Raw genomic sequence first — 40722 nt, 5'->3', positions numbered from 1 at the left:
GAGCCAGGATCAAACTCTCCATAATAGAGAACTTAAAAAGCTCATTTTGTTTTGCTGGCATCATCATTAAATGATGTCAAAATTGTTTTGCTATCAGACTAACAAGTTAATCTTTCAAGCTATATTTCTTAACGTTTTGCATGTTCAGTTTTCAATGTTCATGTTGTCGACTTGTTTTGGCGACTTCTATATAATATCAAGGTTCAATAAATATGTCAACCCTTTATTCATATTAAATATTAAACTCTCTCCTTTTCATATAGAAACAAGGAAAGAGTTATTTTTGATATCACTCTATAATACTCTCTATGTATAAGGACCTTTTAGCAGCTAAGTCAATTATTTGACCTGTTTCCGTTAATCGAATCATCGGCCTCATTGGCGAATCTCTATGAGAAAACACCACTTCTCCTGTCCTTCCATCTGATAAGTGAACACGAGTTGAAATTGGCAAATCGCCCACAAGTGAGATTAACGCATTTACGGCTTCGATGTTATATTTACCAAATTCCTCCTCCCGAATCATTTCTAATACTTTGAAAGAGGAACTTTTTGCACGATAAATACGCTCAGATGTCATTGCATGGTAAACATCTGCTACAGCTATTATTTGAGAATAAACGGATATTTTATCCAGTTTTTCTCCTAATGGATAACCGCTGCCGTCTAAACGCTCGTGATGTTGAAAAATTGCAAGTTTCAGTTCAGATTTTAATAACGGACTTTCTTGTATCATTTGTAAACTATATATAGTATGTTTTTTAATCTCCGAAAAATCAGCCTCGTTTAAATATGATTTTTTTTCTCTAATCTTTACATCTACTTTTGACATTCCTATATCAGCTAGCATACCAGCAGTTGCTATTTGCTTAATCATTCCCGGAGAGTAGTGCATTTTTTTGGCTATTGCACCAGAAATTATACCTACAGCAATAGAATGATGTGCAACATAGTTATCTAATGAGCAAAAACTGTTTAAGTAAGAAAATATTTGTTTGTCCGCCATAGCCCTTTCTACTAAGGGCATGATTATATTGCGTAATTTAGCTACATCTACTTTCATCCCGGCTTCCCAAGAAGAGAACTCTTTATAAAAACTAGTTACCGCGTGATTATATAACTTCACAAAATTTGTTTGGATAGACTGTACATCTTTAACTTGTATAGTATTTATTTTCTCTTCGTTTAATTTATTTATTTCTTCTTCATTTCTACTAAATACATTTTCTATTAGTATAGGTATTTTATTAACATTAAATGCACGTAATACTTGAATATGTTCTCTTGTTACTTTAGTATCTTTTCGAATGATAGGGTTTTTTGTATTAACTAAAATATCTTCAGCAAGGACGCTCCCTAATCTCAATTCCTCTAAATTTTCTAGAATTTGATGCATTCCATTCCCTCTTTTTTCTAAATGTTTCTTTAATTATACTAAATATACTAGGTTTCTGTATATGTATGAAAAAAAGCACTCTTAAACCAATTTGTTTAAGAGTGCTTTCATTTACTTATTCACTTGTTTCTTCCGTAGATGTTGATTCTGAATCAGTAGAAGAACCTTCTTCTACTTCCATCTCATCGTTGTCATCTTCGTCATCTTCTTTTAGAACTTTTGCGACTGTAGCTATTAGTTCATCGTCTGCAAGTCTCATTAGTCGGACACCTTGCGTACTTCTACCAGTTATAGAAATATCATTTACGTCCATACGAATGAGCATACCGTTTATTGTAATTAGCATTAAATCTTCTGTTCCATCTACTGCCTTAACAGCGGATAAAGGACCGTTTTTATCGGTAATCTGACATGTTTTTACACCCATACCACCGCGACTTTGCAAACGATACTCAGATTCTGGTGTACGTTTTCCATAACCGTTTTCTGTAACGACTAAGATTTCTTGGTCTGGCTCTATAATTTCCATACCTACTACATAATCATCGTCTTTTAGACGGATACCTCTAACTCCACCAGCTGTTCTACCCATAGAGCGAATATCATTTTCTTCAAATCGTACTAGCTTACCTTGTCTTGTTCCAATGATTATTTGTTTCTTTCCATTCGTTAAACGAACAGCGATTAGTTCATCTTCCTCTCGTAACGAAATGGCGATTAAACCATTTGCCCGAATATGCGCAAAACCTGAAACAGGAGTACGTTTTGTAACACCGTGTTTTGTCGTAAAGATGAAATAGCTATCTTCCTCGAATGACGCCATTGGAATCATGGCAGTAACCTGCTCATCCTTTTCAATGCCCAGCAAGTTAATAAGCGGTAGTCCTTTTGCTGTTCGACCATATTCAGGAACTTCAAATCCTCTTGCGCGATAAACTTTTCCTTTATTCGTAAAGAACAAAATAGTATCGTGTGTCGATGTGTACAATAAATGTTCTACAAAATCATCTTCATTTGTACCCATCCCTTGGACACCTCGACCACCACGTTTTTGACTCTTATACGTGTTTGCAGGCAATCGTTTGATGTATCCTTTGTTAGTCAAAGTTAGTACTGAGTTTTCTACAGGAATTAAATCTTCGTCTTCTAAAACTTCTGCTCCACCTGCAACAATTTCAGTTCGACGTTTATCGGCATAACGATCTTTAATATCTGTAATTTCTTCTTTAATAATTTCAAGTACTCGATACTCGTTTGCTAAGATGAATTTTAGTTCTTCGATTAATTTAATTAAAGCTGTATATTCATCTTCAATCTTATCCCGTTCTAAGCCCGTTAGACGTTGCAAACGCATATCTAATATTGCTTGGGCCTGGCGTTCAGACAAATTAAATTTCTCCATCAAGCCATTTTTCGCTTCTTCCCCTGTTCGAGAAGCACGAATTAAAGCAATGATTTCGTCTATATGATCTAAGGCAATTCGTAAACCTTCTAAAATATGAGCTCGATCTTCCGCTTTATTCAATTCATATTGTGTACGACGACGGATAACCACTTTTTGATGTTCTAAGTAATAATAAAGCATTTCTTTTATGTTTAATACTTTTGGTTGGTTATCCACAAGAGCTAGCATATTAACACCAAAACTTGATTGTAATGCCGTTTGTTTATACAAATTATTTAAAAGTACATGGGAGTTTGCATCTTTTCTCACTTCAATAACAATTCGCATACCATTACGATCAGATTCATCTGCTAAATGTGTAATTCCATCTATCTTTTTATCTCGAACTAATTCTGCAATTTTTTCTATTAAACGTGCCTTATTTACTTGATACGGCAACTCTGTAACAATAATTACTTCTTTACCGCTAGCTTTATGTTCAATTTCAACTTTTGCCCGAATTAATACAGACCCTCTACCTGTCTCATATGCACGACGAATACCGCTTCTTCCTAAGATGATACCGCCTGTCGGAAAATCGGGACCTGGGATTATTCCCATCAATTCATCTATCGTAATCGCAGGATTTTCAGCTAATGCTAAAACTCCGTCAATTACTTCTCCTAGATTATGAGATGGAATATTCGTAGCCATCCCAACGGCAATTCCAGAAGCTCCATTTACAAGTAAGTTAGGGAATCTACTTGGTAATACAACGGGCTCTTTTTCCTGTCCATCATAGTTATCTTTGTAATCTATTGTGTTTTTATTAATATCACGCAATAACTCCATTGCAATTTTAGACATTCTGGATTCGGTGTAACGCATTGCAGCTGCTCCATCACCATCAACTGAACCAAAGTTACCATGTCCATCTACTAACATATAGCGGTAGCTCCAATGCTGTGCCATGCGTACCATTGCTTCATAAATAGAGGAGTCACCATGTGGATGGTATTTCCCCATTACGTCTCCTACAATACGAGCCGATTTTTTATGAGGTTTATCAGGTGTATTCCCCAACTCTTGCATACCATATAAAATTCGACGATGTACAGGCTTTAGCCCGTCACGAACGTCTGGTAAGGCACGGGAAACAATAACACTCATCGCATAGTCTAGAAATGAGGTTCTCATTTCTGTACTAATATTGATCCCCTTAACACCTTTATTCGGTATTTCTGACATCCTAAAGACCTCCAGTCACACACATTCTTAAATATCTAAATTTTTCACATATACAGCATTTTCTTCAATGAATAGACGTCTTGGTTCTACCTCTTCACCCATAAGCTGTTCGAATACCGCATCTGCTTCCATTGCATTATCTAAGTTTACTTGGAGTAATGTACGTGCATCTGGATCCATTGTTGTTTCCCAAAGTTGCTCAGCATCCATTTCTCCAAGACCTTTATAACGCTGAATATTCGGTTTGGACGTTTTCGGTAAGCGATCTAAAATCTCTTTTAATTGTTCATCATTATAGCAGTATTCAACATGTTTCCCTTGTTTTACCTGATATAAAGGTGGTTGTGCAGCATATACATAACCTGCTTCAATTAGCGGTCTCATGAAACGGAAAAAGAACGTAAGTAATAATGTACGAATATGCGCGCCGTCAACGTCAGCATCCGTCATGATAATAATTTTATGGTAACGGGCTTTTTCTAATGTAAACTCTTCTCCAATACCGGTACCAAGTGCTGTAATCATTGCACGGATTTCAGCATTCCCTAAAATTCGATCTAAACGTGCTTTTTCCACGTTTAAGATTTTTCCTCTTAACGGTAAAATTGCTTGGAAGTGACGATCACGACCTGATTTTGCTGATCCGCCTGCAGAGTCACCCTCAACAATGTATAGCTCACTTTCCGCTGGTACACGTGAAGAACAATCTGCGAGTTTACCTGGAAGGCTAGAAACCTCTAATGCTGATTTTCTCCGCGTAAATTCACGAGCCTTTTTCGCAGCAACACGTGCTCTTGCAGCCATCAGTCCCTTTTCAATGACTTTACGTGCAATTTGTGGGTTTTCTAGTAAAAATCGATCGAAGCCCTCTGAAAACAAGCTATTTGTAATCGGACTCACTTCCGAGTTACCAAGTTTGGTTTTCGTTTGTCCTTCGAATTGAGGGTCTGGATGTTTAACAGAAACGATGGCTGTTAGGCCTTCACGTACATCGTCTCCTGTTAGATTAGCATCTGCTTCCTTTAACAAACCATTCTTTCTAGCATAATCATTGATAACACGAGTAAGAGCTGTTTTAAACCCAGACTCATGTGTTCCGCCTTCATACGTATTAATATTGTTTGCAAAGGATAATATATTAGATGCGTATCCCGAGTTGTATTGCATAGCAATTTCAATCGCAATTCCATCTTTTTCTCCTTCTACAAAGATAGCTTCTTCTGTAATCGGCTCTTTTGATTTGTTTAAATCTTCAACGTATGATTTTATTCCGCCCTCATAGAAATATTTAACGGATTTTTCTAAACCATCTCTTTCATCAGCGATTGTTATAGACAAACCACGATTTAAATAAGCTAATTCACGGACACGATGCGCCAATATATCAAATTCATATTCGGTAGTTTCAGTGAAGATCTCTGCATCGGCTTTAAATCGAGTCGTTGTACCAGTTACTTCAGCATCACCAATGATCTCTAAAGGTACACTTACAGCACCACGTTCAAATTTAATACAGTGAATCTTTCCATCACGTTTTACATATACTTCTGTAAATTCGGAAAGGGCATTTACAACAGAAGCACCAACGCCATGCAGCCCGCCGGATACTTTATAGCCACCGCCACCAAATTTACCACCTGCATGTAATACGGTCATAATGACTTCAACTGCAGGTTTACCCATTTTTTCTTGTGTATCTACTGGGATACCACGACCGTTGTCTTCTACTCGAATCCAATTGTCTTTTTCAATTGTCACGATAATATGATCACAGTATCCAGCAAGTGCTTCGTCAATACTATTATCGACGATTTCCCATACAAGATGGTGAAGTCCCTTCGAACTAGTAGTACCGATGTACATCCCTGGACGTTTTCTAACTGCTTCTAATCCTTCTAATACTTGTATTTGATCGGCATCATAAGATTTTTCTAACTCTTTTTCTTCCATAGCCAACTTGCTCACCTACTCTTTCATCACTTCAATAATGGTGAATCTTGTCTTTAAAAAATATAATTTAATCAATTACGCCAGGGCATAATTGCGTCCAGATTTTGAATTGCGCTAGCGCAATTCATTTAGTTAACTAATTGATAACTGCTCCTTGTTCCACATGAAACATTTTTGCGTGTTGAATCGTATCATGTGCAATACCCTCTACACTTGTCGTTGTGACAAATGTTTGAACATCACCTTGAATTGTGTTTAACAAATGTGATTGTCTATAGTCATCTAGTTCAGATAGAACGTCATCCAGCAATAAAACAGGAGCTTCACCTACCTCCTGTTTTATCAGTTCGATTTCAGCTAATTTTAAAGACAAAGCCGTTGTTCGTTGTTGACCCTGGGATCCATATGTTTGAACATCATAATCATTAACGAAAAATTGAAGATCATCTCGATGTGGACCCGTTAAGGTTACCCCACGATCAAGTTCTCTTTTTTGAGTATCCGCCATTTTTTTTTCGAGATGTTCTTTCATCTCGTTTTCTAACCAATCTGCTTTAATACCAGACGTTGAATTATATGAAACGGTCAACTTTTCTAAACCTCTAGAAATACCCAAATGGATTGGTTCTGCCCACTTTTGCAGTAAATCCATAAATTGGAATCTTTTTTGAATTACTTTCACTGCAGCATCTATATATTGTTCTGTGTACACATCAAACATAACGTCCTTAAGAAAAGACTTCCCTTGATTTTGTTTTAATATATGATTACGTTGTTTTAATATCTTTTGGAATTGTAGTAAATCATGTAAATAAACGGGGGAAATTTGGCCGATTTCCATATCTAGAAATCGCCTTCTAACTTGTGGACTTCCTTTTACTAAATATAAATCTTCCGGTGCAAACATGACGACATTTAGCTGCCCGATGTAATTACTCAATTTCTTTTGTTCCAAATGATTAACTTTTGCTTTTTTACCTTTTTTGGACAATGTTAATTCTAAAGGCAAATGACCATACTTTTTTTGAATAGCTCCTCTTATTTTACCATAGTCTGCTTCCCAACGTATCAATTCTTTATCGTTGGAAGTTCTGTGTGATTTTGCCATCGACAATACGTAAAGGGATTCCATTAAATTTGTTTTCCCTTGTGCATTTTCCCCGATAAACACATTAATTTTGGAGGAAAAGTCCAACTCAATTGATTCATAATTACGGAAATCTTTTAACTCTAAACGTTCAATATACATTTTAATCCCCGTTCTCTGGTCCAATCAATTGGAATCTTCCTACTCCTGGAATATTTACAACGTCTTTATGGCGTAGTTTACGGCCCCTACGATCTTCTACTTCACCATTTACATAAACGGTATGTTCACTTAAAAACCATTTGGCCATTCCACCTGAATCTATTGCATCCGTCATTTTCAATAGTTGACCAAGTGTAATAAATTCTGAGTCAAAACGAATCTCTTCCAACTATAATTCAACCTCTTCTCATTTACATTATCCCTTCATTTTACTCCAAATAACCGAATAAGTAAAAAAAAGCTTAAGTTGCCTTAAGTGCATCTTGTTTTCTGAAGCTTTCCAGGAAGAATAGTTTGTGCAATATAGAAATAAACATCATAAAAGTACTGTTAAGTTACCACTATGATTTTCGCTTCAGGCGGACGCTTTCCGCTTCAATCAATAGAACCTGCTATCTAATAATCATCTAAATTTATTAGAGCTTTAGATTTACTAGGAACACCGGGCTAATTCCCAACAATATGTAGTTTTACAATGTATGAATCCAGTAAATGGAATGACTTATAGCAACAAACCCGTCATTGAAAGCGATCAATTTGCGACTTCAATGATTGTTATGAATTATTTCTGAGAAAGTAGCATATCTTATGTTGTTAAGAAATTGTTATCCACAAATCGTATATTTTGTAAAAGTGTAAAAAAGATAGCCACAATTGTGACTATCCCCATTTTATTACGTTTAATTATTTCAAATTAATAAGTTCTTACAGGTAAAATAAGTTGCAAAATAGAATCATCGTGAACTGACTTCAGTACAAAAGGTCTCATTGCTCCAGAGAATAAGATCTTTACATCTTGACCATCAATCGCTTTTAAAGCATCCATCATATATTTTGCACTAAAAGAAAGTTTCAACTCTTCACCGTCTATAGATTCTGCCTGAATTTGTTCTTCTACATTTCCTATTTCAGGTGAATTAGAAGATACCTCGACAAACCCTTGTCCAAGAGTTGAAAAACGAACGACATTATTTCTTTCTTCTCTTGCAAGTAAAGAAGCTCGATCTATTGCTTGGAGTAATGATTTTCCGTTAACTAAAATTGTCGTTTTATATTCATTTGGAATTAATCTTGATGTATCCGGGTAATTTCCTTCCAACAATCTTGAATAGAATAATACATCTCCCGTTTTAAACAGTATTTGTTGCTGTGTCATGACAATTGCTACTTCAGAAGATGTTTCTTCTAATATTTTGTTCAATTCATTTAAGCTTTTCCCAGGAATTACAACACTATATTCTTCTTGCGGCAAATCTTTCAGTGCTGTTTTTCTTTTAGCTAAACGATGGCTGTCTGTTGCTACGCAGTGAAGCTCACCTTCTTTTACTTGCCAATTAACACCTGTAAGTACTGGACGACTCTCTGAAGTAGATACAGCAAATACAGTTTCTCTAATAATTGATTTTAATAAATCAGAAGCTATGAAGAACTGGCGATCCTCTTCAATTTGAGGTAGTAATGGGTATTCGGAAGCATCTAATCCAATTAAGTTAAACTCAGATTTACCTGAGCGTATATGTGTTTGAAATTGATTGGTTACTTCGATTTCTACATCGTTAGTAGGAAGTTTTCGTACAATCTCATTAAAAACACGGGCTTGTAAAACTATTGATCCTGCTTCTGTTACTTTAATAATTTGTTCTCCATTTTTTTCTGTTGGTATATACGTTTGAATAGTGATATCAGAATCACTACCAGTGATATAAAGTCCCTTTTGTGAAACTTCTAATTTAAGACCAGTTAAAATTGGGACTGTCGTTTTTGAACTTACTGCTTTCATTACATCATTTAATCCCTCTAATAAACTATCTCTCATTACTTCAAATTTCATTTTTGTACCTCACTTATATAGTTATTATTTCTTTAAAAGATTAATAGATATAGTAATAGGGCCTGTGGATATGTTGATAAGTATATCTTAACCCATTAATGCCTAACTATCCACATGTGCATAAGTTGTTCTTAAGTGTGCACAAAAGAAATAAACTTATCCACAAAATTTTTATCTCCCTAAAATAGATTTAATTTGTTTTAAGTCATCTTGTAAATTTGTATCATCCTTAAGCATTTTAGAAATTTTCTCGTGTGCATGAATAACAGTTGTGTGATCGCGTCCTCCAAACTCTTCTCCAATTTTCGGTAAAGAAAAATCGGTTAATTCTCTAGAAAGATACATGGCAACTTGGCGAGGGAATGCAATAGATTTTGTCCGTTTTTTAGCCGTGAAATCTTCCAATCTAATGTGAAAATGTTCTCCAACTACTTTTTGAATGTCTAAGATGGTAATAATTCTAGGACGTGCGTTCGGCATAATATCCTTTAGCGCTTCCGTTGCAAGTTCAGGGTTTATATCTTTATTTACAAGAGAAGAATATGCAACTACTCGTATTAGTGCACCTTCTAATTCCCGAATATTCGAATCGATTTGATTTGCTATATAGGCCATTACTTCATCGGAAATATCTAGTCCGTCGGCTCTTGCCTTTTTACGTAAAATAGCAATTCTTGTTTCTAAATCTGGAGGTGCTATATCTGTGATTAGTCCCCATTCAAAGCGAGAACGCAGTCGATCTTCTAGTGTAGGGATTTCTTTTGGAGGTCGATCACTTGATATAACAATTTGTTTAGATTCTTCATGTAGTGCATTGAAAGTATGAAAAAATTCTTCTTGAGTTGATTCTTTTCCTGCAAGGAATTGAATATCATCTATTAACAGGACATCTATGTTCCGATATTTATTGCGAAATTCAATTGTTTTATTGTCTCGAATTGAGTTAATAAATTCATTCGTAAACTTTTCAGAAGATAAATAAACCACTTTTGCAGTTGGATTGTGTTCTTTTACATAATGACCAATCGCATGCATTAAGTGGGTTTTACCTAATCCTACTCCTCCATATATGAATAGAGGATTATATGCTTTTGCTGGTGCTTCTGCTACAGCTAATGAAGCAGCATGAGCGAAGCGGTTTCCTGAACCTATTACAAATGTATCGAATGTATATTTGGAATTTAGTATTCCAGGTGAAAAATCAGATTGATCTCCATTATTATTAGGGATTTTCGGTTTCGGTATATCAAAATCTTCTACGTCTTGGTTCTTTGGTACAACAAAAGAAATAAGAAGTTCGTTACCAGTCACTTCTGTCAAAATTCCAGCAATTAAATGGACATAATGGTTTTCAAGCCAGTCTCTTGCAAAGGAATTTGGCGCAGCTATTGTAACAGTCTCTCCTTTATATGAAAGTAGCTTCGTCGACTTTAACCAAGTTTCAAAACTAGGTTTCGATGTTTTCTTTTCTACTTCAGAGAGAACCTTTGCCCAAAGTTCTTCTAAATGTTCCAATAATCTAGTCTCCTTTTTTAGGATAGTAAAACGTTCTTATTTATATCCTGCAAAAATAATTAATATGTATAAATTAAAGACATATACACAAATCCACTCCCTGTGGATAAATATTGTAAACGTGCGTGGAAAAACTTATCCACAGATTACTAACAACTGTGGATAAGAAAAATGGTGAAATTCAATTGAAAAAGTAAAACACAAATATCGTAACAAAAAAACATTGTAATTACAAGAGATTTAAGAGTTATCCACAATAATCAAATTATTAACATTATGAGTTGTCCACAAGGTATGGTTATGTTCAGAACATGTTCATAACTCTTGTGGATATTTTTTTCTGTTTATTTTCTTATGCACAGGCAAATATGTGAAACAATAATAATTGTGGATAAACCTATTTTTTAAAAGGACTAAAAGAATTAGAAAAATAATTGACATAATGTCAGGAGTTATATATAATATCGGAGACTGTCTAAAGAAAATTGTAGATGATCACTCAGGAGGTGTCATATAGATGAAACGTACATTCCAACCAAATAGCCGTAAACGTGCAAAAAATCACGGTTTCCGCGCACGTATGAGTACAAAAAACGGTCGCCGCGTATTAGCAGCACGCCGTGCAAAAGGAAGAAAAGTATTATCAGCATAAGTCCACTGACCATTCAGTGGTCTTTTTTTTCTTTTATAACGATTAGTCGGAGCAGGTGAAACGATGAATAAAAGACAACGAATAAAAAGAAATGCAGAGTTCCAAGAGATTTTTAAAAAAGGTAAGTCATTTGCTAATAGACAATTCGTTGTCTATTGCTTAGCAAAAGAAGAGGATTATTATCGTGTTGGATTATCGGTCAGTAAAAAAGTAGGTAATGCAGTAGTCCGTAATCGTATAAAAAGATATATAAGACAAACCTTTTTAGAAATACATGATCAAGTCTATTCAAAAATGGATTATATAATTATCGCCAGAAATCCGGCGGCCAAGCTAGATTTTCACGAAACTAAAAAGAGTTTAGAACATGTTCTAAAAATTGCAAAGGTAATCAAAAAGAAAAGCTAGTGTAGACTTTCTTAGAAATGGTAATATGATAAGAAGATATATAATTAGGGGGAAAGAAGGTTGAAAAAAAGATTATCATTAGTACTGTTGCTGATAGTGGCAACTGCACTACTTGCTGGTTGTACTGAATTTAATGATCCAATCTATTCTGATTCTGAAGGATTTTGGAATCAATACATTGTTTGGCCGTTAGTTTCAGCTATTACTTATTTTAAAGATTTACTAGGTACGTATGGTTTAGGAATTATTACGGTAACAATTATTATTCGTTTAATAATCTTACCTTTAATGATTAAACAAACAAAAAGTTCTAAAAGCATGCAAGAAGTACAACCTGAATTACAAAAATTAAAAGAAAAATACGGTTCAAAAGATGCAGTAACTCAACAAAAGTATCAACAAGAGATGATGGCTCTTTTTAAAGAAAGAGGAATCAATCCAGCTGCAGGATGTTTACCAGTATTTATCCAAATGCCAATACTAATTGGTTTTTATCATGCAATAAGTCGAATGAATAATACACCAGAAATCAACCTAGGTAGCTTTTTAGGTTTTGCATTAGCAGAGCCAAGTATTATACTTGCAATTCTTGCTGGTATTATGCAATTAATCGTTTTACGTACAGGTCCAGCAATGGATAACCCTCAAATGAAAATTATGATGTACATTATGCCATTTATGATTATCGGGTTTGGTATTGTGTTGCCGGCTGCATTAACATTATATTGGGTTATCGGAAATATTATCTCTATTATTCAAAATTTATTCATTTATAAACCTTGGAAGAAGAAAGCAAAAGAACCTGTTAAATCGGGAGGGGCTAAAAAATGAATCAGATTACGCAAACTGCACCTACAAAAGAAGAAGCTATAAATATTGCACTAGAAAAGCTAGGATTACCCATGCAAGATGTGTCGATTACAGTAGTGGAAGAGGGTAAAAAAGGTTTTCTAGGATTTGGAGTAAAACCTGCAGTTGTAAAAGTAACTGTTTTAAAAAGAGATATAGTAGAAGAAGTTTCTATAGAAGAAAAGGTTGAAATAGAAAAACCACAACGGGTGCATGATATAGAAGTAAATATGCCAATTGTGGAAGATGCGGCACCTTTAAAAAAACAAACAAATGAGTTAGCAGTAGAAGAAACCATTCAATATATAAATGAAATAGCTAAAGAAATGAAAATAGACGATCTAGTCATAACCGAGAAAAGAGATGGAAAGTTTATTCATCTTCATCTTAATAGTGATAAAGCTGCATTATTGATAGGGAAGCGCGGACAAACACTGAATGCTCTTGAAAATTTATCTCAGCTTGTAGCAAATAAATTCTCTAATTCCTTCATTATTATTAAATTGGATGTTGGAGATTACCGAGAGCGTAGAAGAGAATCTTTAGAACAACTTGCGGAAAGAATGGCAGACAAAGCTGTTCGGACGGGTAAAAAAGTAGAGTTTGAACCGATGTCTTCTTTTGAAAGAAAGATAATTCATCATGCACTGTCTGTTCGTATAGATATAGAAACCTATTCAATGGGGACAGATCCAAATCGTTATTTAGTTATAGAACCAATAAAGTAAAGATAAATGGGTTTTAGCTCTCGTTAGCTGAAACCCTTTTTTTAACTTTAAAAAAGCAGTTTTCACGATTTTAAATGGGAGTTTGAGAATGATCTTAGCCTAAGATCATCGACAACGGTCACCGACTTGCATCATACAGATCTAAGCGCAAGTTCAAAATCTAGATTCAATTATGTCTAGGCGTAATTGATGTGGTTAAATTGGTACATATTGTTCACACGAATAAAAGTATCTATACTTCTGATTTTGGGTATTTTGTGGTATCGTTATATGTTAGATAGTCGTGTTCGTTTACTTATTCACATGTGGATAAGTGTTAAACTGTAAGGAGGTAGACACTTGTGGAATTTGATACAATAGCAGCTATTTCTACACCGCTTGGTGAAGGGGCTATAGCAATAGTAAGAATCAGTGGGACTAATGCAGTAGCTATAGCAAATAAAATTTTTCGTTCACCAAACGAAAAAGATTTATTAAAACAAGCATCTCATACGATACATTATGGACATTTAGTTGATCCGAAAACGAATGAGGTAGTAGAAGAGGTAATGCTGTCCTTAATGAAAGGACCAAAAACATTTACAAGAGAAGATGTAATTGAGATAAATTGTCATGGAGGACTTGTATCGGTCAATCGTGTCTTACAACTTATTTTAATAAATGGTGCACGAATTGCAGAGCCAGGTGAGTTTACGAAACGTGCATTTTTAAATGGAAGAATCGACTTATCGCAAGCAGAGGCTGTAATGGACTTAATAAGAGCAAAAACAGATAAGGCTATGAATGTTGCTTTAGGGCAAATGGACGGACGATTATCTAGACTTATTAACACACTAAGACAAGCTCTTCTTGAGACATTAGCACAGGTAGAAGTAAATATTGATTATCCAGAATACGATGATGTGGAAGAAATGACTCTTCCACTTATGATTGATAAATGCACTTGGGTGAAAGAAGAAATTGATAAATTATTAATAACCTCATCCCAAGGAAAAATACTTCGTGAAGGACTTTCAACTGCAATAATTGGAAGACCGAACGTTGGAAAGTCTTCTTTATTAAATAGTTTAATACAGGAGAACAAGGCTATCGTTACAGATATAGCGGGTACGACAAGAGATATTATAGAAGAGTATGTTAATGTACGTGGAGTTCCGTTAAAATTAGTAGATACCGCTGGGATCCGAGAAACAGAAGATATAGTTGAAAAAATTGGTGTAGAAAAATCACGACAAGTATTAAAAGAAGCAGATCTTATTTTACTTGTGTTAAATAATGCCGAGCAACTAACTGAAGAAGACAGACGATTATTTGAAGCAATTGAAGGTATGGATTGCATTATCATAATCAATAAAACAGATTTACCGACCGAAATAAATATCGACGAAGTGAAGCAACTTGCAGGAGATAAAAGAGTAGTTACGACTTCTTTACTTCAAGAAGAAGGGGTCAATGAATTAGAAGAAGCAATAGCTTCTCTATTTTTTGAAGGATCAATTGAAGCATCGGATTTAACCTATGTATCAAATGCTCGTCATATATCCTTACTGCATTTAGCAAAAGCAACTGTGACAGACGCGATTGAAGCTGCACATAATGAAGTGCCAGTGGATATGATTCAAATAGATGTGACAAGGACTTGGGAAATTTTAGGTGAAATAGTTGGGGATACGGTGGAAGAAAGTCTAATTGACCAGTTATTTGCACAGTTTTGTTTAGGAAAATAAAAAATGAGAGGAAGAAACGAACATGCCAAACTTTGAAGCAGGCAAGTTCGATGTGATTGTTGTTGGAGCAGGACATGCAGGTGTGGAAGCAGCACTAGCAGCTGCTAAAATGGGTGTAAAAACGCTTGTTTTGACAATAAATCTTGATATGATTGCATTTATGCCATGTAATCCATCCATCGGAGGCCCAGCGAAGGGAATTGTTGTGCGTGAAATTGACGCATTAGGCGGAGCCATGGGAAAAGTAATAGATAAAACACATATTCAAATGAGAATGCTAAACACTGGGAAAGGTCCGGCTGTTCGAGCACTACGTGCGCAAGCAGACAAAGTGTTGTACCAAAATGAAATGAAACGACTTCTTGAAGAAGAAGAAAATTTAACAATTCACCAAGCAGTTGTAGAAGAATTACTTGTGGAAGATGAAAAAATCATTGGACTTGTAACACAAGTGGGTGCTATTTACCGAGCAGAAACAATTGTTATTACTACTGGGACATTTTTACGCGGAGAAATAATCATTGGAGACTTAAAGTATTCAAGTGGACCAAACAATCAGCAACCTTCTATTAAGTTAGCGGATAGTATCCGAAATTTAGGATTTAATTTGGTTCGATTTAAAACTGGTACTCCACCGCGTGTAAATAGTAAAACTGTAGACTATAGTAAAACAGAAATTCAACCTGGTGATGATGTTCCTAGAGCATTTAGTTTTGAAACAACTGAATTCATTATGGATCAATTACCATGTTGGTTAACATATACAAGTCAAGAGACACACCAAATTATTAATGATAATTTACATTTATCACCTATGTATTCTGGTATGATTAAAGGAACTGGACCAAGATATTGTCCATCTATTGAAGATAAAGTAGTTCGATTTAATGATAAACCGCGCCATCAGATTTTCTTAGAGCCTGAAGGAAGAAATACAAGAGAAGTGTATGTTCAAGGACTTTCGACTAGTCTACCAGAGCATGTACAACGTCAACTGATAGCTTCTGTTCCTGGGCTCGAAAATGCAGAAATGATGCGTGCTGGCTATGCAATTGAATACGATGCAATGGTTCCAACTCAATTATGGCCAACACTTGAAACGAAAAAAATTAAAAACTTATACACAGCAGGACAAATTAATGGCACTTCTGGTTACGAAGAAGCAGCAGGTCAAGGATTAATGGCTGGTATAAATGCGGCACTACGGGTACTAAACAAAGAAGAAAAAGTGTTAAGTAGATCAGAAGCATACATTGGAGTATTAATCGACGATTTAGTGACAAAAGGAACAAATGAGCCGTATCGTTTACTTACTTCACGTGCTGAATATCGATTATTATTACGTCATGATAACGCTGATTTAAGACTACTGGAAATGGGTTATCAAATCGGATTGGTTTCTCAAGATAGATATGTACAATTTTTAGCTAAAAAGAAACGAATAGAAGATGAATTAATTCGTCTTCGTACAATAATCATTAAGCCGAATGAAGTAACACAGGCATTAATTCGTAGTGTAGAAGGCAGTGAGTTAAAAGATGGTATACGTGCAGCTGATTTGCTTAAGCGAACAGAAATGCACTATGATTTAGTTGCCGAACTGGTACCTTCAGAAGTAGAATTAACATTAGAAGAAAAAGAACAAGTTGAAATTCAAGTAAAATATGAAGGGTATATTGAAAAATCTCTTCAACAAGTAGAAAAACTTAAAAAAATGGAAGACAAAAAAATTCCTGACTTACTTGATTATGATGCAATCTCTGGAATTGCTACAGAAGCTAAACAAAAATTAAAGCAAGTACGTCCATTATCTATTGCACAGGCATCTCGTATATCAGGGGTAAATCCAGCGGACATTTCTATCTTGCTTATCTATATAGAACAAGGAAAAATAGCTAAAATATCTGGATAGTCTTAAATGATAAGGAGAACTACATGAACGAAGAACAATTCAAACAAGCCCTTCATGAAAAAGGAATTACACTAAGTGATGTTCAAATAGAACAATTTAAAAAATATTATGAACTACTAGTTGAGTGGAATGAAAAAATGAATTTAACTGCAATTACAGATGAACCTTCCGTCTATTTAAAACATTTTTTTGATTCTATTAGTGCTTCATTTTATGAAGATTTTGAAGGCCATTTCTCTGTTTGCGATGTAGGAGCAGGGGCTGGCTTTCCAAGTATTCCATTAAAAATTTGTTTTCCAAATATAAGCGTTACTATAGTTGATTCATTGAATAAAAGAATTCAATTTTTAACTAATTTAAGTAAAGAATTGAACTTATCCAATGTTCAATTTGTACATGCTCGAGCAGAAGAATTCGGGCAAAACAGTGAATATAGAGAAAAATATGATATCGTAACTGCAAGAGCTGTAGCAAGGCTCTCTGTCCTATCTGAATTATGTATCCCTCTTGTAAAAGTAGGGGGAAGGTTTATTGCGATGAAAGCCGCTAGTGCTTCCGATGAGTTAAAAGATGCCAAAAAAGCACTAGATGTACTAGGTGCTGAGAAAAGTGCGGAGTATTCATTTCTTTTACCTATAGAAAATAGTGAGAGAACGTTATATGTCTTTTCTAAAACAAAAAGCACACCGAAAAGATACCCTCGAAAGCCAGGTATTCCAAACAAAACGCCTATTATTTAACCTTACTCAACATCTTGTTTCTGTCTGTAATTCAGTAGTATATAAAAACAGAGAATAGCTCCACGAAATTAGAGATCAGAGACAAGTTGTTAAGGTGCATTAAATTGAGGAACGTTCCACGTGAAACATTTATAGTAGTGTTATTTTTTCGTGAATATTAAGTGTATAGAGTTTCTAAAAGGTGGTGCTTGTTAGATGAAAAGTCCTTTTTCTCGTTTTTTCGGAAGTTCTGAAAAACAAGGACAAGATGTAGTTGTGGAACCCACACAACATCGTTTAGAAGAAGTAGTGAATATAGCAATTGAAAAAATCATACCCAATAGATACCAACCGAGAACGGTTTTTGATGAAGCAAAAATAGAGGAACTAGCTCGGACTATCCATACGCATGGTGTAATTCAACCAATAGTCATCCGCAAGATGGATGATGAAAAGTATGAAATTATTGCCGGGGAACGGCGTTTTCGTGCAATGTCAAAATTGCAGTGGACAGAAGTACCAGCAATAATTCGTAATCTAAGCGACAAAGAAACTGCTTCTATTGCTTTAATAGAAAACCTACAAAGGGAAGAATTAACCGCAATCGAAGAAGCGGTAGCTTATCAAAAGTTGCTTAAACTACATGAACTTACCCAAGAAGCATTGGCGCAACGTCTCGGTAAAGGTCAATCAACTGTTGCCAATAAACTAAGACTACTAAAACTTCCTGAAGAAGTTCAAGAAGCGATTATGAAAAAAGAGTTATCGGAAAGACATGCAAGAGCATTAATGCAAATTAAAGAAAAAGAAATGCAGCTACAGCTGATGAATATGACAATGGAAAACCATTGGAATGTGAAACAATTGGAACAAAAAGTAGATGAAATAATAAACCCTCCATTAAAAGAGGATAAAAAAGCAGCTAAACCAAAAAGGAAAGCCGTTAGTAAAGATGTACGAATTGCATTAAATACGATAAAGCAATCTTTATCAATGGTTACCAAAAGTGGTATTAATATTAAAACAGAAGAAGAAGATATGGAAGAATTTTATCAAATTACTGTAAGAATACCTAAAAAGAAATCATAATATATTATCAAATTCAAACTCTCGCATTTTTGCAAGAGTTTTTCTTTTGTTACAAGAATATCATCCATTTTTCTTGAGAAGTTTGATAGAATGGAATAGAGTCAAAAAATTATGACGAAAGTAGGTGCAAGAGTGGGAAGAATTATTGCAATAGCCAATCAAAAAGGTGGTGTGGGTAAGACTACTACATCAGTTAACTTAAGTGCCTGCCTTGCATACTTAGGTAAGAAAGTCTTACTTGTAGATATTGATCCACAAGGAAATGCTTCTAGCGGCGTAGGTGTGAATAAAGGCGATGTAAGTCAATGTATTTACGATGTTTTAATAGATGATGTGAGTGTTTTAGAAACAATTCAAGAAACAAAGGTAGAAAATCTACATATTGTTCCAGCTACAATTTCATTAGCAGGAGCTGAAATAGAATTAGTTTCAACTATATCACGAGAAGTTAGATTAAAAAAAGCATTACAAGAAGTAGAAAGTAAGTACGAATATATAATCATTGATTGTCCACCTTCACTTGGTTTATTAACTATAAACTCTTTGACTGCTTCCAATGCTATTATTATACCAGTTCAATGTGAGTTTTATGCATTGGAAGGTTTAAGTCAATTACTAAGTACTATACGACTTGTACAAAAGCATTTAAACAAAAATTTAGAGATTGATGGTGTTTTATTAACCATGTTCGATGCTAGGACTAATTTAGGTATTCAAGTCATTGAAGAAGTGAAAAAATACTTTCAAGAAAAAGTATATAAAACAATAATTCCTAGAAATGTTCGCTTGAGTGAAGCACCCAGTCATGGAGAACCAATTATTATTTACGACCCGAAGTCTAGAGGAGCAGACGTATACTTAGAACTAGCGAAGGAAGTGATTCGTAATGGCTAAAGCTTTAGGAAAAGGTATTAATGCACTCTTTCCTGGGGAAAATCAAGAAAAAACAGAGAGAGTTGAACAAATTAATTTATCGAATATTAAGCCCAATCCTTATCAACCAAGAAAAACTTTTGATGAAGAAGCAATGAAGGAACTCACAGAGTCCATAAAAGAACACGGTGTACTACAACCAATAATTCTCCGTAAAAAAGGTTCAAGATATGAAATAGTAGTTGGAGAGCGAAGATTTAGAGCATCTCAGCTTGCTAGTTTAGATATAATACCTGCTGTAATTCGAGAATTAACGGACCAGCAAATGATGGAACTTGCAATATTAGAAAACTTACAACGCGAGGATTTAACCGCTATTGAAGAAGCAGAAGCATATCAAAATTTAATGGAACATTTACATTTAACTCAAGAGCAACTTGCATTTAGACTAGGGAAAAGTAGACCACATATTGCAAACCATGTAAGATTACTAACATTACCGGAAGTCGTAAGAGATGCTATTTCCGATGGCACCCTAACAATGGGACACGGAAAGGCTTTGCTTGGTTTGAAAAAGAAAAAAGTAATTCCAACAATCATGCAAAAATCGATCAAAGAAAACCTAAATGTACGCCAATTAGAAGCCTTAGTACAAAGGCTAAACGAGAATGTTCCACGTGAAACAAAAAAAGAAGAGAAAGATATATTTACGAAAGAAAAAGAATCTGACTTGCGAGATATATTTGGTACATCCGTTTCTATAACAAAAGGCAAAGAAAAAGGGAAAATAGAAATTGAATTTTATTCAGAAGATGATTTAGAAAGAATATTAGGATTATTAGAAAATTGAATCAACCTATTTCTAGGGAAACCTAGGAATAGGTTGTATTTTTAGAGACGAGATGAGGAATACGGATGGTACTATTGGGAACTTTAGTAAATGCTCTATTAATAATTATAGGGGCTATTGCTGGAAGATTATTAAAAGGGATACCTGAAAATATGAAACAAACTGTTATGGGCGCAATCGGGATTGTGGTGACCGTCTTAGGTATTCAAATGGGATTCGAAAGTAGTAATTTTGTATTAATCATTATTTGTATAGTATTTGGTGCAGTTATTGGAGAGTGGATTGATTTAGATAAATGGTTAAATAGATTAGGCCAGTTTATAGAAAAGAAGTTTGGAGCAAAAGCTTCTCAAGGAGGAAATATTGCACAAGGTTTTGTTACGAGTACACTTATATTTGTTATTGGCGCTATGGGAGTTTTAGGAGCATTAAATAGCGGACTTCAAAACGATCATGAATTGCTTATTAGTAAAGGAATAATAGATGGCTTTACTGCTATTATTTTATCAGCAACTTTAGGAATAGGCGTATTGTTATCAGCAATTCCAGTGACAATTTACCAAGGAGTAATTGCTTTGTTTGCAACACAAATTACAAAAGTTATACCAGAAGCTGCGCTTGAGTTATTTCTTCAAGAAATGACAGCTACTGGCGGAATAATGATTATAGCAATTGGTTTAAATTTACTTGGTTTAACAAATATTAGGGTAGCAAATCTCTTGCCAAGTTTAGTCGTTGTTGGCATTGCGGTTGCTTTTATTTATATCTTTTAGATTATAACGATGCCATGCTAGGAGAAGCGAACGAGAAATGACTTTACCCATTTCAAATGTTAGATTGAGTCGGGTACTTTGTAAAACATTATATTCCATAAAACCTCCGATATTCACAACAGCTTTAATGGAGACTTCTCCGATTGGTGGTAATTCTTTTTTTACTGCTTTTCCCGGGTAAAGCGGACCAGGGTGAACGATAATCTGTCCAATATTGTTTGCATTTCCTAAACAAGCATCAATAGCAATAATATAAGGAGAATTAGGTGAGCTTTTTAACTCTTCCATAATTTCTTCAAGATTTAAAGCATGTAATGGGTTATCCAAAGTTCCGACAATTTGAAATGGAAAAGAAACGAGTTGAGTCAAAAAGGAACCGGTCATTGGCCCAAGAGCATCACCTGTAGAGCGATCCGTCCCTATACAACAAAAAACTAGGTTTGGATGATCAAAAGGAATATGTTCCAAAAAGTAGTTGCTTAATCGCCAAACAACTCCTGTTTCTTTATAATAGATAGTAGATGGATGTTGAGTAGCTGTTGCTTGAAAGTTCATATATTTTACTCGCTTTCTTTTTAGCATAGTATATGCATCTAGAAAATTATTTATTCAAATAGAGGTGATAAACAACTTTATGGACGCAACTTTGCAGAAAGTAAAAGATTATTTAATTTCAGAGGACACCTGGTTACAACTTGGTATGATTTTTTTAAAAGTAGTAGTTATTTTATTACTGACTACAATTGTGGTGAGAGTCGGTAAACGTATTATCAAAAAACTGTTTGTAGTGAGACAAAAAAGTCCTTTAGGATATTCAGAACGTAGGCAAAACACGTTAGAGAAACTACTTCAAAATATTTTAGCCAACGTTGTGTATTTCACTGCAATAATAGCTATTTTAAGTACTTTTGGTATAAAAGTGATTGGACTACTTGCGGGGGCCGGTATTGTTGGACTTGCGGTCGGATTTGGAGCACAAAGTTTGGTAAAAGATATAATTACGGGATTTTTTATTATATTTGAAGATCAATTTGCAGTAGGAGATCAAGTCCAGATTGGTACGGCAAATGGAATTGTGCAGGAAATTGGTTTACGTACAACGAAAGTGAAAAGTTATACAGGAGAACTTCATATTATTCCGAATGGAAGTATAACCGTTGTTATCAATTATTCCATTTATAACTCATTAGCCTTAATAGACATTAGCGTTGCATCTGAAACAGATATTCCAACATTAGAGAAGAATATAAAAGAATTTCTTGAAGATTTGCCTAGCAAATACGAGGATCTCGTTAAACCACCGAGTTTTCTAGGAGTACAAAGCTTTAATGCAACCGAGATAGTTGTTCGAATTACCGCTGAAACTATCCCAACCAAACAAGCTGGGGTTGCAAGAAAGGTACGAAGAGATTTAAAAGAATTCCTAGAAAAGAAAGGTATTCAAATTTCATGATTAAACTAGCGTAATTGATCATAGTAAAAGTAGGTGATTAAGATGGACAATAAACAATTTCAACTAAATGATATTGTTGAAATGAAAAAACAACATCCATGTGGAACGAATGCCTGGAAAATCATACGTATGGGGGCAGACATTCGTATTAAATGTGAAGGATGCCAACATAGTGTACTTATTCCACGAAAAGAGTTTGAAAAGAAGATGAAGCGACTATTAAAACAAGCAGATACCGAGTAAAGATAGACTTTTAGTAGCAAAATCAATATAATGAACAAGTTATAATTATAAAAAATGTAAGTTAATATAGAGAAGGGTTGTGACATATATGGCATTGACGGCAGGTATTGTAGGATTACCGAACGTAGGGAAATCCACACTGTTTAATGCAATAACGAAAGCGGGCGCACTTGCAGCTAACTATCCGTTTGCTACGATTGATCCGAACGTAGGGATTGTTGAAGTTCCAGATGCACGTTTAGATAAGTTAACAGAGTTAGTAACACCAAAGAAGACAGTCCCAACAGCATTTGAGTTTACAGATATTGCAGGAATTGTAGAAGGTGCTAGTAAAGGGGAAGGGCTTGGTAACAAATTCTTAGCTCATATTCGTGAAGTAGACGCAATCTGCCAAGTAGTACGTTGTTTTAATGATGAAAATATTACACATGTTTCTGGTAAAGTAGATCCTATCTCCGACATAGAAGTAATTAATTTGGAGTTAATTTTAGCAGATTTAGAAAGTGTAGATAAGCGTTTAGCTCGTGTTGCAAAAATGGCAAAACAAAAAGATAAAGATGCGATGGTAGAAGAACCGATTCTTTCACGCTTAAAAGAAGCTTTCGAAGCGGGTAAATCAGGTCGTTCGGTTGACTTCTCTGAAGAGGAATTACGAGTAGTAAAAGGGCTTCATCTGTTAACGGTAAAACCTATGTTATACGTTGCGAATGTATCGGAAGATGATATCATGGCAGACGACGAAAATGAATATGTACAAAGAGTACGTGCATTTGCTTCAGAAGAAGGAGCACAGGTGATTGTTGTTTGTGCCAAGATTGAAGAAGAAATGGCAGCACTAGAGGACGACGAGAAACAAATGTTCTTAGAAGAATTAGGGATTGAAGAATCTGGATTAGACCAGTTAATTAAAGCTTCCTACTCTTTACTTGGACTTGCTACATATTTCACTGCTGGTGTACAAGAAGTACGTGCATGGACTTTCCGTAAAGGGATGAAAGCTCCACAATGTGCAGGGGTAATCCACTCTGACTTTGAAAAAGGATTTATCCGAGCGGAAACAGTTGCTTACGATGATTTAGTCGCTACTGGATCTATGGCCTCAGCAAAAGAAGCAGGAAAAGTTCGTCTAGAAGGAAAAGAGTACATTGTACAAGACGGCGACGTTATGTTATTCCGTTTTAACGTATAATGACAAAAGCGCAAGCGCCTATGTCTGCCCCGACAGGCAAACGGGGAAAAGCGAGGAGGCAGCTCCTCAGCCACCACAGCTTTTTCACATTTGACCCCGAGGGGCAAGGCGCTGGAGTCTGGACGTCGAAGTTCTTGTAGAAAGTTATCCTTATGCAAAGATTTTATAATTTACTAAAGCATAAAAAAAGATTAGCGGACTTTTTCGCTAATCTTTTTTTAATACATACAGTTTAGGTTTTACAGGATCGTCTTTAATCAATACATCTTTTGGATATTTTTTCAACTCTTTATACATTGCAAAGTCGCCAGCGGCACCAGCAATAAGCCATGCGCCTAACAGAACAAGCACTGGCATTTCTATTGTATAACCAATGAACATTGGAAGAACGCCTGTCATCCAAAACGGAAGTAATAACGCTTTTTTCATCGAATGATTAGGTAGAGGAATGTTCGTAGTGGCGTAAGCAATCCCCATTTTGAGATTAACGCCGTAATCCATGCTACTCCAAGGAACTTTTCCAAAGAAATAAAAACCAAACAAGTGAAAACATTCATGCAAGACAATAAGAAGTATATAACCAATACAAAATAAGAAAAAATCCCAAAATGTAAAAGATAGTTGTATATCTCCTCGTATAAATGTATAGATGACCAGTCCAACAATTGAAAGAATAACGGTCATTATTAAACTAGACCAAGCGACTTTTTTAAAATCAATTTCAATTATGGATAAATAATCCTCTTTATTTTCCATGAACGATCCCTCCAATTAATAAATATACATGAATTTAAAAAGTATTGACAATCATTCTTGAAATAATCAACACCTTATGGTACAATTCATTGATGTGAGTAATAGAATTACTTGCTCCTTGTCGATTGTAAACAATCGGCCAAAGACCATAGGGAGGTGTAAATAGATGAGAAAGTACGAATTAATGTACATTATTCAACCAGCAATCGAAGAGGATGCGAAGAAAGCTCTAGTTGAGCGTTTCAACGAAATCCTAACTTCAAACGGTGCTGAAATCATCGAAGCAAAAGACTGGGGTAAACGCCGCTTAGCTTACGAAATCAATGACTTACGTGAAGGTTACTACCAAATCGTTAAAGCAAACGCTGATTCTAAAGCAATCGATGAATACATTCGTTTAGCAAACATCAATGAGGACATTATCCGTCACATTGCTGTTCGTATCGATGATATTAAAGTTAAAGCAAAAAAATAAAATCGACTAACAAAAGCTGTAATGAGGGAGGTTGAGCACTGATGATTAACCGTGTCGTATTAGTTGGAAGACTAACAAAAGATCCGGAACTTCGCTATACACCAAGTGGTGTGGCAATGGCAAGATTTACACTAGCTGTCAATCGAACATTTTCCAACCAATCAGGTGAAAGAGAAGCTGATTTTATCAACTGTGTCGTTTGGAGAAAACAAGCGGAAAACACGGCTAACTACTTGAAAAAAGGAAGTTTAGCAGGTGTCGAAGGGCGTATTCAAACAGGCAGTTATGAAGGACAAGATGGAAAACGTGTTTATACAACGGATGTTGTCGCAGACAGTGTTCAGTTTTTAGAACCACGTAGTAGTTCTGGAGACCGTGGCCAAACGGCACAACCATACGGTGGCGGGCAACAGCAACAACAGCAAAATCCATATCCAACATATCAGCAAAACCAACCAATGAATCAGCAAAATTATACACGTGTAGATGAAGATCCTTTTGCAAATAGTAGTGGACCAATCGAAGTATCGGATGACGATCTACCGTTTTAATAGGACTTCACACATGTTACTTTAATCGAAAAGGAGGCAATCTATTATGGCACCACGTCGCGGAGGCAAAAGACGCCGTAAGGTTTGTTACTTCACAGCTAACAACATTGCACACATCGATTATAAAGATGTAGATTTGTTGAAAAAATTCGTGTCAGAACGTGGGAAAATTCTTCCACGTCGTGTGACAGGAACTAGCGCGAAGTACCAACGTAAGTTAACACGAGCTATTAAAGTATCTCGTATCATGGCTTTACTTCCATTCTCTTCTGAAGAGAGATAAGTTTATAAATCAAGGACCGGGAAACCGGTCTTTTTTTGTGCTCTAGGAAATGATAAAATCTATGTCATCTTCTTACATTAAGTGATATATGGGAAAAATGCGCATTAAAAAAATCGATTAAGTGATTGCTATGATTTTCGCTTTAATCAATGGGAATTTATTGCTAATTTGGTGTCTGCAGTTATCAGAGCTTTAAATTTATCAGGCCGACTTCGCAATAAATTGATTGGTTGCTCTTCGGCATTTTGACAAATCTAGAACTATGTTAAGTTCAGATGCTGATTAGTCAGCGGGTTCCATTGATCGCAACGTAAGCGTGAGCGGCGGAGATGGCTCATCGCTCACCCCGCTAAAAAGCGTCCGCACTGCAGTGGAAATCCTAGCGGTAAATTACTTATGACGCATTATTCCTATATTGTACAAACTATCCTTAATAAGGGTAGTTTTTTTATTGCACCATTTGAAAAAGTAAAGTTGGCAGTGTATGGAGTTTTAGTTGGTGTAGTAAATCTGTTACAATAAGTAGATGACTAGGATAAAGGAAGGTACTAAATGCAAAAAAATCAGTCAAACTATTTAACATATGGGTCTATGATGATTGCACTATTTGCTATTCTATTAGAAATCTCGGTGTATGTGCCATTCGTAGGTTTTATAACGTCGTTTATCGTTCCATTACCGATTGCTTGGTATAGTGCAAAGTTTGCAAGGAAACATGCTATATTTGTAACAGTTATTGCGATAATAATATCATTTATAATCGGTGGATTTTTTGGCTTCGTTTTTGGATTATTGGTTGCTCCATTAGGGTTGCTAATAGGTGACTCCATTCGTAATAATAAATCGAAGTTGTATATGCTAATGGCTTCTGGGATTTTCATATTACTTATGACGGCAATACAATACATAATTTCTATCTTATTATTAAATATCAATATTTTAGAACAACTATTAGAGGGTATTGAAATATACTATGACCAAATAGGGAATATTATGGCGTCGGTTGGGCAATTGCCGAAAGATTACGATCAAATGGTGGCACAAAGTATAATGCTAATTGAAGCAATTATGCCTTCTTATTTTATTGGTGGGGCTTTTATCGGTGCTTTTATTTACTTAGTGATTAATTTATCGTTATTAAAAAAGTTAAAACTAGATGTTCCAAAATTTTCAAAGTTTATGGATTTTAGACTACCAAAAGTGGTGTTGTGGTATTATTTAATCGTATCCATTTTTACCTTGTTCATGTCATTTGAAATTGGGACTTTTGGATATTTACTATTTGTGAATGCGGCACTTATTTTAAGAGTTCTTTTGTTTTTACAAGGTGTATCGCTCATTCACTACTATTTTTATGTGCAAGGGTGGCCAAAATGGTCAATGGTTTTAGCAAGCATTCTTGCCGTACCGCTTTATACGTTCACTATTATATTGGGTGTCTTAGATTTAGGATTTAATGTGCGAGCGTATTTAAAAGACAGGTACAAAAAATAAGGAGCTGATCAAGTGGCATCTTTTTTTAGGAAACGGCCAATTCGATATCCACTGGTTTTGTTCATGTTACTCGGTGGAGTGGCAGCTTATATATTGTTGTTTAACAATTTGTTAGTTGGATTGTTATTTACTTTATTAGTAATTGGGGTCTCTATTTATGCATGGATTATAGAACAACGTGTATATGAAGAGACAGAAAGGCATATAGAAACCCTCTCTTATCGAATGAAAAAAGTAGGAGAAGAAGCGCTATTAGAAATGCCTATTGGTATTTTATTGATAAATGATCAGTATGTCATTGAGTGGGCTAACCCTTACATGATGCAAAAGTTACCATTCGATACGATTATTGGTGAAGAGTTGTTCTCGATATCAACAGATTTTAAACAGCTTTTGAAACAGGAAGATATAAAAGAAATCGTCATATCACTTGATGACAATAACTACAAAGTGTTGTATAAAGCAGAAGAAAAGCTATTGTACTTCTTCGACATTACAGAACAAGTAGAAATGGAATCCTTATATTATGGGGATCGTACAGTTATCGGTGTGTTATTTATCGATAACTATGATGAAATTGCGCAAGGGATGGATGATCAAACCCGAGGACAGTTAAATAGTATTGTTACCTCATGTGTGAATGACTGGGGCGCAAAATACGGAATATATGTAAAAAGGATTTCTTCAGATCGTTTTTTAGCGGTTTTTAACGAATCAATTTTAGTGGAACTAGAGAAAAATAAATTTTCAATTTTAGATGATATTAGAGAGACTACAGCAAAGTTTGGATTTTCTTTAACGTTGAGTGTTGGTGTTGGTGCAGGATCTATTTCACTGGTAGAGCTTGGAGAGTTAGCACAGTCGAGCTTAGACTTAGTATTAGGGCGCGGTGGAGATCAGGTAGCGATCAAACATCCAAGTGGAAAAGTGAAGTTTTACGGCGGGAAAACAAATCCAGTAGAAAAAAGAACGCGTGTTAGAGCTAGAGTTATATCGCATGCCCTTCGAGATTTAATTCAAGATAGTGATCAAGTGTTTGTGATGGGGCATCGTATGCCTGATATGGATGCAATTGGATCTGCTGTCGGAGTGAGAAAAATGGCCGAGATGAATAAAGTAGATGGCTACGTTGTGATAGACTTTAATGAACTAGACAACAGCGTTATTCGATTAATGGATGAAATTAAGGAAAAGCCAGAGCTCTATGATCGTTTTATCAGCCCGGATGAAGCAATGAGTAAAATGACTGATAAAACACTTTTAGTTGTAGTAGATACACATAAACCAAGCCTAGTTATTGATGAAAAATTGCTTCAAAGAGCAGAGAAAATAGTCGTCATTGATCATCACCGACGAGGAGAAGAATTTATATCTAATACGATGCTTGTTTATATGGAACCCTACGCTTCCTCTACTTCTGAGCTTGTTACAGAATTAATCGAATACCAGCCTAAATACCAAAAGGTAACAAGCTTAGAAGCTACATCTATGCTTGCAGGAATAATAGTTGACACGAAAAGCTTTACCTTACGTACAGGAGCTAGAACATTTGAAGCAGCTTCCTATCTTCGTACGAATGGAGCAGATACGGTACTTGTACAACGTTTATTGAAAGAAGACATTGATACGTATATTGAGCGTTCTAAAATAGTGCAAACAGTTGAATTTTTTGGCGAAGGTATTGCTATTGCACACGGTGAAGATAACATCGCTTATAGTCAGGTGTTACTAGCCCAAACAGCCGATATTTTATTAACGATGAATAATATTACTGCTTCGTTTGTCATTGGGCGAAAAAGCGATTCTAAAATAGGCATAAGTGCAAGATCACTCGGAGATGTAAATGTACAGTTAGTAATGGAAAGACTGAACGGCGGGGGGCATTTAACGAATGCTGCATGCCAATTAGAAAATAAAACAATAGAAGAGGCAATAACATTATTAAAAGATGCTATTACGGAAACAACTAAAGGAGGAAATACAGAATGAAAGTCGTATTCTTAAAAGATGTAAAAGGTAAAGGGAAAAAAGGGGAAATAAAAAACGTTGCAGATGGCTATGCACATAACTTTTTATTGAAAAATAAACTCGCAGTGGAAGCAAATACAGCTGCAATTAGCGCTTTAGAAGGGCAAAAGAAAAAATCAGAAAAAGAAGCAGCAGAAGAGTTAGCAGAAGCAAAAAAATTAAAAGAAGTGTTAGAGCAACTTACAGTAGAGTTGAAGGCAAAATCAGGTAGCGATGGTCGCTTATTTGGTTCTGTAACAACCAAACAAATTGCAGCACAGTTAGAGAAATCACATAGTATTAAACTGGATAAGCGCAAAATGGAGCTAGATGATGCTATTCGTGCATTAGGATTTACAAATGTTCCGGTTAAACTACATCATGAAGTAGTAGCGACATTAAAAGTGCAAGTCACAGAAGAAGCATAAGGAGAGAGATCAATGAGCGATCCATTGTTGGACCGTGTACCGCCCCATAATCAAGAAGCTGAGCAATCTGTCATCGGAGCAATATTTTTAGAACCGCAAGCATTAATAACTGCCGCAGAAATTGTGATGCCGGAGGACTTTTACCGAGTCGCACATCAAAAGATATTTCAAACGATGATACGGTTAAGTGATCAAGGGAAAGCAATAGACGTCGTTACTGTAACCGAAGAACTTTCGGCTAAAAAAGAGTTGGAAGATGTTGGAGGTATCTCGTACATTAGTGAGATTGCAAATAGCGTCCCGACTGCTGCTAATATTGGTCATTATGCAAAGATAGTAGAAGAAAAGTCTATTTTACGTCGACTTATTCGTGTAGCTACTTCGATCGTAGAAGACGGATTCACTAGAGAAGACGAAGTAGAAGCCTTATTATCAGAAGCAGAAAAAAAAATGATGGAAGTCGCCAACCGAAAAAGTGCCGGTGACTTTAAGCATATTAAAGATGTATTAGTGGAAACATATGATAATATCGAAAAGCTTCATTCACAAAAAGGTGATGTTACGGGAATACCTACAGGATTTCGTGATTTAGATCGTATTACTGCTGGTTTCCAACGAAATGACTTAATCATCGTAGCCGCACGTCCGTCTGTCGGGAAAACAGCATTTGCACTCAATGTAGCCCAAAATGTAGCTACAAAGACCGACGAAAACGTTGCCATCTTTAGCTTGGAGATGGGAGCAGAACAATTAGTAATGCGTATACTTTGTGCAGAGGGGAATATAGATGCTCAAGTCCTTCGTACCGGTGCACTTACAACAGAAGACTGGCGTAAGCTCACAATGGCGATGGGAAGCTTATCAAATGCTGGTATTTATATCGACGATACGCCTGGTATTCGAGTAAATGAAATACGTGCTAAATGCCGTCGTTTAAAACAAGAATCTGGTCTTGGAATGATATTAATTGATTATTTACAACTTATTCAAGGAAGCGGTGGAAGTCAAGCAAACCGTCAACAAGAGGTTTCCGAGATTTCTCGTTCACTAAAAGGGTTAGCACGTGAGTTAAAAGTACCGGTCATTGCACTTTCACAGCTTTCCCGTGGGGTGGAACAACGACAAGATAAACGACCGATGATGTCCGATTTACGTGAATCTGGGTCAATTGAGCAAGATGCGGATATCGTTTCTTTCCTATATCGTGAGGATTATTACGATAAAGAAACGGAAAACCAAAATATGATTGAAATTATCATTGCAAAACAGCGTAATGGCCCGACTGGAACTGTAACGCTTGCCTTTGTGAAGGAATTTAATAAATTCGTTAATATTGATTGGAGCCAACATCAAGCTCCACCAGCATAACTATAAACACGAATGTATTAATGGGTATACCATTAATTGTTCGTGTTTTTTATTGAAATTTGTTGACGATGATTTAGAATATTGGTACAATTACACTGATTTTATTCAGGACATATGAATGTCTGTCGGAGGTGTCGGCAATGCCATCAGTTGTAGTGGTTGGAACACAGTGGGGAGACGAAGGAAAAGGAAAAATTACCGATTTTCTTTCTGAAAGTGCAGAAGTAATCGCACGTTATCAAGGTGGAAATAATGCAGGGCATACTATTATTTTCGGAGGCGAAACGTATAAGCTTCATCTCATTCCTTCCGGTATTTTTTACAACGATAAAATCTCTGTTATTGGAAACGGCATGGTGGTAGATCCAAAGGCACTAGTAAAAGAAATAAAGGGACTACATGATCGAGGCGTAGAGACGGAGAATTTACGTATTTCCAACCGGGCACATGTCATCCTTCCGTACCACATTAAACAAGATGAAGTAGAAGAAGCACGTAAAGGTGCAAATAAAATTGGTACTACAGGCAAAGGAATTGGACCAGCCTATATGGATAAAGCTGCACGAGTTGGAATTCGTATCGCAGATCTTCTTGATTATGAGGTGTTTAAAGAAAAGTTAGCACATAATTTGGCTGAAAAAAATAGAATGTTCGAGAAGCTTTATGAAACAGAAGGGTTTACAGTAGAGGAAATTTTAGAAGAGTTTTATGGTTATGGAAAAGAAATCGAAAAATACGTAACAGATACTTCAAAAGTATTAAACGATGCATTAGACGAAGGTCGTCGTGTACTTTTTGAAGGTGCGCAAGGTGTCATGTTGGATATTGACCAAGGAACGTATCCATTTGTAACTTCTTCGAATCCAGTTGCTGGAGGGGTAACGATTGGTGCTGGAGTTGGACCAACTAAAATATCTCATGTGGTAGGCGTATGCAAAGCTTATACTTCTCGTGTAGGTGATGGACCGTTTCCGACAGAGTTATTTGATGAAGTTGGAAGTCAAATCCGTGAAGTTGGGAAAGAGTATGGAACAACAACTGGCAGACCACGCCGAATTGGTTGGTTTGATACAGTAGTAATCAGACATGCTGCACGTGTAAGTGGATTAACGGATTTAACAGTAAATTCTATTGACGTTTTAACTGGTTTGGATACTGTAAAAATATGTACAGCTTATAAATATAAAGAGAAGTTAATCACGGAATACCCAGCAAATCTTCGTGTGCTTTCGGAATGTGAACCGGTATATGAAGAGTTACAAGGTTGGAACGAAGATATTACGAAATGTAAAACGCTTGATGAGTTACCAGCAAATGCTCGTCATTATCTAGAGCGAATCGCACAATTAACCGGCGTACAAATATCAATTTTTTCGGTTGGTCCGGATCGTACGCAAACCAATATTATTTCGAGTGTTTGGAGATAGGGTAATAAGTAAAAGCTGTCGAGAAGTGAAAACTTTTCGACAGCTTTTTGTCGTCTCATTCAAAAGTTAAGGGAAAACTAAAGATTTAAGACTTCTAATATGACAAATATGACAGAGAATAGAATATGTTCTTGTGTAAAAATAGGTATTATGGCAATAATTCAGATAAAAGAGTCGAAAATAAAGAAAAAGAGATTAGTTCTTCTCCTTTTTTTGTAAGCTAATAGAATATATTGGAACCAATACTACAGTTTCTTTACAACTAGCGTAATTAGTTCACTTCCTTATTTCAAATATGTTAAATTAAAGTAGTGTCAAAAATAGAGTAGATTGTAATTAGTTTGGAAGGGGCTTTACCATGTTTTTGAAAAGAAAGAACAAGGAACAGGAAATTCAAAAAACTGTTCTGACAAACAGAAAATCAAGTATAGTGAAAAAAGCAACCGTATCAATTTTGCTCATTTCCAGTTTTTCCTTTAATATTGCATTTGCAAATGAAGACGAGAGTCATATGTTGAAAGAAATTTATCATATATATTCCAATGGAGAATACGTAGGGGCATTATCAGATCAAACAGAGATGGAAGCAATGATGGATCAAAAAGTTCAAGATTCGAGCTCCCAGTACGAGAATCTTTCTTTAAAAGCTGGTTCTAACTTGTCAATTGTACCAGAACAAGTTTTTACAGCTTCTACAAATGACGAAGCAACACTTCAAAAATTAGATGAGTTAATAGAAGTAAAAGCAACAGCATTTGCATTATCTGTTAATGACGAGATGGCGGTCTACGTCAAAGACTTAGATGCTTACCAAGAAGCCGTACATAAATTTAAGTTGCAATTTGTTTCAGAAGATGAGCTACAAGCACTGGAAGCACGAAAAGATTCTACTGAAGCTTTACCCCAATTAAATGAAAATGAAACACGTATTACGGATTTAATCTTAAAAGAAAAAGTATCAGGCGTTACTGTAGAAGTCAATCCAGAAAAAGTTGTCTCACCAGATGATGCAGTTAAACTTCTTTTAGAAGGAACTTTAGAAAAAGAAACATATAAAGTGGACACAGGTGATGTATTAGGAACAATAGCTAATAAGCATGATTTAACATCTGCTGAGCTTATGGCTTTAAATCCAGGAGTTACAGAATCTACCTTATTGCAAATAGGGCAAGAGTTAAATGTAACTGTCTTAAAACCACTTATTAATGTAGAAGTTCTATATGAAAAAAAAGCTGAGGAAGTCATCAAACATACAAAAAAAGTAGTAGAATCAGATGAAATGTATAAAGGTGATACAAAGGTTAAACAAGAAGGTTCTGATGGAAAGAAGATAGCTACTTACTTAGTCCGTAAAGCAAATGGTGTTGAAGTAGGGCAATCAGTAATTGAAGAGACAATCCTTGAAGAACCTAAGGAGCATATCGTCTTAAAAGGAACTAAAGTGATACCGTCTCGTGGTTCTGGTCAATTTGCTTGGCCAGCTGAAGGTGGATATATATCCAGTAAAATGGGTTATCGTTGGGGCCGTCAGCATGAGGGGATAGATATTGCACGTCCTAATGGTTTTGCGATAAAAGCCGCGGATAATGGCGTTGTTGAAGCAGCTGGACGAGATGGAACATATGGTAATCGGGTAATTGTGAATCACCAGAATGGATACAAAACAACCTATGCTCACCTCGCTTCTATAAGTGTTAGTGTAGGGGATGTTGTGCCTCAAGGTTCTAAGTTAGGTGTAATGGGAAGTACTGGTCGTTCAACAGGTACTCACTTGCATTTCGAAGTGAAGAAGAACGGTGTAACGATTAATCCATTATCTGTGTTAAACTAAAAATAGGTAGAGACGGTCACTAGTTTGGCTGTCTCTTTTTTTTGCTTTTGGAAATTATAAAGACTTATGTAATGTGATAACTTTTCGCCGTCCAGACTCCAGCGCCTTATTCCTGCGCAAGCTCGTCGCGACACGATATCGCAAACTTAGACTGTATTCTTCTAATATAAGCGCTTGCGCTTTTGCTCTTTTTCAGCAAATCTTTCTTGTTCAGGAGCGTATTTGATAATTTCCTGGGAAATAATTCGACAAGCATCGACTTTTGTTGTCACAATACCAACTACTTCCTTTAAGGATGCGAAGAGTCTAAAAGCATGATAGAGTAAATACATGAAAAGAAAAATAATTCATTTTTATAAAATACAGAGATAAGAACGAAAGGGGTTCTATAAATGAGTAAAAAAATATTAGTAGTAGATGACGAAAAACCGATTGCAGATATATTGCAATTTAATTTAAAAAAAGAGGGTTACCAAGTATTTTGTGCCTATGATGGCGATGAAGCATTGAAAAAGGTAGAAGAGATACAACCCGATTTAATGTTATTAGATATTATGCTCCCAAATAGAGACGGTATGGAAGTTTGTCGAGAAATAAGGAAAAAATATGACTTCCCTATCATCATGTTAACTGCAAAGGATTCGGAAATCGATAAAGTGCTGGGCTTGGAGCTAGGGGCAGATGACTATGTGACAAAACCATTTAGCACAAGAGAATTAATAGCAAGAGTGAAAGCAAATATGCGAAGACATCAAACAATACATGGCGATTCCGAAGTTACAACGAATGACATCGTAATAGGACCACTTACTATACAACCAGATGCATATTTAGCATTAAAAAGAGATATAACAATTGAACTGACACATCGTGAATTTGAGCTTTTACACTATTTAGCAAAACATGTTGGACAAGTGATGACTCGCGAACATTTATTACAAACAGTATGGGGATATGATTATTTTGGGGATGTTCGAACAGTAGACGTAACTATTCGTCGTCTGCGTGAGAAGATTGAGGATAATCCTAGTCACCCTACTTGGATTGTAACTAGAAGAGGCGTCGGTTACTACTTACGAAACCCTGAACAGGAGTAAACATATGCAAAAGGTTGGTTATTTAAAATCAATTCATATGAAGATTGTTTTTATCTATATATTACTAATAATTATTGCGATGCAAATCATTGGTTTATATTTTGTTCGAGAGTTAGAACAGACCTTAAGAGGGAATTTTCAAACGTCTATATCCGACCGAGTTGGGTTACTAGAGTTTAGTGCAAGAGAAGAAATAATAAAAGTAAGAAATGAAGAAGACCTAACGGTACAACAAAGCCTACGTTCGATTTTATATGGTTTAGACTCATACGACATTAAAGAAGTGCGTGTCATTGATGCAAACTATCAAATTCTTGCAACCTCGGACATTAGCAATCAATCCATTGTTGGACAAAGATCCATGGATGAATCAGTGAAGCTATCTATCACAGCCGCAACTCTGCAGGAGAATATTTCAATCGATTCGGAAACACGTGATCGAATTTGGATTTTAGCAACGCCGATTATCTATCAGGGAGAAGTAATTGGCTCTTTATACATCGAATCGAATATTGAAAATGTATTTGGACAGATGAATGAGATAAACGGGATTCTTGCTGGTGGAACAGCCGTTGCTCTTGCCATTACTATTATTCTTGGTGTATTGATCGCACAAACGATAACTAGACCAATATCCGATATGAGAAAACAAGCGCAGGCTATGGCTAAAGGTAATTTTTCTCGCAAAGTACGTGTGTATGGAAATGATGAAATTGGACAACTAGCTATTGCGTTTAACCATTTAACAAATCGTTTACAAGAAGCGCAATCGACCACCGAGGCAGAGCGTAGAAAGCTTGCATCGGTATTAGCTAATATGACGGATGGCGTTATTGCAACGGATCGAAAAGGAAGAGTTATTCTGATAAATGACCCGGCCATCAGACTATTACGCATTCCGAGAGAGATGGTTTTAAATCGTCCGATAATATCGGTTCTTGGCATTGATTCTGCTCATTCATTTGAAGATTTAATACATTTAAAGGAATCGATGAATTTGGATTTAAGTACACAGGAAAGACCATTTATATTACGTACGAACTTTTCTGTTATTCAAAAAGAAACAGGTTTTGTGAATGGATTAATCGCCGTACTACACGATAATACTGAACAAGAAAAAATAGATATAGAACGAAGAGAATTTGTTGCAAATGTTTCTCATGAACTGCGAACTCCACTAACGACGATGAGCAGTTATTTAGAAGCACTTGCAGATGGTGCATGGAAAGATGATGAAATTGCTCCAACGTTTTTACAAGTAACACAAACTGAAACACAACGGATGATTCGTCTTGTGAATGATTTACTGCAGTTATCTAAAATGGATAGTAGGGACTACGATTTGAACCGAGAGATTGTGAATTTCAACCAATTCTTCAATCGAATCATAGATCGATTTGAACTTTCTAAATCTCAGCATGTTACTTTTCATCGGATGCTGTCAGATACAGCATATTATGTCGATATCGATACAGATAAATTGACACAAGTAATGGATAATATTATTTCCAACGCTATGAAGTACTCACCTGACGGAGGAAATATCCGATTTGGAGTTGCTGTCCAAGAAAATATGATAACGGTAATGATTTCGGATGAAGGTATGGGAATACCTCCTGAAAATGTCAATCGAATTTTTGACCGTTTTTATCGAGTGGATCGTGCAAGAGCAAGGTCAATGGGCGGAACCGGTCTTGGACTTGCTATTGCCCGGGAAATGATAGAAGCACACGGTGGTAGGATTTGGGCAGAAAGTGAAGAAGGATATGGTACGACCATATTCTTTACACTAAAAGTTGAAATGGGCGAGGAAGGTGAGTGGGATTGAAGTACATTGAACAAGTAAAATCAGTTATTTTACTCTTACTCATCCTACTTAGCTTAACACTGACTTTTACGATATGGACGTATTCACCTTCCTATGATCTAAATGAAACACCAGTAGTAGATATTGCAATTGCAGAAAAAAAGAAACTGGAAGATGTAGTGAAACCATATCGACTAATGCTCAGTCAAGAATCGTCATTAAAAGGTTCTGATAATACGCAAATAACCGAAGATGTATTAATGTGGATGAAAAATTGGGAAATTCAAACGGTAGAGCTTTTAAATAATCAAGCAAGTGATCAGCAAATTAATGATTACATAAAAACGCTAAATCGAATTACTTTCTTTTTTCCAGCGGAAGTTCCATTTAAAATATATAACAATATCTTAACCTTTAGTGATTATAATCTACCAAATGCTTCGTTCGATCGGTTAATCGTTGAATGGAGCGAAAACGCTAGTGATAAAATGAATATCTACTTCATTAGTACGACCACTAAAAAAGTTTATATGGCTAACATCGGACAGGCCGATCAAGAAGATTTTATTAGACGCATAAAAAATCAAACGATGGATTTACCAGTGTATAATGAGATAGTGAGGGAAAATCGACTTTCGCTATATGTTTCTACAAGTCCCCAAACTATGTCTAGCTATTCGTATATTGAAGAAGAAATTGCACCGGAGAAATTTAAAAATGCATTATTCACGAATCCGAGCCTCGTTCGTAGTAATCCATTAGGTGTAAGTGGACGGGAATATACGGATGATAGTGCTCTCATGAATGTCGACTATTTATCTAAAAGATTAAGTTATGTGCATCCAGCTTCAGAAAGTGATAAAGTTGGAAAAACGGACGAGCTCATTCAACAAAGTTTGAACTTTATTAATGAGCATAGTGGATGGACAGATGACTATAGATATAGTAGGATAAATAATTCTACAAAACAAGTAAGTTACCAGCTCCATTTTCAGGGAATGCCAGTTTTCAGCAAAGATCCAGAAACCGAGATTAACTTATCTTGGGGAACCAATCGTGTTTATCGGTATATTAGACCGTATTATGCGATAGCTGATGCTCAAAAAGGAAGAGAGATTCAATTGCGGTCTGGACAAGATATATACAACTTGATCCACGCCCTTTATGAAAATAAAGTGCAATCCATAGATGATATTGCAATAGGGTATAACTTGTCACGGAACGGTCAGCAGCCATTACTGAATCTAGAACCTTCGTGGTATTATTTATCGAATGGTTCTTGGACTAGGGTTACTCCGGAACTATTAGGAGGTGGCAAATTTGGATTGGAATAAAACGAAAACGATATTTATAATCGTATTTTCTATTTTAAATGTATTTTTATTTTGGCTTTATTCGGAAAGGTACAATGAGGCGCTGAATGTAAAGGAGCGCATCGATACTCCTATTGAGGAACGACTATTGTCGGATAATATTAAAGTTCCAAAAACAGGATCGTTTATTCAAGAGGCATCTTACGTTTCTGGAAATGTACATCTTTTCAGTGTGGAAGAGTTGGATCAATTAAAAAACCAGACCTCAGAAGTAAAGGATGGTTACGCGCTAATTGGTACATTCAAAGAGTCACTTCCAATAACAAAAGAAAACTCTTTGGAAAAGTTAGTAAAAGAAAATATTATCCGTGGTAATTCATATGGAATGTGGAAAATAGATGAAGAGAAACAATCCGCGACATTTTTTCAAAAAGTAAATGATCGGCTAGTTTACCACAATCAAAATGCACAACTAATCGTATATTGGAATGATGAAAAAGAGCTTATTCGCTACGAGCAAACTGTATTGGATAATCTAGAAGAGTACGATGAATCGAAAAAATTAGTGTCACCTATGTTTGTATATCGAGTTTTGTACTCTAGCTCATTATTAAAAGCTGATTCGACAGTAAAAGATCTTAAACTTGGATATTCCACGTTAGCCACACAAACCGAAACCCAATTAACCCAAGTATTTGTATTTGCACCAACTTGGTATGTACCAGTTGAACTTTCAGACGGGACGGTGGGGGAGCATTTTGTCAATGCAGTAGAAGGAAGTATTAGTGAAATTCCTAAAAAGACGGAACAATCAGAAGTAAAGTAAGGAGTTTTAACAATGAAGTTTAGTGTTTTAGCAAGTGGGAGTAGTGGGAATGCTATTTATGTGGAAAACGAGGAGCATTCTTTTTTAGTAGACGTGGGCTTAAGTGGTAAGAAAATGGAGCAACTTTTTAGTGAGATAGATCGAGATATGAAAAAGTTATCCGGCATTTTTATTACCCATGAGCATAGTGATCATATTAAGGGACTAGGTGTCGTTGCAAGAAAACATGGAATCCCTATTTATGCAAACGAAAAAACATGGCTAGCAATGGATCCCCTTATTGGTAAAGTGCCCATCGAACAACGATTTCAATTTGATATGGAAACAGTTAAAACATTTGGAACGATGGATATCCAGTCCTTTGCAGTCTCACATGATGCGGTAGATCCTATGTTTTATATCTTTCATGAAAATGGCCGTAAACTTGTCTTAATAACGGACACTGGGTACGTTAGCGACAGGATGAAAGGACATATTAAAGGAGCAGATTCATTTGTTTTTGAAAGCAACCACGATGTGAGTATGCTTCAAATGGGACGGTATCCTTGGTCTATTAAAAGAAGAATATTAAGTGATGTAGGACATGTATCCAATGAGGACGCCGCAGTTGCGATGAGTGAAGTGATTGATATCAAAAACACCCATATTTATTTATCCCACTTAAGTAAAGATAATAATATGAAAGATCTTGCACGAATGAGTGTTGAGCAAACATTAAAATCTTGCGGAATCGTTGCAGGAGAATATGTACATCTTCACGATACAGATGCAAATGTTCCAACTGAATTAGTATTGGTCTAAATAGTAAAAGTTCCAAAGTTCCGACTTTGGAACTTTTTTATTTATCTTTCAACCAATTTTCATCTTATTTTAATGTTAGTTGGGTAAATTAACAGTACAAACAGTTATATAAAAGAGAGGAAGATAAATCATGGAACCAAATAATCCATACGGACCACAA

At 35.8% G+C, this 40722-nt stretch carries 38 protein-coding genes (1 of these 38 running past the window's edge); 29 read left to right on the top strand and 9 right to left on the bottom strand.

Features of this window, described 5'->3' with window-relative positions; all coding sequences use genetic code 11:
- Positions 1 to 289: 289 nt before the first annotated feature.
- From BMZ04_RS18690 to dnaA, 7 genes are all read right to left on the bottom strand, one after another.
- Positions 290 to 1396, bottom strand: a complete 1107-nt coding sequence (locus BMZ04_RS18690) for an HD-GYP domain-containing protein (RefSeq protein WP_093275522.1) — start codon at positions 1394 to 1396, stop codon at positions 290 to 292.
- Between the two features lie 115 nt (positions 1397 to 1511).
- A complete protein-coding gene (gyrA, locus tag BMZ04_RS18685) occupies positions 1512 to 4028 on the bottom strand; it encodes a DNA gyrase subunit A (protein WP_093275517.1) in 2517 nt (838 codons plus the stop codon).
- Between the two features lie 27 nt (positions 4029 to 4055).
- Positions 4056 to 5978: a DNA topoisomerase (ATP-hydrolyzing) subunit B gene (gyrB, locus tag BMZ04_RS18680; protein WP_177184503.1), complete on the bottom strand. Its 1923-nt coding sequence runs from the start codon at positions 5976 to 5978 to the stop codon at positions 4056 to 4058.
- Positions 5979 to 6114: 136 nt separating this feature from the next.
- Positions 6115 to 7227 (bottom strand): DNA replication/repair protein RecF, encoded by a 1113-nt coding sequence (recF, locus tag BMZ04_RS18675; RefSeq protein ID WP_093275504.1) that lies wholly within the window; start codon positions 7225 to 7227, stop codon positions 6115 to 6117.
- Between the two features lies 1 nt (position 7228).
- The gene (yaaA, locus tag BMZ04_RS18670) at positions 7229 to 7456 is read right to left on the bottom strand and encodes a S4 domain-containing protein YaaA (protein ID WP_093275499.1); all 228 of its coding nucleotides are present in this window, start codon (positions 7454 to 7456) and stop codon (positions 7229 to 7231) included.
- A 525-nt stretch (positions 7457 to 7981) separates the two neighbouring features.
- Positions 7982 to 9118 carry a DNA polymerase III subunit beta gene (gene dnaN / locus BMZ04_RS18665; RefSeq protein WP_093275495.1) on the bottom strand — a complete coding sequence of 379 codons (1137 nt, stop codon included), beginning with the start codon at positions 9116 to 9118 and terminating at the stop codon, positions 7982 to 7984.
- A gap of 171 nt (positions 9119 to 9289) precedes the next feature.
- A complete protein-coding gene (dnaA, locus tag BMZ04_RS18660) occupies positions 9290 to 10633 on the bottom strand; it encodes a chromosomal replication initiator protein DnaA (RefSeq protein WP_093275491.1) in 1344 nt (447 codons plus the stop codon).
- Positions 10634 to 11150: 517 nt separating this feature from the next.
- Here dnaA and rpmH point away from each other — a divergent pair.
- The 11 genes from rpmH (at position 11151) to BMZ04_RS18605 (ending at position 21213) form a co-directional block, all read left to right on the top strand.
- The gene (gene rpmH / locus BMZ04_RS18655; protein WP_093275488.1) at positions 11151 to 11285 is read left to right on the top strand and encodes a 50S ribosomal protein L34; all 135 of its coding nucleotides are present in this window, start codon (positions 11151 to 11153) and stop codon (positions 11283 to 11285) included.
- A gap of 63 nt (positions 11286 to 11348) precedes the next feature.
- A complete protein-coding gene (gene rnpA, locus BMZ04_RS18650; RefSeq protein ID WP_093275484.1) occupies positions 11349 to 11693 on the top strand; it encodes a ribonuclease P protein component in 345 nt (114 codons plus the stop codon).
- Positions 11694 to 11753: 60 nt separating this feature from the next.
- Entirely contained in the window at positions 11754 to 12524 is a 771-nt protein-coding gene (gene yidC, locus BMZ04_RS18645) for a membrane protein insertase YidC (protein WP_093275480.1), read from the top strand.
- On the top strand, positions 12521 to 13270 hold the full coding sequence (gene jag, locus BMZ04_RS18640) for an RNA-binding cell elongation regulator Jag/EloR (protein ID WP_093275473.1): 750 nt from the start codon (positions 12521 to 12523) through the stop codon (positions 13268 to 13270). Before yidC ends, jag begins: the two co-directional genes overlap by 4 nt.
- Positions 13271 to 13611: 341 nt before the next feature.
- Positions 13612 to 14997 (top strand): tRNA uridine-5-carboxymethylaminomethyl(34) synthesis GTPase MnmE, encoded by a 1386-nt coding sequence (mnmE, locus tag BMZ04_RS18635; RefSeq protein ID WP_093275469.1) that lies wholly within the window; start codon positions 13612 to 13614, stop codon positions 14995 to 14997.
- 22 nt (positions 14998 to 15019) lie between these two features.
- The gene (gene mnmG / locus BMZ04_RS18630; protein ID WP_093275464.1) at positions 15020 to 16909 is read left to right on the top strand and encodes a tRNA uridine-5-carboxymethylaminomethyl(34) synthesis enzyme MnmG; all 1890 of its coding nucleotides are present in this window, start codon (positions 15020 to 15022) and stop codon (positions 16907 to 16909) included.
- A gap of 23 nt (positions 16910 to 16932) precedes the next feature.
- Positions 16933 to 17649: a 16S rRNA (guanine(527)-N(7))-methyltransferase RsmG gene (rsmG, locus tag BMZ04_RS18625; RefSeq protein ID WP_093275460.1), complete on the top strand. Its 717-nt coding sequence runs from the start codon at positions 16933 to 16935 to the stop codon at positions 17647 to 17649.
- 195 nt (positions 17650 to 17844) lie between these two features.
- Positions 17845 to 18717 carry a nucleoid occlusion protein gene (gene noc, locus BMZ04_RS18620; RefSeq protein ID WP_093275458.1) on the top strand — a complete coding sequence of 291 codons (873 nt, stop codon included), beginning with the start codon at positions 17845 to 17847 and terminating at the stop codon, positions 18715 to 18717.
- A gap of 132 nt (positions 18718 to 18849) precedes the next feature.
- Complete coding sequence (locus tag BMZ04_RS18615; RefSeq protein WP_093275583.1) at positions 18850 to 19611, top strand: ParA family protein; 762 nt, start codon at positions 18850 to 18852, stop codon at positions 19609 to 19611.
- A complete protein-coding gene (locus BMZ04_RS18610; protein WP_093275455.1) occupies positions 19604 to 20440 on the top strand; it encodes a ParB/RepB/Spo0J family partition protein in 837 nt (278 codons plus the stop codon). Before BMZ04_RS18615 ends, BMZ04_RS18610 begins: the two co-directional genes overlap by 8 nt.
- Positions 20441 to 20505: 65 nt before the next feature.
- The gene (locus tag BMZ04_RS18605; RefSeq protein WP_093275453.1) at positions 20506 to 21213 is read left to right on the top strand and encodes a DUF554 domain-containing protein; all 708 of its coding nucleotides are present in this window, start codon (positions 20506 to 20508) and stop codon (positions 21211 to 21213) included.
- Here the strand turns inward: BMZ04_RS18605 and yyaC are convergent.
- Complete coding sequence (yyaC, locus tag BMZ04_RS18600; protein ID WP_093275579.1) at positions 21169 to 21768, bottom strand: spore protease YyaC; 600 nt, start codon at positions 21766 to 21768, stop codon at positions 21169 to 21171. The two genes, BMZ04_RS18605 and yyaC, sit on opposite strands and share 45 nt — an antisense overlap.
- Before the next feature lie 79 nt (positions 21769 to 21847).
- Here yyaC and BMZ04_RS18595 point away from each other — a divergent pair, with 79 nt between their 5' ends.
- The 3 genes from BMZ04_RS18595 to ychF all read left to right on the top strand — a co-directional run bounded on the left by BMZ04_RS18595 (position 21848) and on the right by ychF (position 24098).
- Positions 21848 to 22666: a mechanosensitive ion channel family protein gene (locus tag BMZ04_RS18595; RefSeq protein ID WP_093275450.1), complete on the top strand. Its 819-nt coding sequence runs from the start codon at positions 21848 to 21850 to the stop codon at positions 22664 to 22666.
- Positions 22667 to 22708: 42 nt separating this feature from the next.
- Complete coding sequence (locus BMZ04_RS18590; protein ID WP_093275447.1) at positions 22709 to 22909, top strand: DUF951 domain-containing protein; 201 nt, start codon at positions 22709 to 22711, stop codon at positions 22907 to 22909.
- A gap of 88 nt (positions 22910 to 22997) precedes the next feature.
- Positions 22998 to 24098 (top strand): redox-regulated ATPase YchF, encoded by a 1101-nt coding sequence (gene ychF / locus BMZ04_RS18585; RefSeq protein WP_093275443.1) that lies wholly within the window; start codon positions 22998 to 23000, stop codon positions 24096 to 24098.
- 207 nt (positions 24099 to 24305) lie between these two features.
- On the opposite strand, the gene BMZ04_RS18580 is transcribed toward ychF, so the two are convergent.
- Positions 24306 to 24854 carry a DUF3267 domain-containing protein gene (locus tag BMZ04_RS18580; RefSeq protein WP_093275439.1) on the bottom strand — a complete coding sequence of 183 codons (549 nt, stop codon included), beginning with the start codon at positions 24852 to 24854 and terminating at the stop codon, positions 24306 to 24308.
- A 166-nt stretch (positions 24855 to 25020) separates the two neighbouring features.
- Between BMZ04_RS18580 and rpsF the strand changes: the two genes are divergently transcribed.
- From rpsF to BMZ04_RS18505, 15 genes are all read left to right on the top strand, one after another.
- On the top strand, positions 25021 to 25329 hold the full coding sequence (rpsF, locus tag BMZ04_RS18575; protein ID WP_093275435.1) for a 30S ribosomal protein S6: 309 nt from the start codon (positions 25021 to 25023) through the stop codon (positions 25327 to 25329).
- Between the two features lie 41 nt (positions 25330 to 25370).
- Positions 25371 to 25880, top strand: a complete 510-nt coding sequence (gene ssb, locus BMZ04_RS18570; RefSeq protein ID WP_093275432.1) for a single-stranded DNA-binding protein — start codon at positions 25371 to 25373, stop codon at positions 25878 to 25880.
- A gap of 46 nt (positions 25881 to 25926) precedes the next feature.
- Complete coding sequence (gene rpsR, locus BMZ04_RS18565; protein WP_093275428.1) at positions 25927 to 26163, top strand: 30S ribosomal protein S18; 237 nt, start codon at positions 25927 to 25929, stop codon at positions 26161 to 26163.
- A 552-nt stretch (positions 26164 to 26715) separates the two neighbouring features.
- A complete protein-coding gene (locus BMZ04_RS18560) occupies positions 26716 to 27657 on the top strand; it encodes a YybS family protein (RefSeq protein WP_093275423.1) in 942 nt (313 codons plus the stop codon).
- 12 nt (positions 27658 to 27669) lie between these two features.
- Positions 27670 to 29646: a DHH family phosphoesterase gene (locus BMZ04_RS18555; RefSeq protein ID WP_177184501.1), complete on the top strand. Its 1977-nt coding sequence runs from the start codon at positions 27670 to 27672 to the stop codon at positions 29644 to 29646.
- Positions 29643 to 30092, top strand: a complete 450-nt coding sequence (gene rplI / locus BMZ04_RS18550) for a 50S ribosomal protein L9 (protein WP_093275419.1) — start codon at positions 29643 to 29645, stop codon at positions 30090 to 30092. Before BMZ04_RS18555 ends, rplI begins: the two co-directional genes overlap by 4 nt.
- Positions 30093 to 30104: 12 nt before the next feature.
- A complete protein-coding gene (dnaB, locus tag BMZ04_RS18545) occupies positions 30105 to 31460 on the top strand; it encodes a replicative DNA helicase (RefSeq protein WP_093275416.1) in 1356 nt (451 codons plus the stop codon).
- 140 nt (positions 31461 to 31600) lie between these two features.
- Positions 31601 to 32887, top strand: coding sequence for an adenylosuccinate synthase (locus BMZ04_RS18540; protein WP_093275413.1), 1287 nt, complete (start codon positions 31601 to 31603; stop codon positions 32885 to 32887).
- 358 nt (positions 32888 to 33245) lie between these two features.
- Positions 33246 to 34718: a M23 family metallopeptidase gene (locus BMZ04_RS18535; RefSeq protein ID WP_093275408.1), complete on the top strand. Its 1473-nt coding sequence runs from the start codon at positions 33246 to 33248 to the stop codon at positions 34716 to 34718.
- A 392-nt stretch (positions 34719 to 35110) separates the two neighbouring features.
- A complete protein-coding gene (gene yycF / locus BMZ04_RS18530; RefSeq protein WP_093275403.1) occupies positions 35111 to 35815 on the top strand; it encodes a response regulator YycF in 705 nt (234 codons plus the stop codon).
- Between the two features lie 4 nt (positions 35816 to 35819).
- Positions 35820 to 37643: a cell wall metabolism sensor histidine kinase WalK gene (gene walK / locus BMZ04_RS18525; protein ID WP_093275400.1), complete on the top strand. Its 1824-nt coding sequence runs from the start codon at positions 35820 to 35822 to the stop codon at positions 37641 to 37643.
- Positions 37640 to 38956, top strand: a complete 1317-nt coding sequence (locus tag BMZ04_RS18520) for a YycH family regulatory protein (RefSeq protein WP_177184500.1) — start codon at positions 37640 to 37642, stop codon at positions 38954 to 38956. The genes walK and BMZ04_RS18520 overlap by 4 nt, the downstream gene beginning before the upstream one ends.
- Complete coding sequence (locus BMZ04_RS18515; RefSeq protein WP_177184499.1) at positions 38943 to 39761, top strand: two-component system regulatory protein YycI; 819 nt, start codon at positions 38943 to 38945, stop codon at positions 39759 to 39761. The genes BMZ04_RS18520 and BMZ04_RS18515 overlap by 14 nt, the downstream gene beginning before the upstream one ends.
- Before the next feature lie 12 nt (positions 39762 to 39773).
- A complete protein-coding gene (locus BMZ04_RS18510; protein WP_093275386.1) occupies positions 39774 to 40562 on the top strand; it encodes an MBL fold metallo-hydrolase in 789 nt (262 codons plus the stop codon).
- 130 nt (positions 40563 to 40692) lie between these two features.
- A protein-coding gene (locus BMZ04_RS18505) for a S1C family serine protease (RefSeq protein WP_093275379.1) crosses the window boundary here: on the top strand, positions 40693 to 40722 show its 5' portion. 1203 nt of this gene lie beyond the right edge of the window; only the first 30 of its 1233 coding nucleotides appear in the window; its start codon is at positions 40693 to 40695; its stop codon lies off the right edge, out of view.

Origin of the sequence: Psychrobacillus sp. OK032, assembly GCF_900111345.1 — a bacterium.
Taxonomy (GTDB): Bacteria; Bacillota; Bacilli; order Bacillales_A; family Planococcaceae; genus Psychrobacillus.
This window is presented reverse-complemented; position numbering and strand designations above follow the sequence as displayed.

What these genes read in the sequence shown, in the direction of transcription:
- recF (WP_093275504.1), bottom strand. Translation starts at nt 7,227, where the DNA reads ATGTATATTGAACGTTTAGAGTTAAAAGATTTCCGTAATTATGAATCA.
- rplI (WP_093275419.1), top strand. Translation starts at nt 29,643, where the DNA reads ATGAAAGTCGTATTCTTAAAAGATGTAAAAGGTAAAGGGAAAAAAGGG.
- BMZ04_RS18610 (WP_093275455.1), top strand. Translation starts at nt 19,604, where the DNA reads ATGGCTAAAGCTTTAGGAAAAGGTATTAATGCACTCTTTCCTGGGGAA.
- BMZ04_RS18590 (WP_093275447.1), top strand. Translation starts at nt 22,709, where the DNA reads ATGGACAATAAACAATTTCAACTAAATGATATTGTTGAAATGAAAAAA.
- walK (WP_093275400.1), top strand. Translation starts at nt 35,820, where the DNA reads ATGCAAAAGGTTGGTTATTTAAAATCAATTCATATGAAGATTGTTTTT.
- rpmH (WP_093275488.1), top strand. Translation starts at nt 11,151, where the DNA reads ATGAAACGTACATTCCAACCAAATAGCCGTAAACGTGCAAAAAATCAC.
- mnmG (WP_093275464.1), top strand. Translation starts at nt 15,020, where the DNA reads ATGCCAAACTTTGAAGCAGGCAAGTTCGATGTGATTGTTGTTGGAGCA.
- BMZ04_RS18510 (WP_093275386.1), top strand. Translation starts at nt 39,774, where the DNA reads ATGAAGTTTAGTGTTTTAGCAAGTGGGAGTAGTGGGAATGCTATTTAT.
- yycF (WP_093275403.1), top strand. Translation starts at nt 35,111, where the DNA reads ATGAGTAAAAAAATATTAGTAGTAGATGACGAAAAACCGATTGCAGAT.
- rpsR (WP_093275428.1), top strand. Translation starts at nt 25,927, where the DNA reads ATGGCACCACGTCGCGGAGGCAAAAGACGCCGTAAGGTTTGTTACTTC.
- rpsF (WP_093275435.1), top strand. Translation starts at nt 25,021, where the DNA reads ATGAGAAAGTACGAATTAATGTACATTATTCAACCAGCAATCGAAGAG.
- yyaC (WP_093275579.1), bottom strand. Translation starts at nt 21,768, where the DNA reads ATGAACTTTCAAGCAACAGCTACTCAACATCCATCTACTATCTATTAT.
- BMZ04_RS18690 (WP_093275522.1), bottom strand. Translation starts at nt 1,396, where the DNA reads ATGCATCAAATTCTAGAAAATTTAGAGGAATTGAGATTAGGGAGCGTC.
- BMZ04_RS18580 (WP_093275439.1), bottom strand. Translation starts at nt 24,854, where the DNA reads ATGGAAAATAAAGAGGATTATTTATCCATAATTGAAATTGATTTTAAA.
- BMZ04_RS18540 (WP_093275413.1), top strand. Translation starts at nt 31,601, where the DNA reads ATGCCATCAGTTGTAGTGGTTGGAACACAGTGGGGAGACGAAGGAAAA.
- BMZ04_RS18535 (WP_093275408.1), top strand. Translation starts at nt 33,246, where the DNA reads ATGTTTTTGAAAAGAAAGAACAAGGAACAGGAAATTCAAAAAACTGTT.
- jag (WP_093275473.1), top strand. Translation starts at nt 12,521, where the DNA reads ATGAATCAGATTACGCAAACTGCACCTACAAAAGAAGAAGCTATAAAT.
- rnpA (WP_093275484.1), top strand. Translation starts at nt 11,349, where the DNA reads ATGAATAAAAGACAACGAATAAAAAGAAATGCAGAGTTCCAAGAGATT.
- rsmG (WP_093275460.1), top strand. Translation starts at nt 16,933, where the DNA reads ATGAACGAAGAACAATTCAAACAAGCCCTTCATGAAAAAGGAATTACA.
- BMZ04_RS18605 (WP_093275453.1), top strand. Translation starts at nt 20,506, where the DNA reads ATGGTACTATTGGGAACTTTAGTAAATGCTCTATTAATAATTATAGGG.
- gyrA (WP_093275517.1), bottom strand. Translation starts at nt 4,028, where the DNA reads ATGTCAGAAATACCGAATAAAGGTGTTAAGGGGATCAATATTAGTACA.
- BMZ04_RS18560 (WP_093275423.1), top strand. Translation starts at nt 26,716, where the DNA reads ATGCAAAAAAATCAGTCAAACTATTTAACATATGGGTCTATGATGATT.
- dnaB (WP_093275416.1), top strand. Translation starts at nt 30,105, where the DNA reads ATGAGCGATCCATTGTTGGACCGTGTACCGCCCCATAATCAAGAAGCT.
- BMZ04_RS18595 (WP_093275450.1), top strand. Translation starts at nt 21,848, where the DNA reads ATGGACGCAACTTTGCAGAAAGTAAAAGATTATTTAATTTCAGAGGAC.
- dnaN (WP_093275495.1), bottom strand. Translation starts at nt 9,118, where the DNA reads ATGAAATTTGAAGTAATGAGAGATAGTTTATTAGAGGGATTAAATGAT.
- ychF (WP_093275443.1), top strand. Translation starts at nt 22,998, where the DNA reads ATGGCATTGACGGCAGGTATTGTAGGATTACCGAACGTAGGGAAATCC.
- ssb (WP_093275432.1), top strand. Translation starts at nt 25,371, where the DNA reads ATGATTAACCGTGTCGTATTAGTTGGAAGACTAACAAAAGATCCGGAA.
- noc (WP_093275458.1), top strand. Translation starts at nt 17,845, where the DNA reads ATGAAAAGTCCTTTTTCTCGTTTTTTCGGAAGTTCTGAAAAACAAGGA.
- gyrB (WP_177184503.1), bottom strand. Translation starts at nt 5,978, where the DNA reads ATGGAAGAAAAAGAGTTAGAAAAATCTTATGATGCCGATCAAATACAA.